The sequence below is a fragment of the Natronorubrum sulfidifaciens JCM 14089 genome (assembly GCF_000337735.1).
Classification (GTDB): Archaea; Halobacteriota; Halobacteria; order Halobacteriales; family Natrialbaceae; genus Natronorubrum; species Natronorubrum sulfidifaciens.
Map to the genome: position 1 here is coordinate 113,960 of NZ_AOHX01000043.1, position 55,935 is coordinate 169,894.

General features: G+C 62.8%; 58 protein-coding genes and 3 tRNA genes (1 of these 61 running past the window's edge). 38 read left to right on the forward strand and 23 right to left on the reverse strand.

Going from position 1 to position 55,935, the window contains the following annotated elements; genetic code table 11:
* Positions 1-15: 15 nt before the first annotated feature.
* The 4 genes from C495_RS13495 to C495_RS13510 form a co-directional block, all read right to left on the reverse strand.
* Positions 16-885 (reverse strand): carbohydrate ABC transporter permease, encoded by an 870-nt coding sequence (locus C495_RS13495; protein ID WP_008163838.1) that lies wholly within the window; start codon positions 883-885, stop codon positions 16-18.
* Positions 885-1,805, reverse strand: coding sequence for a carbohydrate ABC transporter permease (locus C495_RS13500; RefSeq protein WP_008163840.1), 921 nt, complete (start codon positions 1,803-1,805; stop codon positions 885-887). Before C495_RS13500 ends, C495_RS13495 begins: the two co-directional genes overlap by 1 nt.
* Before the next feature lie 16 nt (positions 1,806-1,821).
* On the reverse strand, positions 1,822-3,105 hold the full coding sequence (locus tag C495_RS13505; RefSeq protein ID WP_008163842.1) for an ABC transporter substrate-binding protein: 1,284 nt from the start codon (positions 3,103-3,105) through the stop codon (positions 1,822-1,824).
* Positions 3,106-3,322: 217 nt separating this feature from the next.
* On the reverse strand, positions 3,323-4,438 hold the full coding sequence (locus C495_RS13510) for a Gfo/Idh/MocA family protein (protein WP_008163844.1): 1,116 nt from the start codon (positions 4,436-4,438) through the stop codon (positions 3,323-3,325).
* A 278-nt stretch (positions 4,439-4,716) separates the two neighbouring features.
* Between C495_RS13510 and C495_RS13515 the strand changes: the two genes are divergently transcribed.
* Positions 4,717-5,409: a ThuA domain-containing protein gene (locus tag C495_RS13515; protein ID WP_008163845.1), complete on the forward strand. Its 693-nt coding sequence runs from the start codon at positions 4,717-4,719 to the stop codon at positions 5,407-5,409.
* 62 nt (positions 5,410-5,471) lie between these two features.
* Here the strand turns inward: C495_RS13515 and C495_RS13520 are convergent, their stop codons facing one another.
* Positions 5,472-6,323 (reverse strand): translation initiation factor eIF-2B, encoded by an 852-nt coding sequence (locus C495_RS13520; RefSeq protein WP_008163846.1) that lies wholly within the window; start codon positions 6,321-6,323, stop codon positions 5,472-5,474.
* A gap of 450 nt (positions 6,324-6,773) precedes the next feature.
* Here C495_RS13520 and C495_RS13525 point away from each other — a divergent pair, with 450 nt between their 5' ends.
* The 4 genes from C495_RS13525 (at position 6,774) to C495_RS13540 (ending at position 10,536) form a co-directional block, all read left to right on the forward strand.
* On the forward strand, positions 6,774-8,039 hold the full coding sequence (locus C495_RS13525) for a polysaccharide deacetylase family protein (protein WP_008163847.1): 1,266 nt from the start codon (positions 6,774-6,776) through the stop codon (positions 8,037-8,039).
* A 277-nt stretch (positions 8,040-8,316) separates the two neighbouring features.
* A complete protein-coding gene (locus C495_RS13530) occupies positions 8,317-8,637 on the forward strand; it encodes a hypothetical protein (protein ID WP_008163848.1) in 321 nt (106 codons plus the stop codon).
* Positions 8,638-8,700: 63 nt separating this feature from the next.
* A complete protein-coding gene (locus C495_RS13535) occupies positions 8,701-9,777 on the forward strand; it encodes an Mrp/NBP35 family ATP-binding protein (RefSeq protein WP_008163849.1) in 1,077 nt (358 codons plus the stop codon).
* Between the two features lie 135 nt (positions 9,778-9,912).
* Positions 9,913-10,536 carry a uracil-DNA glycosylase gene (locus C495_RS13540; protein WP_008163850.1) on the forward strand — a complete coding sequence of 208 codons (624 nt, stop codon included), beginning with the start codon at positions 9,913-9,915 and terminating at the stop codon, positions 10,534-10,536.
* A gap of 45 nt (positions 10,537-10,581) precedes the next feature.
* Here C495_RS13540 and C495_RS13545 read toward each other — a convergent pair whose 3' ends face one another.
* Positions 10,582-10,821, reverse strand: coding sequence for a hypothetical protein (locus tag C495_RS13545; protein WP_008163851.1), 240 nt, complete (start codon positions 10,819-10,821; stop codon positions 10,582-10,584).
* A 117-nt stretch (positions 10,822-10,938) separates the two neighbouring features.
* Here C495_RS13545 and C495_RS13550 point away from each other — a divergent pair, with 117 nt between their 5' ends.
* Positions 10,939-11,712, forward strand: a complete 774-nt coding sequence (locus C495_RS13550; protein ID WP_008163852.1) for a hypothetical protein — start codon at positions 10,939-10,941, stop codon at positions 11,710-11,712.
* 40 nt (positions 11,713-11,752) lie between these two features.
* Positions 11,753-11,836 (forward strand) — tRNA-Ser (locus tag C495_RS13555).
* 239 nt (positions 11,837-12,075) lie between these two features.
* Here C495_RS13555 and citE read toward each other — a convergent pair.
* The 5 genes from citE to glmS are packed head-to-tail and all read right to left on the reverse strand — an operon-like array spanning position 12,076 to position 17,388.
* Positions 12,076-13,119 (reverse strand): L-malyl-CoA/beta-methylmalyl-CoA lyase, encoded by a 1,044-nt coding sequence (gene citE / locus C495_RS13560; RefSeq protein ID WP_006064515.1) that lies wholly within the window; start codon positions 13,117-13,119, stop codon positions 12,076-12,078.
* A 48-nt stretch (positions 13,120-13,167) separates the two neighbouring features.
* A complete protein-coding gene (mch, locus tag C495_RS13565) occupies positions 13,168-14,229 on the reverse strand; it encodes a 2-methylfumaryl-CoA hydratase (protein WP_008163855.1) in 1,062 nt (353 codons plus the stop codon).
* On the reverse strand, positions 14,222-15,496 hold the full coding sequence (locus tag C495_RS13570; protein ID WP_008163857.1) for a methylaspartate ammonia-lyase: 1,275 nt from the start codon (positions 15,494-15,496) through the stop codon (positions 14,222-14,224). Before C495_RS13570 ends, mch begins: the two co-directional genes overlap by 8 nt.
* On the reverse strand, positions 15,493-16,932 hold the full coding sequence (locus C495_RS13575; protein WP_008163860.1) for a methylaspartate mutase subunit E: 1,440 nt from the start codon (positions 16,930-16,932) through the stop codon (positions 15,493-15,495). The genes C495_RS13570 and C495_RS13575 overlap by 4 nt, the downstream gene beginning before the upstream one ends.
* On the reverse strand, positions 16,933-17,388 hold the full coding sequence (gene glmS, locus C495_RS13580; protein ID WP_049890352.1) for a methylaspartate mutase subunit S: 456 nt from the start codon (positions 17,386-17,388) through the stop codon (positions 16,933-16,935).
* 137 nt (positions 17,389-17,525) lie between these two features.
* On the opposite strand from glmS, the gene mct reads away from it, so the two are divergent.
* Positions 17,526-18,698: a succinyl-CoA:mesaconate CoA-transferase gene (mct, locus tag C495_RS13585; protein WP_008163863.1), complete on the forward strand. Its 1,173-nt coding sequence runs from the start codon at positions 17,526-17,528 to the stop codon at positions 18,696-18,698.
* Positions 18,699-18,879: 181 nt separating this feature from the next.
* Here mct and C495_RS17340 read toward each other — a convergent pair whose 3' ends face one another.
* The 3 genes from C495_RS17340 to C495_RS18140 all read right to left on the reverse strand — a co-directional run bounded on the left by C495_RS17340 (position 18,880) and on the right by C495_RS18140 (position 20,062).
* A complete protein-coding gene (locus C495_RS17340) occupies positions 18,880-19,140 on the reverse strand; it encodes a hypothetical protein (RefSeq protein WP_083902487.1) in 261 nt (86 codons plus the stop codon).
* A 276-nt stretch (positions 19,141-19,416) separates the two neighbouring features.
* Positions 19,417-19,584, reverse strand: coding sequence for a hypothetical protein (locus C495_RS17965; RefSeq protein ID WP_162471208.1), 168 nt, complete (start codon positions 19,582-19,584; stop codon positions 19,417-19,419).
* A gap of 325 nt (positions 19,585-19,909) precedes the next feature.
* Complete coding sequence (locus C495_RS18140) at positions 19,910-20,062, reverse strand: hypothetical protein (RefSeq protein ID WP_008163866.1); 153 nt, start codon at positions 20,060-20,062, stop codon at positions 19,910-19,912.
* A 122-nt stretch (positions 20,063-20,184) separates the two neighbouring features.
* Here C495_RS18140 and C495_RS13595 point away from each other — a divergent pair, with 122 nt between their 5' ends.
* The 6 genes from C495_RS13595 to C495_RS13620 all read left to right on the forward strand — a co-directional run bounded on the left by C495_RS13595 (position 20,185) and on the right by C495_RS13620 (position 24,017).
* Positions 20,185-20,505 carry a DUF5785 family protein gene (locus tag C495_RS13595; RefSeq protein ID WP_008163868.1) on the forward strand — a complete coding sequence of 107 codons (321 nt, stop codon included), beginning with the start codon at positions 20,185-20,187 and terminating at the stop codon, positions 20,503-20,505.
* Positions 20,506-20,603: 98 nt separating this feature from the next.
* Positions 20,604-21,365, forward strand: a complete 762-nt coding sequence (locus tag C495_RS13600) for a GTP cyclohydrolase III (protein WP_008163870.1) — start codon at positions 20,604-20,606, stop codon at positions 21,363-21,365.
* 93 nt (positions 21,366-21,458) lie between these two features.
* On the forward strand, positions 21,459-22,073 hold the full coding sequence (locus C495_RS13605; protein ID WP_008163871.1) for a CBS domain-containing protein: 615 nt from the start codon (positions 21,459-21,461) through the stop codon (positions 22,071-22,073).
* Between the two features lie 142 nt (positions 22,074-22,215).
* Positions 22,216-23,442, forward strand: a complete 1,227-nt coding sequence (locus C495_RS13610; protein WP_008163873.1) for a phosphoglycerate kinase — start codon at positions 22,216-22,218, stop codon at positions 23,440-23,442.
* A complete protein-coding gene (locus C495_RS13615; RefSeq protein WP_008163875.1) occupies positions 23,408-23,932 on the forward strand; it encodes a GNAT family N-acetyltransferase in 525 nt (174 codons plus the stop codon). The genes C495_RS13610 and C495_RS13615 overlap by 35 nt, the downstream gene beginning before the upstream one ends.
* Positions 23,933-23,943: 11 nt before the next feature.
* Positions 23,944-24,017 (forward strand) — tRNA-Thr (locus C495_RS13620).
* Between the two features lie 347 nt (positions 24,018-24,364).
* On the opposite strand, the gene C495_RS13625 is transcribed toward C495_RS13620, so the two are convergent.
* Positions 24,365-25,483, reverse strand: a complete 1,119-nt coding sequence (locus C495_RS13625) for a hypothetical protein (protein ID WP_008163876.1) — start codon at positions 25,481-25,483, stop codon at positions 24,365-24,367.
* Between the two features lie 355 nt (positions 25,484-25,838).
* Complete coding sequence (locus tag C495_RS13630) at positions 25,839-26,465, reverse strand: universal stress protein (protein ID WP_008163878.1); 627 nt, start codon at positions 26,463-26,465, stop codon at positions 25,839-25,841.
* Between the two features lie 170 nt (positions 26,466-26,635).
* Between C495_RS13630 and C495_RS13635 the strand changes: the two genes are divergently transcribed.
* Together C495_RS13635 and C495_RS13640 are read left to right on the forward strand one after the other, a co-directional pair.
* Positions 26,636-28,234 carry a long-chain-fatty-acid--CoA ligase gene (locus tag C495_RS13635; RefSeq protein ID WP_008163881.1) on the forward strand — a complete coding sequence of 533 codons (1,599 nt, stop codon included), beginning with the start codon at positions 26,636-26,638 and terminating at the stop codon, positions 28,232-28,234.
* Positions 28,234-29,034, forward strand: a complete 801-nt coding sequence (locus C495_RS13640) for an enoyl-CoA hydratase-related protein (RefSeq protein WP_008163884.1) — start codon at positions 28,234-28,236, stop codon at positions 29,032-29,034. The genes C495_RS13635 and C495_RS13640 overlap by 1 nt, the downstream gene beginning before the upstream one ends.
* 54 nt (positions 29,035-29,088) lie before the next feature.
* Here C495_RS13640 and C495_RS13645 read toward each other — a convergent pair whose 3' ends face one another.
* A complete protein-coding gene (locus C495_RS13645; RefSeq protein WP_008163886.1) occupies positions 29,089-29,544 on the reverse strand; it encodes a dCTP deaminase/dUTPase family protein in 456 nt (151 codons plus the stop codon).
* 135 nt (positions 29,545-29,679) lie between these two features.
* On the opposite strand from C495_RS13645, the gene C495_RS13650 reads away from it, so the two are divergent.
* Positions 29,680-30,501: an MOSC domain-containing protein gene (locus C495_RS13650; protein ID WP_008163888.1), complete on the forward strand. Its 822-nt coding sequence runs from the start codon at positions 29,680-29,682 to the stop codon at positions 30,499-30,501.
* 53 nt (positions 30,502-30,554) lie between these two features.
* Here the strand turns inward: C495_RS13650 and C495_RS17690 are convergent, their stop codons facing one another.
* Together C495_RS17690 and C495_RS13655 are read right to left on the reverse strand one after the other, a co-directional pair.
* Positions 30,555-30,686, reverse strand: a complete 132-nt coding sequence (locus C495_RS17690; RefSeq protein WP_008163890.1) for a rubrerythrin-like domain-containing protein — start codon at positions 30,684-30,686, stop codon at positions 30,555-30,557.
* A gap of 150 nt (positions 30,687-30,836) precedes the next feature.
* Positions 30,837-32,039 carry an MFS transporter gene (locus C495_RS13655; protein ID WP_049890358.1) on the reverse strand — a complete coding sequence of 401 codons (1,203 nt, stop codon included), beginning with the start codon at positions 32,037-32,039 and terminating at the stop codon, positions 30,837-30,839.
* Positions 32,040-32,239: 200 nt separating this feature from the next.
* Between C495_RS13655 and C495_RS13660 the strand changes: the two genes are divergently transcribed.
* A complete protein-coding gene (locus tag C495_RS13660) occupies positions 32,240-32,422 on the forward strand; it encodes a DUF7501 family protein (RefSeq protein WP_008163894.1) in 183 nt (60 codons plus the stop codon).
* A gap of 123 nt (positions 32,423-32,545) precedes the next feature.
* Here C495_RS13660 and C495_RS13665 read toward each other — a convergent pair whose 3' ends face one another.
* Positions 32,546-33,013: a hypothetical protein gene (locus C495_RS13665; protein ID WP_008163896.1), complete on the reverse strand. Its 468-nt coding sequence runs from the start codon at positions 33,011-33,013 to the stop codon at positions 32,546-32,548.
* A gap of 112 nt (positions 33,014-33,125) precedes the next feature.
* Here C495_RS13665 and C495_RS13670 point away from each other — a divergent pair, with 112 nt between their 5' ends.
* From C495_RS13670 to purM, 6 genes are all read left to right on the forward strand, one after another.
* Entirely contained in the window at positions 33,126-33,515 is a 390-nt protein-coding gene (locus tag C495_RS13670) for an SHOCT domain-containing protein (protein WP_008163897.1), read from the forward strand.
* A 76-nt stretch (positions 33,516-33,591) separates the two neighbouring features.
* Positions 33,592-34,371, forward strand: a complete 780-nt coding sequence (locus tag C495_RS13675; RefSeq protein ID WP_008163900.1) for an HAD-IIA family hydrolase — start codon at positions 33,592-33,594, stop codon at positions 34,369-34,371.
* 84 nt (positions 34,372-34,455) lie between these two features.
* A complete protein-coding gene (locus tag C495_RS13680; RefSeq protein WP_008163902.1) occupies positions 34,456-34,704 on the forward strand; it encodes a glycine zipper 2TM domain-containing protein in 249 nt (82 codons plus the stop codon).
* Between the two features lie 116 nt (positions 34,705-34,820).
* A complete protein-coding gene (locus C495_RS13685) occupies positions 34,821-36,593 on the forward strand; it encodes a TraB/GumN family protein (protein WP_008163904.1) in 1,773 nt (590 codons plus the stop codon).
* On the forward strand, positions 36,590-37,222 hold the full coding sequence (locus C495_RS13690) for a zinc metalloprotease (protein WP_008163906.1): 633 nt from the start codon (positions 36,590-36,592) through the stop codon (positions 37,220-37,222). Before C495_RS13685 ends, C495_RS13690 begins: the two co-directional genes overlap by 4 nt.
* A gap of 70 nt (positions 37,223-37,292) precedes the next feature.
* A complete protein-coding gene (gene purM, locus C495_RS13695) occupies positions 37,293-38,288 on the forward strand; it encodes a phosphoribosylformylglycinamidine cyclo-ligase (RefSeq protein WP_008163907.1) in 996 nt (331 codons plus the stop codon).
* Between the two features lie 74 nt (positions 38,289-38,362).
* Here the strand turns inward: purM and C495_RS13700 are convergent, their stop codons facing one another.
* On the reverse strand, positions 38,363-38,785 hold the full coding sequence (locus C495_RS13700; RefSeq protein WP_008163908.1) for a universal stress protein: 423 nt from the start codon (positions 38,783-38,785) through the stop codon (positions 38,363-38,365).
* Between the two features lie 181 nt (positions 38,786-38,966).
* On the opposite strand from C495_RS13700, the gene C495_RS18145 reads away from it, so the two are divergent.
* Positions 38,967-39,134 carry a hypothetical protein gene (locus C495_RS18145; protein WP_008163909.1) on the forward strand — a complete coding sequence of 56 codons (168 nt, stop codon included), beginning with the start codon at positions 38,967-38,969 and terminating at the stop codon, positions 39,132-39,134.
* Positions 39,135-39,354: 220 nt separating this feature from the next.
* On the opposite strand, the gene dpsA is transcribed toward C495_RS18145, so the two are convergent.
* Positions 39,355-39,900, reverse strand: coding sequence for a DNA starvation/stationary phase protection protein DpsA (gene dpsA / locus C495_RS13705; protein WP_008163910.1), 546 nt, complete (start codon positions 39,898-39,900; stop codon positions 39,355-39,357).
* 202 nt (positions 39,901-40,102) lie between these two features.
* Between dpsA and C495_RS13710 the strand changes: the two genes are divergently transcribed.
* From C495_RS13710 to C495_RS13760, 11 genes are all read left to right on the forward strand, one after another.
* The gene (locus C495_RS13710) at positions 40,103-41,572 is read left to right on the forward strand and encodes an aldehyde dehydrogenase family protein (protein WP_008163911.1); all 1,470 of its coding nucleotides are present in this window, start codon (positions 40,103-40,105) and stop codon (positions 41,570-41,572) included.
* Between the two features lie 431 nt (positions 41,573-42,003).
* On the forward strand, positions 42,004-43,602 hold the full coding sequence (locus C495_RS13715; RefSeq protein ID WP_008163912.1) for an SLC13 family permease: 1,599 nt from the start codon (positions 42,004-42,006) through the stop codon (positions 43,600-43,602).
* A 150-nt stretch (positions 43,603-43,752) separates the two neighbouring features.
* Positions 43,753-44,871, forward strand: a complete 1,119-nt coding sequence (locus C495_RS13720; protein ID WP_049890353.1) for a YhjD/YihY/BrkB family envelope integrity protein — start codon at positions 43,753-43,755, stop codon at positions 44,869-44,871.
* Between the two features lie 67 nt (positions 44,872-44,938).
* Positions 44,939-45,361 (forward strand): hypothetical protein, encoded by a 423-nt coding sequence (locus C495_RS13725; protein WP_008163914.1) that lies wholly within the window; start codon positions 44,939-44,941, stop codon positions 45,359-45,361.
* A 297-nt stretch (positions 45,362-45,658) separates the two neighbouring features.
* On the forward strand, positions 45,659-46,354 hold the full coding sequence (locus tag C495_RS17695) for a hypothetical protein (protein WP_008163915.1): 696 nt from the start codon (positions 45,659-45,661) through the stop codon (positions 46,352-46,354).
* Positions 46,355-46,488: 134 nt separating this feature from the next.
* Positions 46,489-47,889: a metal ABC transporter solute-binding protein, Zn/Mn family gene (locus C495_RS13735; RefSeq protein ID WP_008163916.1), complete on the forward strand. Its 1,401-nt coding sequence runs from the start codon at positions 46,489-46,491 to the stop codon at positions 47,887-47,889.
* 97 nt (positions 47,890-47,986) lie between these two features.
* Complete coding sequence (locus C495_RS13740; protein ID WP_049890359.1) at positions 47,987-48,730, forward strand: metal ABC transporter ATP-binding protein; 744 nt, start codon at positions 47,987-47,989, stop codon at positions 48,728-48,730.
* Positions 48,727-49,872: a metal ABC transporter permease gene (locus C495_RS13745; protein ID WP_008163918.1), complete on the forward strand. Its 1,146-nt coding sequence runs from the start codon at positions 48,727-48,729 to the stop codon at positions 49,870-49,872. The genes C495_RS13740 and C495_RS13745 overlap by 4 nt, the downstream gene beginning before the upstream one ends.
* A gap of 132 nt (positions 49,873-50,004) precedes the next feature.
* Entirely contained in the window at positions 50,005-52,101 is a 2,097-nt protein-coding gene (locus tag C495_RS13750) for an acetate--CoA ligase family protein (RefSeq protein ID WP_008163919.1), read from the forward strand.
* Positions 52,098-53,237 (forward strand): phosphotransacetylase family protein, encoded by a 1,140-nt coding sequence (locus C495_RS13755; protein WP_008163920.1) that lies wholly within the window; start codon positions 52,098-52,100, stop codon positions 53,235-53,237. Before C495_RS13750 ends, C495_RS13755 begins: the two co-directional genes overlap by 4 nt.
* Positions 53,238-53,437: 200 nt before the next feature.
* Complete coding sequence (locus C495_RS13760) at positions 53,438-53,731, forward strand: PRC-barrel domain-containing protein (protein ID WP_008163921.1); 294 nt, start codon at positions 53,438-53,440, stop codon at positions 53,729-53,731.
* A 7-nt stretch (positions 53,732-53,738) separates the two neighbouring features.
* On the opposite strand, the gene C495_RS13765 is transcribed toward C495_RS13760, so the two are convergent.
* A complete protein-coding gene (locus tag C495_RS13765) occupies positions 53,739-55,187 on the reverse strand; it encodes a DHH family phosphoesterase (protein WP_008163923.1) in 1,449 nt (482 codons plus the stop codon).
* A gap of 171 nt (positions 55,188-55,358) precedes the next feature.
* Between C495_RS13765 and C495_RS13770 the strand changes: the two genes are divergently transcribed.
* Positions 55,359-55,432, forward strand: a tRNA-Lys gene (locus tag C495_RS13770).
* 357 nt (positions 55,433-55,789) lie between these two features.
* On the forward strand, positions 55,790-55,935 hold the beginning of the coding sequence (locus C495_RS13775) for an MBL fold metallo-hydrolase (protein ID WP_008163925.1). It continues 520 nt past the right edge of the window; 146 of the gene's 666 nt are visible here — the first part of the coding sequence; the start codon lies at positions 55,790-55,792; the stop codon falls past the right edge of the window.

Consider the following 55,935-nt stretch of genomic DNA (forward strand, 5'->3'; position numbering starts at 1 on the left):
TGCCTCTGTTGTGTGTCATAGCGTCTGCCCCTTGGCGAACTGTTCGCCGAACAGGATGTAGACCAGAATCGTCGGGAGCGCCGCGATGAACGCCCCGGCCATCTGAACGCTGTAATCCGTCGCCATCGACCCCGCGAGTGCGTTCAACTCGAGGGTGACGACGTAGTTCGACCGGTTGCTGAGCAAGACCAGCGCGAACAGGAAGTCGTTCCAGACCTGCGTGAACTGGTAGATCAGCGTCACGGCGAACATCGGCAGCGACAGCGGAAGGACGATCTTCCGGTAGATCCGAGCGAGACTCGCACCGTCGAGGCGGGCAGCCTCGATGAGTTCGCTGTCGAGGGTCTGGTAGTACGATCGGAACAGGATCGTACAGATCGGAATCCCGTACGCGATGTGAGTGATAGTCAGCTCGACCAACTCACCGCGAGGGTGGAGTTGCGAGAGGCCGATCATCGACCAGAACTGTCGCAGTGGGACGAGCACCGCCTGATACGGAATAAACACCGCTGCAAGGAACAACACGAGCACGAACACCTGCCCGCGCCAGTCGACTTTCGTCAACCCGTAGGCGGTGAGGCTGCCGAACAGCGCCGACAGCACTGCGGCCGGAATCACCATCGCGAAGCTGTTGACCATCGCAAACGCTAGTTCGCTGCCGGCCGTCACCCACGGGTCGATCGTGAACCCCTCGAGTGGCGGCTGTAGTGGTGACGTGTTCCGGTAGGCTTCTTGGGTCTTGAACGCGGTCGTCAGCCCGCTGTACAGCGGCGACAGATACGCGCCGACGAGCGCGAGCAGGGCACCGTAGAGGGCGATGCGACGTAGCTCGAGCCCGGATTCCGTCTCGGTGTGCTCGCTTTCGTCAGTCGTTGTCGTTGCCATTAGAGTGCACCTCGTTTGTACTGTGTGTAGGCGTAGGGGCCGATGATCGTCAGCGCGAGCGCAAAGAGGACGACAGCGATCGCAGCGCCGTAGGCCCACTCGCTCGAGGAGAACGCCTCACGGTACATCGTGACCGCGAGGATGTCCACCGATCGACCGGGGTTCGTGCCGAACATGACGTAGATAAAGTCAAACGCCTTCAGCGCGAACACCATCAGGACGACGGTCGCACCGACCGTCGACGAGCGAAGCTGTGGGATGATGATCCGCCGGTACAGCGTCAGCGTCGACGCACCGTCGATGCGGGCGGCCTCGTAGTGGTCGTTCGGAATCGAGCGCAAGCCGGCGAGATAGACGATCATACAGTAGCCGCTGAACTGCCAGACGAGCGCGAAGATGACCGCGGCGAGTTTGAATCGTGGATCGCCGAGCCAGTCGTGTGCGAGCCAGCCGAGTCCGAGGCCGGACAGCGTGGTGTTGATCAGGCCGTTCGAGGCGTACATCCACGACCAGAAGATCGCGGTGACAACGAACGACAACGCCATCGGCAGCAGATAGATCGTCCGGAACGTACTCTCAAAACGGATCTTGCGATCGACGAGCAACGCGAGCCCGAGCCCAACGACCAGCGAGACGCCGGTAAAGGCGACGAGCAGCGCAATCGTGTTCCGGAGGGATGCCATGAAGTCCGGATCTGACGGCATCTGTCGATACATCTCCAGCGTGAAGTTCGTGTAGTCGGGCTGTCCGAGACCGGACCACCCGGTAAACGAGATAATGACGTTCCAGCCAATCGCCCCGTAGACGAACAACAGAACAAGCGCCGTCGCTGGCAGCCAGAACGGCATCGACTCGAGGAAGTCGCTGTCGCTCGCCGACAGCGGATTGAGTCGTTTGATCGAATTTCGTAACGAATCCATAGCTCAGACAGTGCCGTTAGTCGAAGCTGTTGACGAGGTCGTCGTACGTCTCGTCGACATCCCAGTTGTCGATGAAGTTGGCGAACGCGCCCTCGATGTTCGTCTGGATCGATGGGATAACCGCCAGACCGTGTGCCATCGACGGCGGCTGTTCGGTCGACGCCTCGAAATCGGCCATCTGATCCTGCAAGAACGGCGTGAACGCTTCGTCGGAGACGTCCGTGCGCGGCGGAATCGAACCCTTGTGTGGGTTGAACCGCTCCTGTGCGTCGGCCGTGCCGGCGTACTGGAGGAACCGAACCGTCGCGTTCGGCGACGGGTTGTGTTTCGGGAAGACGAACGAGTCCATGTTCAGTGCGTACATGCCGTCGGTACCGGGGAACGGAACGTGGTCCCAGTCTTCGCCGTACTCGAAGCCGTCTTCGCCCTCGTACTGGCCGGCAGCCCAGTCGCCCTGATGGAAGAAGGCTGCGTCGCCGCGATTGATGTAGTCGCTCGCGTCGTCCCAGTCGTTGAGCGAACTCGCGTCCTCGTTGAAGTACTCGCGGTACTCGACGACGAGTTCGAGGGTGTCACGAACCTCCGACTCGACGGCCTCGACGTCGCCCTCGATGAACGATTCGTAGGCGTCGACGCCGTACTCGCCGAGCAGCACCTGTGCCCATAGCTGCATCGTCGACCACGCCGACTGGGTCTGCTGGGCCATCCCGACGGAGCCGGCGTCGTCGACAGCTTCCATCGCCTCGAGCAGGTCGCTCGGGCTCTCGAGCGATTCGGGGTCGACGCCAGCGTCGTCGACGACGTCGACGTTGTAAAACAGGTTGTTCAGCCGGTGGATGTTGATCGGGACGGCGACGAACTCGCCGGCGGGTCGGGAGACCTCGATCGGGCCGTCGAGATACGCTTCTTTCATCTCATCGCTCCAGACGTCTTCTTCGATGTCGTAGAGCAGGTCCTCGTCGGTGTAGTCGATCAGCGCCTGACCGGGCCAGATCTGGAACGTGCTCGGTGGGTTCTGATCGACGACACGGTTTCGGATGTCGGCCTCGAGTGCGCTCCCTGCGCCGCCGGGCGACGGCGAGGAGTCGACCTCGATGTCGGGGTACTCCGCTTCGAAGCCCTCGACGAGCGCTTCGAACGCCGCTTCCTCGCCACCAGCCGTCCACCAGTGACCGATCTCGAGCGTTTCGAACTCGTCGGGGTCGTCCTCGAGCAGTTCGTCGAGGTCTTCGGCCTCATCGCCGCCACCGAGACAGCCGGCGAACGCGGCGAGTCCGACAGCACCCGTTGCTTGCAACACGGTCCGTCGCGATCGACCGTTTCCTGTAGAATTTCTTCGATTCATAGTCAACCTTCTATCGTGATATTGAACGGTAACACGGTCTTAACAGCTTTGATGTGTATTCACACTACAGATACTGTTGGTAACAATTCATGTAGTGATCGTTAGGCACGCAAAACAGCCGGGGCATGCCTCGACGAGCCACCGCCAGCACCCATGCGTATCGGTTCGGGTCTTAGTTGGTTCGGGCCCGCTCTTCGGCGGCGATCTCGATCTCTTCGAGCGTCGTCGCCCGTCCGGTCTCGCTCGAGCGATAGATCGCGTCGATCACGCGCTGGACAGTGAGCGCTTCCTCGAGGGTGTTCGTCTCGGGCGGGGACCCCGTCGCAACGGCCTCGAGGAACTGGGCATCCTGTTCGGTGTAGCCGGTCAGCGACGAGTCGCCGGTGAGCGTCACGTCGGCGTAGTGGTCGCCGCCGGCGGTGCCCGTCTCCAGAATCTCGAGCTCCGTATCGCCGATATCGAACTGCGCGCCGCCCTCCGTGCCGCGAATTCGGAAGTCCATGCTCTCCTCGCGGTTGGTCGCCCACGCGGCCTCGAGCGAGATCGTCTGGCCCTCGGCGGTACGGATAAAGGCGCTGACGGAGTCGTCGACCTCGTAGCGTTCGTTCTCGGCGTCCCAGTTGTCGCCGAACCCGTCGGGGTCGGCGTACTCCTCCTCGTGTCCGAACGTCGTTCTGGCGACGCCCGACACTTCCGTGATCTCGGGGAACTCGAGCGCGTAGAGGGCGAGATCGAGCGCGTGGACGCCGATGTCGAGCAACGCGCCACCGCCGGCGAGTTCGGGATCGGTAAACCACGAGCCGGGACCGGGAACGCCACGGCGTCGAACGTAGTTCGCCTCGATGTGGGTGAGCTCGCCGAATCGGCCGCGTGCATGGTATTCATCGAACATCGCCATCGATGCGGCGTGGCGGTTGTGAAAGCCGACCATACAGATGCCGCCCGTGGTCGCTGCCGTCTGTGCGATCCGTTCGGCGCTCTCGAGCGAGTGGGCGAGGGGTTTCTCGACGAGCACGTCACAGCCGGCCTCGAGGGCGTCAACCGTAATCGGTTCGTGAAACCGGTTGGGCGTCGTCACGATGACGGCGTCGACGGCGTCGTCAGCGACGAGTCCGTTGTGTGTTTCGTAGGTCGTTGCACCGAACTCGTCGGCAAAGCGCTGGCGTTGGGCGTCGACGAGGTCGGCACCGGCGACGACATCAGCGCCGAGTTCCGTGAGACTTTGTGCGTGGAGATGCCCCATCCCGCCGAGGCCAACGATCCCGACACCGATGTCCAGCCCGGTCATCGGCAACTCACCGATAGTCGATCGTTCACGCCGGCCGTGTCGGAAGAAATGATTGATTTCGCTGTCGTTTGCGTTCGATCCCGGTCCATACGCTGTGGCAGTCGGCGACCAAAATAAGCGTTATGACTGATTAATCCCGACTATCTTTCCTGACTTTTCACGGTGGCTAGTTATATAGGATATATATTACGTATTGGTTCTAATAATTGTATATTTTAAAATGACTGTCTTGATCATATACCGGCCGGGCTAAGCGGGTGGCCACCGATGACAGACCGATGGCCACAGTCACGATCTGGAACGAGTTTCGACACGAACGTGAAGACGACGATGTCGCAGCGGTCTACCCCGACGGCATTCACGAAACCATCGCGACCGGACTCGCCGACCACGACGTCCACACCGCAACGCTCGAGGACCCCGAGCACGGCCTCACCGAAGCCGTCCTCGAGGCGACGGATGTCTTACTCTGGTGGGGCCACGAGGCTCACGACGAGGTCGATGATGCCGTCGTCGAGCGTGTCCGGAAACGGGTCCTCGAGGGAATGGGGTTTATCGTCCTTCACTCGGGGCACTACTCGAAGCCGTTTCAGCGCCTCATGGGAACGACCTGCAGTCTCCAGTACCGCGAGGACGGCGCGACCGAACGGCTCTGGATCGTCGACCCCGGCCATCCGATCGCCGACGGACTCGATGAATCGATCGAGCTGCCACGGACCGAGATGTACGGCGAGCCGTTCGACGTCCCCGAACCCGACCGGCTGGTGTTCGTTAGCTGGTTCGAAGGCGGCGAAGTGTTTCGCAGCGGCTGTTGTTACCGACGCGGGAGCGGTCGGATCTTCTACTTCCGGCCGGGCCACGAAACGTATCCGATCTACGAGCACGAGGCCGTCCGACAGGTGCTCCGAAACGCCGTTGACTGGGCGACGCCGACCGACGGGTCGCCGCGGACGTTCGGCGAACGCGACTGATCACTGACCTCTGTCCGACAGTCTCACTCGAGGCGGACGATACGGAACCGACCGCCGAGGTATCAGAACTCGTGGTGGCCTTCGTCCGTGATGACGCCCTCGAGCAATGAGACCGGCGTCGCGTCGTACGCCGGGTTTTCGACGGCGAAGCCGTCGGCGGGTTCGGGCATGACCTCGCTACCCGTTCGGAACTCGTTTTCGAAGACGAACCCTTCAGTGACGATTTTCGACGCCGAGCCGAGAACGGTCACCGGCACGTCGAGTTGGTGGGCCGTCGCCGCAATCGGGAACGTGCCAACGCGGTTGTACAGCTTGTCGTCGACGATACAGTCCATGCCGACGACGACGCGGTCACACTCCTCGAGGTAGACGCCGTGAGCGCTGTCGGTGATGAGCGTGGTGTCGAGCTCGTCGATGTCGGCCAGCGCTCGCGCCGTCTTGCGGCCGATGTACCGCGGGCGGGCTTCCGTGATGTAGACCTCGAAGGACTTGCCGGCCTCGACCGCTTGCTCGATGGCCTCGAGGACCGTCGAGGAGTAGTCGTGGGTCAACAACGTCGCGCCGTCCTCGAGTGTGTCGACGGCGTTTTCGGCCGCGAGCCGTTTTCCGGATTCGACCCGAGAGATGACCGCGTCGATCCGCTCTTGGGTGTACTGTTTTGCCTCCTCGACAGTGTCGAGGTCGGCGTCGCTGACGTCGGCAACGACCTCCCGAACTGCGTTCTGGAGCGATGCATGTGAGGGGTTGGCCCGCCGCAACACCGTCCCGTTGCGCTCGAGCGACCGCGTGTACTCCTCGACGGTTGCAAACTCCCGCTCGAGCAGTTCCTCGAGTGCCCGTGTCGCGTTTACGGCCACTACCGAGGAGCTGTGCGTCTGCATTTCCTGAATCTCCTCGACCGTCTCGTCGATCATACCTGCATGGATTCCCGTGACCGCAAAAGGTGTTCCGGGTGTCGGTACTAACCGTTCGGTGAGTAATGATCACGGCCCTTCCCCTGCACGTCGAACGATAGGCGGTTCCAAACCCGGTCTATCGGCGTCACTACGAACAGTAAGACCATCGATCAGTCCGAATAGCGATCCCTTTCATGCGCTGGAAACGACAGCGAGTCACCGTTTCCCACCTCGTGGTGTCAGCTCTCGGTTTCTGACCACCCATCTCGGTCGAATCACGGCCGTCAGCCCAGCAGTCCGACACACGACACCGGTCGCGGCTCGAGTGGGCGAAGCCGGACGACTGTCGGCTGCGTGTCGGTTCCGTCCGGTCGGATTACTCCGTCTCTCGACACTGGTGGAATTGGGCGGGCTGTGCTATCCAACGAATAACAAATCGGGTGGGTGGGTTCGAGCCGTGACGTACCAATGGACCGACGAAGCTATCTTGCAACAGGACTGGTGGTCGCCCTCGCTGGCTGTACGGAACTCGGCAGTTCGGACGAGGCAGACGCAGAAGACGACCCAAGCGAGACGGACGACGATCACGGATCGAACGGCGATGACACCGACGGCGAAACGCCCGAACTGGCTGGCACGTTCGACGACTTCGAAGACCTCAGCCAGTGGGAGGCGTTTCAGGGAATCGGCTCGATCGAAGCGGATACCGACCGCTCCTACGCCGGGTCGCAGTCGGCCCGCCTCGAGCCCGACGACGAGGGGCAGGTTCGCGTTCGCCGCAGCCTCGACGATCCCATCGACGTCTCGGACGTCGTTCCCGGCATCGCCATGACCGCTAGTGACCGCGGGGCCGTGCGGATTCAACTCCAAGACGAAGACGGCGACTACATCGAATACAGCCAACAGGTGCTGGGCGACATGCCGCTGGTTCGAAAGAACTTCGGCGTCACTCGCATTCGGGGCGAACCCGACCTGAGCGAAGTCATTGTGTTACAGGTCATCTGCTGGTTCGGTGATGACCGCGACGAAGCGCTGTGGGTCGACGACTTCCATTTCGTTCCCGACACCGATTCGGGGAAGGTCATGCTCCAGTTCCACGGCGGATACGAGACCCATTACACGGAGGCGCTGCCGATCCTCGAAGAGTACGATCTCACCGGAACGACGTTCGTCCCGACCGACCGAATCCGCGCCGATGTCGCCGTCGAGGGAGACCGACTCACCCGTGATCAGGTCGGCGAACTCGCCGACGCCGGCTGGACGATCGGCAGCCAGTCGGCCCGTGGTGCCCAGCTCGCTGATACCGACGCGTACGGCGACGATCTCGAGTCGAACATCACCGACCCGATCGACTGGCTCGAGGACGAGGGGTACGACGACGGCGCTCGGTTCTTCGCGTTCCCCGGCTCGGTGTACACCGAACGACCGTACGAACTCGTCCAAGAGCACTACGACCTCGCGTTCGCTGGAAACGCCCCGGCGCAGGGATACGCGGGGAACCCACATCTCTGTTCGCTGGCCACCAGCCCCGACCCCGGCGAGGCAACGGAACTGCTCGAGTGGACCGCCGAGTGGGGTGGTATCACGAGTATCGCGTTCTATCAGGTCGACGATGAGAGTGTGCTCACCGCACTCGAAGAGACGGCGTCCACCCTGCGCGACCTCGAGGCAGACGGCGAACTCGAGGTGATCACGCCCGCGGAGATGGCCGACAACTACGTCTACACCGAGTGACTTCTCCCACGACTAAAGTCGTGGGCTTCCCCCACTGAGGGTTAGGCCCACGTCGTCTGGGGAGTTCGCAGGTTCCATCTCACCGTTGGTTCCTTTGAGTACGACCTGCGTTTCGGGCTGAGCCACAACAGCCCCCACCGTCGATAGCGGACTCTGAATGTTCTTACCGACGGCTCGTTTGCCGATGTTCGTCGCGCCATTCTTGTAACCGTCGAGACGGCCGCTGCCCTGCCACTCCGGCGAACGATATACGGTCTCGAGGCACCTAGGGTCGGTAATGACTGTGTCCGTCCGATACACCTGCCCCCACTGTGACGCCGTCGTGACCCTCGAGCGACCGCCGGACCTCGCCGATCGATCGGTCACGAAACTCTCCCAGCCGGGCTGGGAGTATGCGACACCCGACGATCCGGATCGTGAGTCGGCCGACGGCATCGCCTTCGTCTGTGGCGACGACGACGTCACCGACCTCGAGGGGACACCCATCGAGGGCTGTGGCCGACCCTTTTATCTCAACTTCGTTCGCTTCGAGCAGGGCGTCGAACTCGAGCCGAACCCGGCGACCTACGGCGGCCCGCGCTTCGATTTTAACGGGTAACCGGTTTCGGCCGCTCTCTCCCGCGAACACAACCCTTTTCGAGGGCGGGTCCTACCTCCGGACATGGACGAAACCGCCGTTCGCGACCGCCTCCGGACGGTCGATGATCCGGAACTCGGTGACGATATCGTGTCGCTCGGACTGGTCAACGACATCACCGTCGACGGCAAACAGGTCGACATCGATCTCGCACTCGGTGCGCCGTACTCGCCGACGGAGAGTTCGATCGCCGGCGAGATCCGCGACCTGCTCGTCGAGGAGGGCCTCGAGCCTGACCTCTCGGCGAGCATTCCGGATCGGGATGAGCTCACGAGCGAGGAGCAGGTCCTTCCGAACGTCAAAAACGTCATCGCGGTCTCCTCCGGAAAAGGGGGGGTCGGCAAATCGACCGTCGCGGTCAACCTCGCCGCCGGACTCTCACAGCTTGGGGCCCGCGTCGGCCTGTTCGACGCCGACGTCTACGGCCCGAACGTGCCGCGGATGGTCGACGCCGACGAGCCACCGATGGCGACCGAAGACGAAACCCTCGTGCCACCCGAAAAATACGGCGTGAAGCTGATGAGCATGGCCTTCCTGACCGGCAAGGACGACCCCGTCATCTGGCGTGGGCCGATGGTCCACAAGGTCATCACCCAGCTCACCGAGGACGTCGAGTGGGGCCATCTCGACTATCTCATCGTCGATCTCCCGCCGGGCACGGGCGACACCCAGCTGACGATGCTCCAGACGATGCCCGTCACGGGTGCTGTGATCGTCACGACGCCCCAAGACGTCGCCTTAGACGACGCCCGAAAGGGCCTCGAGATGTTCGCCGAACACGACACCATCGTCCTTGGGATCGCCGAGAACATGTCGACGTTCGCCTGTCCCGACTGTGGCGGCGAACACGACATCTTCGATTCCGGCGGCGGCGAGACGTTCGCCGAGGAACACGAGATGCCGTTTCTCGGCTCGATCCCGCTCGACCCCGTCGTCCGCGAGGGCGGCGACGGCGGCGAGCCAACCGTCTTGCGGGACGACGACGACACCGCCGACGCGTTCCGGACGATCACCCAGAACGTCGCGAACAACACCGGGATCGTCCACCGACGCAACGTCTCACAGACGAGACGCAACGAAGCCGTCTCGAGCGACCGATAGGCACCGCGAATCGGCCCGATTCGGTCCGGCAGTCGACCGCTCCGGTCACACGCCGGCAGCCGCGTCATTTTTGCGAGCGCGCTGCTACACTCGAGTGTGGACGCATATCAACGCTCTCGATCGAACCCCTACGGCATGGACGAGTCGTGTCGGAACTGTCCGGCATTCTGTGAGACCCGCACGCAGGTCGTCCACGGCTACGGCGACGTCGGTGCGGACTTCTTGTTCGTCGGCGAGCGCCCGACCGCCAGTGCGGACGATGTCGGCGTGCCGTTTGCGGCCGCCCCCGGTAGCGAGACGGCGGCCGACCGCGACGAGTCGGGAACGACCCTTCGGCGACTGCTCGAGCGACTCGGCCTCTGTGATTCGACCTCGCCGATCGACCAGCCCGTCCTCGAGAACGCCTATCTGACCCATCTCACACGCTGTCGCGATCCCGATCGGACGCCGACCGACGAAGAGGTCGGCAACTGCGAGCCCTTCCTTAACGCCGAAATCCGCTCGATCAACCCCCACATTCTCATTCCCGTCGGCGAGCGCGCCCTCGCCGAACTCGGTAATGAGTATACGACGATACCTGCCGACGAACTCGCGTTGCCGGACGACCACGGACGTCGAATCCGTGGCCGCGGCTTCGAACTCGTGCCGATGATCGAGCCACACGAGCAGTCCACCGAGCAAACGCAGGCGTGGCTCGAGGCGTTCGTCGAACTGATGGCGTCGGATTATCGCCAGACGAAAGGACAGCGGAGTCGATAGTCTCGGATTGGGCCGTGACGAACGGGCGCGAAAAGCGGTGTCCGGTTACCAGTACGGTCCCTCACGCCACTGCTTCGATCGCGCACCGAGCGCGATCAACGCGCCGACGACACCGACTGTGACCGCCAACACGGCGGCCGTCGGTGCGAGATACGCGCCGGTTGACTCGAGGACGACACCGTCGACGAAGCCCCAGCCGCCAAGCACTGCGAGCCCGGCGACGACCAGCGCTCCGAGAAGCCCGACCGAGCCGGGTACTGTTCGTGCTACTGCGTGGTCTTCCATAGCCGACTGCAGACACCGCAGTACTATAATTCGTCCGGCGACGAACCGAATCGGTGCTGCGTTCTTCGTGCGCCGATAAGCGCCGCGTTCAAGAGTCACGCCGTCCGAACACCGCACATGATCGTCGTCGTTCCGGTCGACCCACCTCGAGCCGGACTCGTGTTGTCGTCGCTCGTCGAACAAACACCCCTGACCGATGCCGAAGCGGTTCGACTCTACGAAGCAGCTGTCAGCGACGTCTGTTGGGCCGTCGACGCCAGCGGCGGCGAGTTGCTCGTCAACTACCGCGACGAGACGACGCTCCCCGAGACGTTCGCCGACGGGGACGCCAAAGCCGAGATCCGAACGCTCGTCGCCGACGCGCTCGGTGATCTCGAGGCGCCCGACGACGACGGGCCACACAGCGACGACGGTGTTCGATTCGAGCGACAGGTCGGCTCGAGTCACAGCGCCCGCATCGGCAACACCGTCACTCACCTCCTCGAGCGCGAAGACGCGAGCAGCGTCGGCGTCCTCGAGCCGACGGCCGCGCTGGTCGGTCGAACCCAGATCGACGGCGCAGCGATGTCGATCCGCCGCCACGATGTCGTCCTCGGCCCCACTGTGGACGGACGGGTGTATTTCGCCGGCTTCAGCGAACCGATCGACTTCACCGACGTCTACGCTGGCCCGGAACTGCCCACGCTGGCGACCCGTGCCGACGAGGCCGGACTCGGAACCGGGTTCGCCCCGATGCTCCCAACCATCGCAACGCCGGCTGGACTGCGATCGACACTCGGACTCCTCGAGGCGCGCCGAACTGCCGGTACACCGGGTGCTGCGGCGACGGCAGCCGTCGTTGACGACCTCGGATTGGGGATTGGGGAGGATGGCGCGCTCGAGCGATCGTAACCGATAACCCTTTTTGACCGGACGGAAAAGAAGGCAGTGAGGTGGGGTGGCAGAGCGGCCCAACGCGGTTGCCTTGAGAGCAACTGGCTGACAAGCCTCATGGGTTCAAATCCCATCCCCACCGTTTTCAGCGAACAACTGCGACGAACGGAGTGAGGAGCACGTGAGCGGAAAACGACACGTTGGGATTTGAATTAGACCGAGGTTCTGCGCTTTGCGCAGGTTCTCGGGCGTGGTTCAAATCCCATCCCCACCGTTTCAATAACAATCCAGACTCGAGCAGTGCAACAGCTGTCGTCGCATCGCTATCGACTCGAGCCAGCACAAAAAAGACGACTCGAGAAGGAAGCCGTCGGACCGCGGTTACTGGTAGGAGAGCTCGAGGGTGCGAGCGCGCTCGAGCAAGTCCGCGTCGTAGTACTCTTCAGTCTGCTCGGGGCGAGTGTCGTCGATCGCTCGGACCTGCAGGATCGTGTTGCGGAAGACCTTGAACGTCGCTTCGTCGACCATCTGGCCGTCGAGGGTCACTGCGCCAGTCCCCTCAGCTTTGGCTTCGTTGAAGCGCTCGATCTTGCTCACGTCACGCTCGAGTTCCTCGGGCGTGGGCATGTGGACGGTGTTGGCCTGAATCGTCTGTTTCGGATACAGCGACCACGAGCCGTCGAGGCCGAGGTGGGCTTCGTGTTCGACCTGGTCGGCGTAGGCGTCGGCGTTGTAGTAGGTCAGGCCGGCGCGCTCTTTGAACAGGTCGTCGAACGGGCCGCCGATCGAGAGGAGGCCGCCCGCGCTGGCCTCGTTCGAGAGCGCCTCGAGCAGGCCGTCCCAGCGTGGGCGACCGTCGCCGAGGTCTCGAGCGCCGAGTTCGGCGGCGTAGTCGACGGGACCGAAGACAAGTGCGGTCAGTCGGGACTCTTCGCCGAACTTAGCGATTTCGCGCAGATCCGAGCGAGCGCGGCCGGTTTCGATGATGATCGAGAGCTTGATCGAGCCGTCGGCGTAGCCGTGTTCGGCCTCGGCTTCCGCGACGACTTCAGCGGCTCGTTTGACGTCCTCGACGCGGCCGACTTTGGGGACAACGACGCCGTCGAGTTCGTCGCCGATCTCGCCGACGAGCTGGTCGATCTGTTCGCGGCCACGGTCACGGAAAGAGGCGTCCTCGTAGCTCCACTCGACGCGGGGCCAGATCTCGCCGGGGAAGTCGTACTCGGGGACGAGTTCGATCGTGTTCTCGAGCCCTTCGTCTTTCATGTTCGGCGCGGTGCCGTCTTCCATGTCCGGGACGAGCCAGTCGGGGGCCTGGAACCCCTCGGCCTCGAGGCCCGAGCGGAGATATTTCGCGGAGTCGTCTTTCGGAACGGCGGCCGGTGCAGTCTGGAACGTTCGGCAAAGTCGGATGTCGTCAGTCATGTCTGTGAGTTCGTAGTTGTCTGCGTGCGATTATGATGTTCGATCGTGTTAGTTAGAACGCTTTTGGATTTCCGCCGTGCGTGTCCCCGAGTAGACAGGTTCGTCGTCCTGATTGAACGCGATGTGTTCGAAGGTGACAGTGCCTGCCTGCTCGCTCGAGGCGTTGTCTTCGGCCGAGAGCACACGCGTAAAGGCGTAGACGGTGTCGCCGACGGCGACGAACGTGTGGAACGATTCGTCGTCGAAGCCGACCTCGCGCCAGGTCTGCTCGTCCGAGCGAGCGTGACCGAGCGCCGTCGAGCGGGTGACGTCGCCGTAGGTGACGATGTCGCCGGATGGCGACTCGGACATCACGTCGACGTTGTGGTGTTGTTTGGCCGTGTTGAGCGTCGACAGTGGAAGTTGGGCGACGGTGACGTCGTCCTGCGTGCGGCCACGCTCGTGGCGGTAGGCGACGGCGGCGTTCTCGCCGTCGGCGTCCTCGAGTGCAGCCTGGAAGTCCTCGAAGTAGCCACCGTCGGGCGTGATGAACTCCTCGGGGAGGTCGGGGCCGTCGTCGGCTTCGGTGGCCGCCGCGCCACTGCCGTCGGTCGCAACGGGCTCGCGCCGTGGGATCATGTTCGTCCGTTCGTACGAACACACCACCTCGCCGGTTTCGGCGTCTTTCCCGCGGGTTCGCCAGCTAACGATGCCGTACTCGGGACGGGAACTCGAGGTCGCCGTGTTGACGACTTCGCTTTCGACGTGAAGTTCGGTCCCGGCATACACCGGCGCTTCGGGGAAGCGGACGTCCGTTCGGCCGAGGAAGTAGCCGCCTTTCTCACTCAGGTCCTCGACGGTGATGCCCAGCGTCGCCGCCGTCAGGTAGTCCGGATGGATCGGTGGCTCGTCGTAGCCACGAGCCTCGGCCGCATCGGTTCGCCAGTAGGCTGGGTCGTGGTTGAGCGTCTGGCCCATCCACTGTTCGTTGCCGAACTGGGTGAGCGTGAGTCCGGGGTCGTGTTCGATGACATCGCCTTCCGCGAAGTCCTCGAAGCAGTTGCCCTTCTCTTTGGTTTCGACCTGTTCGAGTGCCTGTGCGAACGTATCGGGATCGGTCCAATCAGTCATCTGCAGTAATCTCGTCAGTCTCGGTCTGTTGGTCTCGCTCGCGGCGTGCGATCGTGCGTCGCATCTCGTTTTCGACGATCATGTACCCCTCGTCGAAGCCCATGCCGGGCTTTGCGAGTGTCTGTGCGGCATCCGTCGCGAGGGCGACGTGAGCGCAGGCACGTGCGGAGGTTTCCGTCTCGTTGCAGGTCCCGCCGAGATAGGCACGGGTGTCGGTCCCCTCACAGTAGCGGACCGCCTGGCCGCTCCGGTGAATGCCACCGAGGTCAGGAGTTTTGATCTGCACGAGGTCGGCTGCGCCAGCGTCGACGAACGCTTGGACGTCCTCGAAGGTGTTACACCACTCGTCAGCGACGATGTCGACGTCGACATCAGCCGCCTCGAGTCCCTCGCGAAGTTCGACCATCGCCGCGATCTGGTCTTCGCGGTTGCCGACGTCCATCGGCCCCTCGATCTGGAGCGGATAGGGCGCAGCGGCCTCCTCCAAGGCGGCGAAGTAGTCGACCACTTCATCGCGGTCGTAGGGGCCGCCGAAGATCTCGCCGATCATGCCGTAGACGTCGATGTGGAACCGGGGATCGTAGTCGTCGGGCCCCAACTCTTGAGAGCGGTCGGTGAGCCACTCGACGTACTCGAGTAAGGTCTCGCCGTTTTCGCCGATCTTCTCGACGCTGTTGATCAGCGCGTGGGGGAGGACGGGAACGCCCTTGACGAACATCTTCTCGGTGTTGTTGTAGCGGTCGTCACCGGACTGGCCGAAGACAGGCACCGGCTCCGTTGCGGGCTCGGTGCCAAGCGCGTTGGCCATGACGTCCGTTTGCGTCGTGTTTTCGGCTTCGGCGGCTGCAGCGAGCAGCGCCTGCGAGACGCCATACCGGATCGCCGTATGCAGCCGATCGCCGTCGACCTCCATCTCCTCGAGCGTCTCCGCGTTGTCGAGGAAGTCGGTCGCATCGCGACCGACGAGTTCGTCGGCAACAGGGCCCTCGATCACGGGGGCGTACTCCTCGGCTTTGAACAGCGGGTCGCGCCCGCCGGCACCGGAGTACTGGACGGCGGCACAGTCACCGCGGACGACGGTGCTGTCCTCGAGTTCGATGTCGACGATGATCGACTCGCCGGCCTGTCGGATCTCGTCGAAGCCGTCAGTGACGGGCTCGCCCACGTAGGTGAAGCCGTCGTGTTCGGCACCTTGCTTGATCGCGCGCTGGTCGTCGAAGAAGAACCCGGAGTAGCCGGGCGTTGCGTATATACCTGTAATCTTCATAGTTTCACGTCACCCTGCGGGCGACCGATGAGTTTGCCGTCGCTGATCGCGTCGACGTCGTCTGCGACCATTCGGAACGACTGTTTGCGTCCCTCGGTGTCAGCACGTTGGGAGAGTCGCGCCTTGTGGATCTCTTTGATATCGTCGTCCATCGCGAGGTCGGCCCACTCGAAGATGCGGACGCGACCGTCGTCGTCTCGAGCCGGGAGCACGGCCCCTTTCGCGCTGTCGCTGGGGGCGAACGGAACGTCCAGAGCGCCGGAGTCGAAGGCCTTGAGCGTCCCCTGCACCACGTCGCCGTCGCCGTGCTCGAAGATGGTGTCCATCAGACACCGCGTCTCGCGCTCGATGAGGTCCTGTTCTTCCGCGATGCCATCGATGTCGATCTGCTGTTCGATGGCCATGTCGATGACCTGACGCGTGGTGCGTAGGCCGGCGGAGTTGGCTTCTTTCGTTGGAACGCCCTGGAACTCCTGTGGGGACTTGGTAATGACCTTGTCCGGCTGGGCGATGGCGGCGGTCATGCCACCGAAGCTGATGACGCCGTTGGCGCGGGCCTCATCCGGCGGGAAGCCGCCCATCCACTCGTGGAAGACCGTCGTAACGACGACCTCGTCGGGCAGATACTCGTTGCCCAGCTTTTTCAGGGCGTTCAGGGCGGCGACGTCTTGGACGACGTTGCCGACCTGCCCGTAGCCGAGCGTGATCGAGCGCACGCCCTGTGTCGCGGCGAGTTTCCCCTCGACCAGCATGACCGCAATCGCGATCGACGGCGGGACGAGCGTCCCCGTGAGGGGACCGAACGGCTCGCGGTTGATCCGCACGCCGCGTTCGGTGTAGGCCCCCGCCAGTCGGTCGACGAACTGCCAGCGCTCGATCGTTTCCTCGAGCCCGTGGCGTTTCGTGTAGGGGATGTTGTAGGAGATGGGGCCGCCTTCGAAGCTCTGGAAGCCGCCCGCGAAGGTGATCGCGGCCAGCAGCCGGGCGTCAGGCGTGCCGTGGCGAACTTCGATCGGCGCGTCGATCGCGTCGATCAGTTTCCGACAGCCGTCGACGCCGTGGTTGACGGCCGGGAAGCCGTTCAGGGTATCGTCGCCCGTCTCGCGGGCTTTCTCGAGTCCCTGTTGGGCTTTCTCGTACTCGTTGTCTCGCGTGTACGAGTCGATCGTGGTCGGGAGGAGATCCGCCTGCCCTTCCTTGTGGAGATATTCGAGGAGTTCGATCTGATCGTCGAGCCGGGGAACGCCGGCTCGTGGCTGCAAGAGCGGCTTGTCGGCCGACTCGAGGACGTCCGCGAATCGCTTGTGGTCGGGCAGCGACTCGTGGTATGCGATGGCATCCTCGAAGTCGACGTCGGCGCCGGTGTGCCAGTCGGACCGAATCTCTTCGTCGATACGCCGTAGCTCGTCGGAGGGAATACGTTCGTCTCGTATCATCTAGGAACTGATAGTAGCGCGTTCCGACTCGGTCGGTGTAATCTGCAGGTCCTGGCGAAGCGCTTCGATCGCGTCTTCGGAATCCGTCTCGGAGTCGAAAACTCGGTCGAAACCGAGCTCTCGGAACGTCTTTCGAGTCTGCTCGAAATCGTCCTGCCCGACGGCGAGGTTGCCACCGATGTAGGTGACTGCATCGACGCCTGCGTCCTCCAAGACGCGGTGGAATCCCTGACAGTCCTGCTCGGCGTGGCCGTAGAGCGAGGAGACCAAGACGGCGTCGGCGTCGTGGTCTACAGCTGCCTCGGCGAACTCCTGCTGGGAGGTTTGGACACCGAGGTTGACAACGTCAAAGCCTGCTGCACTGAAGGCCTGCTCTAGGATTGTGATTCCAACGACGTGAGCATCGGAACCGATCACGCCGAGGACGACCGTTTGGGACATCGTATGCAAAACCATGAGGAACACCCCTATAAAGTTAATGATCTTCCATGATAATACTCCTTAAATCTCCTAACATCGTCCCAATGAGACGATCTAACAAAGTACATGATCGATGGTAAGGGTTTAGGTTCTGGTATCGAAACTGCTCGTACATGGGAGCGCTTTCGAACCTCCGTGTGCTTGATCTGACCCAGGTGCTTGCTGGGCCGTACTGTACAATGTTACTCGCGGATATGGGCGCAGACGTCGTCAAAATCGAGCGCCCCGGAGGGGACCTCATCCGATCGAACCCGCCGTTCGTCGACGACCCTGACGAAGAGGCCTACGGCGGCTACTTCCAGAGTGTCAACCGCGGCAAGAAGAGCATCGAGCTCGACTTCGGCGACGAGGAGGACCGTGCGGACTTCCTCTCGCTCGTCGAAGAGGCCGACATCGTCGTCGAGAACTATCGTGCGGGGACGATGGAGAAGTACGACCTCGGCTATGAGACGCTGACCGAGTACAACCCGGACCTCATCTACTCCTCGATCCGTGGCTTTGGTGACCCACGCACGGGCGAAACGGATCGACAGGGTCAGCCATCCTTCGACCTTATCGCGCAGGCGCTCGGGGGCGTGATGGAGATTACAGGTCAAGAAGGCGGCCCACCGACGAAAACCGGCCCCGGCGTCGGCGACCTCTTTACCGCGACGCTGAACTGCATCGGCATTCTGGCGGCGGTCAACCACCGCGCTCAGACCGGCGAGGGCCAGTACGTCGACACCGGTATGTACGACTCGATGCTCAGCTTCACCGAACGTGCGATCTACCAGCAGTCCTACACCGGCGAGGCCCCCAGCCGACAGGGCAACTCACACCCGACGCTGTTCCCCTACGACGCCTTCGAAACGAAAGACGGGTACACCGTCATCGCCGCCTTCGGCACCAACCACTGGAAAGAGGTCTGTGCGGCGATGGGGCGGGCGGAATTGGCCGAAGAGTACCCCACCGCAGCCGACCGCCTCGAGCACCGCGAGTCGCTGCGCGAAGAGATGGCCGCCTGGACGGCCGAGTTGACCAACGACGAACTCATCGACACCCTCGAGGGTCGTGTTCCCGTTGCGCCGGTCCAGACGACCGAAGAAATCTTCGAGGACCCACACGTCCACGCCCGCGACATGCTCGTCCCCGTCGAACAGCCCGGTGCCGACCGCGAGGTCGAGATTGCTGGGAATCCGATCAAGATGTCCAAGACGACGCCCGAACCCCGCGGTCGCGCCCCGCTACTCGACGAACACCGTCAGGAAGTGCTTGGTGACGACGCCGAGACGACGGCTGACGACTGAGACGGATTGCTGTCCCGATGTCCCGCCGATCGCCAGCATGGGTCGGCAATCGGTGGTAATTGATTACAGAAAACCGTCTGACGGGTGCGTCGGCTGACGAGCATAGATTCGTTCGACTCCGTGTTTTCTCTGCCAAGCAGTTCCGACACTCGAGGGCGTCCGGTGACTGAACGACGGCCGATTACGGGGACTCGAGGGCGTCCGGTGGGACACGACAGCCACATGGCGAGACGACTCCCTCGGTTGGCCCAAAGACGGTCACCATCCCAGCCGCCGACCCACAGCTGGGACAGTCAAACCCGCCCGTGGTCTCGGACTCGCTATCTCTGGCATCAGGGGTGGGGTTCATGTCCATCGCGCCCGCCGCGTCGACGCTCGGTGCCGGTGTCGTACTGACTGGGCTCGAGACGACTGTTGTGTCCGTCTTGTGGGATGATTCCATCCCGGGTATGTGTGTGAGAGCATGGCTTCAGACCGTTCGGTTGGAAGCCACGTCTCGGGTGTTCCACCGCCGAGGCAGTTCAAGACCCCGTGCAGAGCGGGCTTCCGTTCTCACTGTTGTTTCGATACCCGTTATATCTATCGGCGATTTCCGTAGACAACGCCTTCGAGGCCCTGGTTCGACTCGAGTATCGTCGTGTACCCATCCAAACGATCTGGAGCCGCGACGGACGGTCACTGCACACACATCGCACGACAGCGGTCAGTATCAGTGGTTTCAGTTGGGACGATAGTCCGACCGAAAGAGTTCGGGTGGCACGTGACAGCCACAGGGGGAGGCAATGGCTTCCGTCGGCCCGATTACCGTCAGCATCGTCATCGCCGCTCCACAAGACGAACAGTGGGTCACCGATTCGTCGGTCCCGGAGCCGTCAGCTACGTCCATCTGTCCCTCCGTGTTCGCCGGTCGAGACGGTACACCCGCTGACATGAGCGGGGGCGTCGATCGAAACGATCCAAGCGTCGGACAAGCGGGGCAGCGCTCGAGAGTCGGTGTGTAGTCATGGCGTCGATCCCGTCCAGACTGAAAGCCACAGTTCGAGCGGAACGGGCGGGCGGTTCGCACTCGCTGGGAGCTCGCGACTTTCGTTCTTGATGTTTACTCGCGGAAACTTATAACTATCGCAGATTGCCAACACCAATCGAGAGTTCGAGTCAGTTGCGAGGACTCGGCCCCCACTGTCGCGACCGTGTGCTCAGCGAAAACCGAACTACTCGTTGTTCGTCTCCTCGGGCAGATGATCGACACCGCACGCTTGCAGCACCTGCCGGACGTGGAAGTCCTTCTCTTCGGGGTCCGTTTCCGCGAGCGCTTGCTCGAGATGTGCCGTACATTCGTCACTGAGTTGCCTGTTCGAAGCCATCTCGCTCACTGCTATCACAGCGAATGACTAAACTGTCACGGCAACTCGACGGCTCGTCCGGTTCGCACTCGAGTGACAGACGGAGAGTAACTCTTTTGCGGGACCCCTACACACGTTCCCGTATGGACTGGCCACACGATCCCGACGGAGAGCAAGGCAGCGAAGGGATGCGCAAGTTTGACATGCGGATCATCGCCGACAAAGTCGACGAGGAAGCGGACTTCCCGCTCGATCGCGACGAGTTCGTCGCCGAACACGGCGACGACCCGATCCGAATCAACTACAAGCGGGTCGTTCCCATGAGCGAAATCTTCGAGTACATCGAGGACGAGGAGTTCGAGACGATTCTCGATATGCATAAAGCGGTCGGCGCAGCGATGCGCGCCGGTGACTTCTGGGAGTACCACCCGAAAGGTGCCAACCCCGAGAAGAAACACGCCTAACTGTCGGCTCGAGAGACCCGACGGTCGACTTTTCGACGCGCATCACGAATCTGGATTACGTATCACTTATACGATGGCGTTCGAAAGAATCGGTCACCGTGACTAATACGCAGGTGACGCTCTTTCAGATCGACAACTACGGGCCATGGACGGTGACCCCGGAGCCACGGAGGGAGGCAGACCTCCAGACGCTGCAGTCCCGGCTCTACGCCGACATCTCCCAGTTCGTCGGCAACCGTGACGGCTACGTCTTTTTCACCCGCTTCGATAACATGGTCGCCGTGACGAACGGCTGCTCGTTCGAGGACCACGAACTCCTTCAGGAGTCCGTCGGTAACCGCTACCCAGTGACGCTCAGCATCGGCGTCGCGACCGGTACGAACCCGGTTCAGGCGCTCGCCGACGCGACGGCACGCGTCCAAGAGGCTGGCAGCGCACAGGACAAGACCCGTCGGGAGTGTCTCGAGGGCCGGGTCATCGAGGACGGCCACCGAACTGACGACGACGTCCAGATCGCGCATTTCGACGTCGTCAACGCGACCGGCCAGTACACTGACGAACTCAACGCCTTCGATACGTTCATCGAGATCGAACAGGGGTATGCAGAGCTCATGCGACACATGCGCTATGCCCACGACAGCCTCTCGTTTTTCGTCGGCGGCGACAACATCATCGTCGTCTGTCCGGACCTCGAGGCAGCCGACTACGAGGAGGCGATCCACCACGTCAACGACGCCGTCGATGTCGAGTTGCAGGTCGGAGTCGGCCGCGGTAAGAGTGCCCACGACGCCGGCTTCGCCGCGAAACACGCGCTCGAAACGTGCCGTGCCGACGGCACCCGTGTCGAACTCGAGTTCTAGACGCCTCGAGACGGCGAATCACGAACCTTCGATGCGAGTTTGCTTAAGTGTAGCGGGGGTAGCTTTTAGCCTGTCTGTGGTAATGATTAACATATGGAATCGGAACTGTCCGTCAGGGATATCTTGGCGACTGAATACGTCGGCGTGAGCGAGTCGGACACCGTTCGCGGTGCAGTCGAACTCATGCGCGAGGAACGAGCGAGTTGCGTGCTCGTCGTCCGCGGCAGCGACCCGGTCGGTATCATGACCGAGTGGGACGTCCTCGGCGTCGTCGCCGACGACCACAAGCCGGACGAGACGACCGTCGGCGACGTGATGACGTCGCCGGTGATCTCGTTCGGGCCCGACCGAGCGCTCACCGACGCCGCCAGCACGATGGCCAGAGAGAACATCCGAAACATCGTAATCGAAGACGACGACGGTGTGCTGGGACTGGTGACCCAGCGGGACGTCATCGCTGCAGCGGGCTCGTTTCAGGCCACGATGACGCCGACGCGCTCGAACGGCCCACTCGAGGGCGAGCGGCCGGCTGACGACCGCCAGTCCCGGTCGAGTGCCGCCGCCGGCGACGAGTTCGAGTCGCCAGTGATGACGAACGGCGGTGACGAGTACACGACACAGGGGGTCTGTGAGGCCTGTGGCTCGCTTGCGGACTCGCTGTGGGAGTCGAACGGACAGCTCGTCTGTGCGGATTGCCGGACCGTGTAATCGACCGCTCGTGGTCACACCCCTCTACGACACCGTGTGTCTGTTCCGACATGACTGTGCCACAGTTGGTCCGTGATAGCAGTTACCGATCGTGATTTCTCCGATAGAAAGACCTTTCGGGGGTCGCGGTGGACTGTCGATAATGACCGATACCCTCGACGACCTCAACGTCGAAGGGACCACCGTCGGCGTCCGCATCGACGTCAATAGCCCAATCGGAGACGACGGCATGCTCGCCGACGATGCCCGACTACGCGCCCACGTTGACACGCTCTCGGAACTGATCGAGCGTGGCGGCCGGGTGGCCGTCCTCGCCCATCAGGGCCGTCCCGGCGGTGACGACTTCGTCACCCTTGAATCGCACGCCGATCGACTCTCGAAACTGCTCGACCATCCCGTCGACTACGTCGACGCCACGTTCAGCAAGGCCGCCCGCGAGGCCGTTTCGAACCTCGAGAACGGCGACTGCGTCGTCCTCGAGAACACGCGCTTTTACAGCGAGGAGTACATGGAGTTCGAACCCGAGCGAGCCGCTCAAACCCATCTCGTAACGGGGCTGGCACCGGTGCTCGACGCCTACGTCAACGACGCCTTCGCCGCGGCCCACCGCTCGCAGCCGTCGCTCGTCGGCTTTCCAACCGTCCTCCCCGGCTACGCCGGTCGCGTGATGGAATCCGAACTCGACACGCTCGGCACAATCGAAGAGACGCCCGAGCCCCGAATCTACGTCCTTGGGGGTGCGAAAGTCTCCGACTCGATCGACGTCGCCTGGAGCGTTCTCGAGAAGGGGCTGGCCGACCACGTCCTCACGACGGGCGTCGTCGGCAACGTCTTCCTCATCGCCGACGGCGTCGACCTTGGCGATGCGAGCTCCGATTTCATCTACGATCAGGGCTACTGGGACGAGATCGACCGCGCCGCCGACTTACTCGACGCCTACGGCGAACGGGTCGCGCTGCCACGTGACGTCGCCGTCGAACGCGACGGCCAGCGACACGAACTCGGCATCAACGCCTTGCCGCCACAGGACGACGAGGCCGCGATGGATATCGGGAGTTCGACGCTCGCTTACTACAGGCGCTTGCTCGAGGATGCGGGCACAGTGATCCTCAACGGGCCCGCCGGCGTCTTCGAAGACGAGGCTTTCGAGAAAGGGACCCGAACGCTCTACAACGCAGCGACGGACGTCGAGACGAGCATCGTCGGCGGCGGCGATACGGCCTCGGCCCTGCGTCAACTCGGTGTCGAGGGCTTCTCCCACGTCAGCACTGGTGGCGGTGCCGCGTTACGAATGCTCACCGCGGAACCGCTTCCCGCGGTCACGGCCCTCGAGAATGGCCCCACACACCAACAGCCAGCCGACGATTGAGCATGCGACCCACGGCGACATCGACGCCGTCGCGGACTGTTGGGTTCGTCTCGCTCGAGACCAGCGAGCGTACGGCTCGGTCGTCTGCGCCGATGACAACCGGGCGACGATGCGGGAGACTCTCGCGGCCTATCAGGTCAACGACGGCCTGCTCGTCGCCCGCGTCGACGGCCACCTCGTCGGCTTCGCCTCGTTTACCGTCGAACACGGCACGCTCGATCTCGATGTCACACGCGGCCACCTGTCGAACATCTACGTCGAGCCGAACTATCGCGGCCGTGGCATCGGCACCGCGTTGCTCGAGGCGGTCGAGGACGCGCTGGCCGACCGTGGGGTAGAGGCACTCGCCCTCGAGGTGATGGCCGACAACGAGGCGGCACGCCGGTTTTACGCTCGACAGGGGTACGACACCCACCGGGTCACAATGGCACGGTCGCTCACGGAGACGGCGTCGTCGAAAAACGATACACACTCAAAGGAGGACCACTAATCGAAGACTGCGCCAGGGGAGCATGGGTGGTTCATGCACTCGACTTGTAATCGAGACTCCCGGGGTTCAAATCCCCGCCCTGGCTTGAGACGGATTGCTGTCCCGATGTTCCACCGATCGCCACACGGGTTGGCGATCGGCGGAACGTAACTCCAGGAACCCGTATGAGACGTTTTCGTTGACACTGAAAGGGAGTGACGACCTCAGGTACTGCCCACGACTTCGCGAGGTCGTCACTGGTGGTGTCTCAGTCAGCTGTGAAAGACGAGGGCCGATATCTCAGAGTGAGAACGCCATTCGTGGCAACGACTGGTGTTCTACCCCCGCCCTCTGTGAGAACGTGATAGACTGTGATAATTCTACAGCCAAAGCATGTTGGGTGAGTTGCCGTTGGGCGGGCGGTCGGCGGATATCCGACTCGCTCGAGGCGAGTCAGAGGAATTCAGTCTCGAGGTCATCGCCGTCGGGGTCGATACCGGGAACGATCGTGTCCCACAGCGGGTCTGACGTGACCGTCCCATCGCCCGTAATCACCCACGGGATGAGCTGGCAGAAATCACAGCGACCGCTGGCGACGGCGAGCGTCGCCGTATCCGACGCACCCGAGACGTCGCTCACGTCGAGCAGTCGATCAGCCTGACTGAGCCACCAGACGACGCGCTCGAGGTTCTCGTCCGGATCAGTGACATCGACCTCGAGTGTTGTCCCCTCGGGACTGAGTTCGAGGGTTCCTGGCTCCGGCCGTGTCGCGTCGATCGTGGGTGACTCGAGTCCGTCCGGTGTGACGGTGACTGTCCAGTTCGCCCGGTACTGCTCGCCATCGACGTCGACGCCGGCAACGACTTCGTAGGACTCCTCATGCGCGTCGTTGTCGTCGGTTTCGAACGTCTCCTGCCAGTAATGGGCGTCCTGTTCGACGTAGTAGACGCCCTGCCACGGATCTGCCAGCGTATCGCCGACGTTCTCGCCGTCGATCCACCACGTGGTCGTCTGGCCGGCATCGGGCTCGACGGCCCCGACTTCGAAGTGAACCGTCGTCTCCGACTGGACGGCCAGTTCGGGGTCGGGAAACTGCAGTTCAGAATTCAGTTCGTTGGTCGGGCGGAGGCGAACGGTCCGTTCGTCGGCGTCGCCGTTGATTTCGGCCCGGACCGTCACCTCGTCGTCGTCCGAGACGGGTTCGGTTCGGTAGCTCGAGGGAAACGGCCGTTCGCGCTCGCCGGGACCGATGGTGAGCGTGACGTTCCCCACCGGCTCGCCATCGACGAAACACTCGAGCGTCGGCCGGATCGCCTCATCGGTCAGGTTCTCAATCTCGACGGTCCACTCGAGGAGGGCTCCGCCGGTAATCTCGTCCGGGAGTTCGACGATGCGGACGGAGACTGGTGTCTCTTCGCCGTCGGCAGAGCCAGTGTCAGCGTCGGTGTCGGATGCACCCTCGTCTGCGGTGGTGGTGTCGGCTGTGTCGTCGCCGAGCGTTGCGGTCCCGACGGCCGCAGCCGGAACGAGGCTCCCTACTGTAACCGCTCGGAGAAGCGTTCGCCGATTCACGTCTCAACCCTCATACCGACTCTCAATCCGAAATCACAGCATAAGTGCGTGCCATCGTTGTCCAGTCAAATTGGACATTGGAAACGCATGAACACTCCAGTCGTTCCGATGGTAGAGCTTACAGGACTGTTGTGTCCGCATAACGCCGAGGCGACCGTTCCACGCTCGGCGACTCGAGCGACGTTCGAGCGACACGGACATCGAACAGCGACAGGACGCGAGAGCGACGGAAAAAGCGACACCTATAGTAGCCACTGAACGTCAGTGCACACCTGACCGCACGATGGCTGTGCGGTCAGTGTGTAAATCGGTTCAGTTGTTACTATAGAGCCGATCGGACGATCGTTCGTGCTGCCTACTCGGCACATCTCGCGATCCGCGCGTCCCCCGAGAGCGCGTCGACGTGGACGTGGACAGTCAACCCGTCGGTTTCGAACGGGACGATCCACGAGGCGCTCGTTCGGTGTGGGTCCTCGAGCACCGTTGGCTCGTCCGCCCTGACCGCGTCGGCCTCGGCTGCGAGGGTCTTGCGGGCGATCCGTTCGGCCTCGGCGGCGTCGGTGATCCGTATCTCGTCGGTCAGGCGGACGGTCACGACCGGGACGTCGGCCATGCGGACGACGCGTTCGGTGACACTGCCGACCAGCACCCGATCGAGGCCGGTTCGGCCCTGTGTCCCCATGACGATCATGTCGACGTCGTGGTCGTCGGCGTACGCGAGGATTTCCTCGTGCGGAACTCCCTGTTCGACCGCCGTGACGGCCTCCACGCCGTCTCGAGTCGCTTCGGCCTCGATCCGTTCGACAGCGCGGTGGGCGGCGGGCGTCGCGGCGTCGTTCTGGAGCGTCCCGAGCGGGCCTTCGGGCACGACCGAGAGGGCATGAATCGTCGCCCCGAACCGGTCAGCGATCGTCAGCCCGTGGGTGATGGACTGGCGCGTTCCGTCGCTCCCGTCCGTCGGAACGAGGACGTTCTGATACATTACTGCGGCGTTAGGAGCACGGACGTAATAGCGTGCCGGCTACATTCGAACGGCACTCGCAGACGACTCCCGTGTCCCAGAACCGGATCGGTACTCTCCTCGAGAACCGGGCAATCTCGATACCATTTGGTAATTCTTTTCACGATGTATGCAAACGTAGCTCACGTCGCATGACAAATCTTGTCACAAATCTCGCGGCCGCCGTCGATGAGTACGGTGGAAATACCGCGATCGGCTATCAGGGGACCGAAACGAGTTACGAGGAGTTCTGGGGGCAGACGGGTGCCTTTGCCACTGCGCTTGCAGAACACGGCGTCGGAGCCGGTGATCGGGTCGCGATCTATCTGCCGAACGTGCCGCCGTTTCTGATCGCGTTCCACGGGACGCTTCGCGCCGGTGGGGCCGTCGTTCCGATGAATCCGCAGTACAAAGCCCGCGAGATCGGCCACCTGCTCGGCGACAGCGAGGCCGCAGTCGTCGTCGCGTTGGCCGATCTGGTCCCGTTCGTCAACGCGGTCAAAGACGACACGAGCGTCGAACACGTCGTCAGCGTTGGTGGCGAGGCGGAGGGCGCAACCGCGCTCGAGGACTTCCTCGAGCCCGGCGATCCCGATATCGTCGAGCGAGCCGACGACGACGTGGCGGTACAGCCCTATACGTCAGGAACGACTGGCCAACCCAAGGGCGTCCAGCTCACCCACAAGAACCTCGCCTCGAACGCCCAATCCGCAGCCGAGCTCATCCCCGACGGGATTCGATCGGACGACAAACAGCTCGGCGTCCTCCCGCTGTTTCACATCTACGGCATGACCGTCGTGATGAACTCGACGCTGTTCAACGGCGGGGCGTTCTACCCGCTGCCGTCGTGGGACGCACAGGAAGCCGTCTCGGTGATCGAAGACGAGGAACTGACGCTGATGCACGGCGTCCCGGCGATGTACAACGACATCATCAACCAGCCGAACGCCGAGGCGTTCGACCTCTCGTCGCTACGGCTGTGTGGCGTCGGCGGTGCCGGCATCCCGGTCGAGGTACTGCGTCGATTCGAAGAACTGTACGAGCCGAAGCTCTACGAGGGCTACGGGCTGACCGAGACGAGCCCGGTCACGCACTTCAACAGCCCGGTCAAAGGCCGCCGCGTCGGCAGCATCGGCAAGACCGTCCCCGGCGTCGACTCGCGGGTCGTCACGGACGCGTTCGAGGACGTCCCACCGGTCGAGGACGGGCCAGTCGACGAGGACGAGGCGAATCTCGACGAGATCACCGGCGAAATCGTCGTCGCCGGGCCGAACGTCATGAGCGGCTACTACGGGCTGCCCGAGGCCAACGAGGCAGCGTTCACCGAGGACGGCGGCCGAACGTGGTTCCACACGGGCGATCTGGGTTATCGCGACGAAGACGGCTTCTTCTACGTCGTCGACCGGGAGAAACACATGATCGTCACCGGCGGCTACAACGTCTACCCGCGGGAGGTCGAGGAGTTGCTCTTCGAGCACGAGGCGGTCGCCGACGCCGCCGTCGCCGGGATACCCGACGAGCGCCGCGGCGAAACCGTCAAAGCGTTCGTCGTCCCCACGCCCGACGCCGACATCACCGAAGCCGAACTCAAGGAGTACTGCCTGACGAATCTCGCGGAGTACAAACACCCGCGTGAGATCGAGTTCGTCGAGGAACTCCCGCGGACGACGACCGGCAAAGTCCAGAAGTTCAAACTCCGCGAACGAGAGGAGCGTGCGGAGGGCACGGAGCCGGAAACGGAGGCCGAGTGATGGCGCTCGGTGAGGCAGTCCAACTCGAGATCAAGGCAGATGGGCCGGCGACCATCACGCTCGATCAGCCGGACCGCCGGAACGCCCTTTCGGAGGCGATCGCCACCGGCATCTCGGAAGCCTTAGACGAGATCGAGGGCAGCGACGCCCGCTGTGTCCTCCTCGAGGGATCGGGCGGCTCGTTTTCGGCCGGCGGCGATATCGAGCGGATGGTCGAGGGGATTCAGCGTGACGTGCCGATCGACGAGCGCGTGCGCGCCCTCGAGCGGTCGACGAACGAACTGATCGGTCGGCTGGTGTCGGTTCCCATTCCGACGATTGCGCTCGTCGACGGAGCTGCCGTCGGCGCTGGCGCGAACCTCGCACTCGCGTGTGACATGCAACTGGCGAGCGAACGGGCCGCGTTCGGCTTCGTCTTCCGACAGGTCGGGCTGAGCGTCGACGCCGGCACCTCCTACCTGCTCCCGCGCGTCGTCGGCGAGAACGTTGCCAAAGAACTCGTCCTCACGGGCGACATTATCGGGGCCGATCGGGCACACGAGCTCGGCCTTGTAAATCACGTTTATGATACCGATGAGTTCGACGAGGCCGTCGAGACGTTCGTCGAGAAAATCGTCTCCGGTCCGCCGGTCGCGTTGCGCCACGCCAACCGACTGCTCGGTGAGGGCCTCGAGAAATCCCTCGAGCAGGCACTCACCGATGAAGCGGTCGCACAGGGGATCGCCTTCGCGACGGACGATCACGAGGAGGGTGTGACTGCGTTCTTCGAAGATCGCGAGCCCGAGTACGAGGGTCGCTGACGACACCGGCGACAGCCGACTCGAGCGCGGGCAGACCGGGAGGTCGGGACCGTCTCACTCGGTCGGGTCACCACGAGTGCCGGTTGAAACCAGCGTCGACACCCGCGCGTTCTCCTTGAGTGAGAGGCCGCCACCGGCAACTGACAGCGGCAACAACGGCAGGTGATCACGGACCTGTACCGAGGGATGGGAGCCGCCGCGGGCGAGCAGTTCGTTTCGCGGCTGGAGCAAGAGCGGCTCGTCGAGGCCGGTCAGAAACTCGTTGTGCTGGATGACGTACTGGCCGCCCTCGAGGTGCCACCAGCCGAACTCGTCGTCCGGGTTTCGAGGGTCGGTCGCCACCGGCTCGAGGTCGGCGTCCTCGAGTTCGTCACCGCCGAAATCGAGTCGGCCGGGGGCGGCGACCTCGTACACTGCGCTGACGGTCAGATCGATGCCATAGTCGTGAACCTGCGTCGGTTCGTACACGAGGTTATCGACGGCGTCGGCGAGTGGATTTTCGGCAGACATTTCGGTTGCCCTGACGGTTTCGAGTGGCAAAAACGTGGTCCTCGAGCGGTCGGGTGATCGTCCGTTCGAACCGTCCCGACTCGAGAGCCGACAGAACGGATACACATATGCACCGCCGACGCGACGGCACGCACAATGGCACAGCTCGAGTCCATCCGTGTCTATCCGATCAAGTCTCTCGACGGGGTTACGGTCTCCGAGGCCGAGATCGTCGAAAACGGCGGCCTGTCGTGGGATCGACGGTACGCGATCGTCGAACAGTCGCCGAAGTCGGCGACAGGGGCCGAGCCGAGCGGTCGGTACGTCAACGGGAAACGAGAGCGACGGGTCCACGGCCTCGAGGCGACGTACGATCTCGAGCGCGAGACGGTCACCGTCGGCGAACGTGACGGCGACGAGCGCCACACGTTCCACCTCGACCTCGATCGGGACGGACTCACCGCTTGGCTCTCGGAGTTTTTCGGCTACCCGGTCGATCTCGTCCGCGACGACGAGGGTGGGTTTCCGGACGACACGGACGCCTCGGGACCGACGGTGATCAGCACGGGTACGCTCGAGGCGGTCGCCGGGTGGTATTCGGGGATCGACGCCGTGGAGATGTGTCGGCGGTTACGCCCGAATCTGGTTCTCGACGCGCCTGCGTTCTGGGAGGACCGCCTCTACGAGGCACCCGGTCGGGTCGTCCCCTTCGACCTCGGTGCGACCACACTGCAGGGAGTCAATCCGTGTCAGCGGTGTGTCGTTCCGACGCGAGACCCCGACACGGGCGAATCGACCGACGGGTTTCGAGAAACGTTCGTCGAGCGGCGAGCGGCGACCCTGCCCGAGTGGGCCAGCGAGGACTGGTTCGACCACTACTTCCGACTGATGGTCAACACACACGTCCCCGACGCTTCGCAGGGGGCGACACTCAAAGCCGGCGACGCCGTCACCGTCGGCGAGAATCGACACCAGTAACCCGTACGACACATCCGACGAGGTCGCCCTCAAGACGAGCACAGGCGGGTGGCCTACGACCGGATCAGTTCGGTGTTTCGCATCTCGCCCCCGCAGCGCTGGCACGTACTGAGGAGTGCATCCGCGACCGTCTCCCGGCGGCGACAGACGACACACTCGTACTCGAGTGGTTCAGCAACAGACATGATACCGTGTATGTGTTGAGGTATGTTAACTCTTTCCGTGGTAACTCGGCAGATCGACCGGGTGTGACGGTTCGAGCGTACGACTGACTACTGTCTGTCCGTGCCGGTGTGATCCTGTGTGCGATTTCGCCGGGACCGAAGTCTGTCTGCCTACTCGAGGAGCCAGAGCACTGCTCCGAGTCCCGTCGCAGCAATGATCGTGGCTGCAAGCAGCCAGAACGCGGTCCGGAAGCCGGCCGTTTCAGAGAGCGTACCGACGATTGCAGGCGCAATCGCTCCCGAACCCATCAGCAGTGTTCGGACCACCCCAAGCCCGCCGCCGGCGATGTCATCGGGGATCATCGACATCAGATACGCTCCTCGAACGGGTCGAAAGCCGTGTGCACCGATTCCGACGGCAACGAGTGCAGCGCCGAGCACGACCGGCCCGACTGTTCCTGTCAGCGAGATAAACGTGACCAGTGCAAGCGAGGCGAGCCCGAGCGTTGCGGTGATGATCGGGAGTCGACCGATTCGGTCGCTGAGATCTCCCGTGACGAGCTGGACCAGACTCGCCAGAAAGAGCGCGCTGTAGAGCACGCCTGCGACGGCGTCCGTCAGCCCGGCTTCCTGCGTGAGATACAGCGGGGCGAACGCGACGAACCCATTGTACGTGAACGAAAACAGGACCGTCAGGAGTGCAAACACCGAAAATCGCCAGTCTCGAAAGAGCGTGACGTACTGGCCAACGCCGGCTGTCGACGTCGTCGACACGGCGCCGCCGTCGGACTCACTCGGCAGGCGTTGTGGAACACGGACCCGGAACAGTACGGCGAGACCGACACCAGCGAGACCGGTGAGCAGAAAGATGAGTCGCCAACTCTCACCGAACGCAAACGAGATGCCCGCAACGACGACCACCGCCGCAGGCGCGACCACACCGCCGAACGCACCGAACGTATCGAGGACGCCGAGCGCCCGCCCCGTTCGAGACGGGTACGCTCGAGACAGTAGCCGAACGGCGACCGTCTTGTGTGCGCCGGTTCCAGCACCCATAACGAGCATCGCGCCGACGAGGGCGAGAAACGGTGAGTCGACGGTGAGCGCGAGCGAAGCGGTCGCTGCGAGGAGGACGCCAGTGGTGATGACGATGACCGAGCCGAGTCGATCAGCGAGAACGCCGGAGGGAAACTGCATCGCTGCGTAGACGAGCATGAAGCCGGTAAACGCCGTTCCGAGAGCCGCGTTCGAGACGCCGTAGCTCGTCTGGAACGAGCCAAACAGCGGCGGGAACGCGTATCGAAGAAACTTCCCGAGAAACCAGATCGCCGCGGTTACCACGAGCACGTCGTAGTGTGTGACTCGACCGGCCATCGTCCGAATCGACGTGTCGTTCACACTCGATGTAGACCGGTGGAGAACCGAGTACGCACCGATTTGACGACTCGAGTGATCGTCCACCCCGCTCGCACACTCAGAGAAACCCACATACTAATGTGATTAAATACCACACATGTGTACTAGTTCTTAACCGATCAACGTTATATGGGAGTTAGTGCCAGTATCCAGTACCGATGGCAGTGAACACCACCGCGACTTGGAATGATCCGATTAGCTGTCCGTTCTGTGGGGACGAACTCGCCTCACCCGGTGCTGGATTCATCGATCACATCGACGGAAACGCCGACTGTGAAGACGGGTTCGAGCACTGGCGAGCGAACATCGCCGGTGACCTCGCCGGCGAATGGTCCGGCTAGAACCCGCTTATCCCGACCCGCCGACGGCATTTTCCTCCTCTCGGTTGCTTTTCTCTCGATGGGGTCGTGACGCGCCGTCACGTCAGTCAGCGTGTCGCTCGAGAGAGACGATAACAGTCCGTCTCAGTCAAAATCCGGCAGGTCTTCCGGTGGTTCGTACTCGGCTTCCCAGTCGATGTAGTCCGCTTTGAGCACCTCCGAGACGATCTGTCCGAACTCGGTCAGTTCGGCGTTGATCGAAGAGACGGTTCCCCACGTATCGAGTTCGGGGTGGTACTCTCGAGTCTGCCAGTCTTCGGGAATGCCGGGAGCGTGATAGCCGACGCGGTCGGCGAAGTCGTCCCAAAAGAAGTCAAATTCGGCGAAGAGGTCGAGGTCGCGGGCGATGTCGTACGCTCGCGCCTCGAGATCGGCGTCCGCAACCCACACCTCGAACGCTTCCTCCCAAGCACCGTCCTCGAGGAACGCCTGGAGGTCCTCACGGCGGTAGTCGATCTCGGTGCCATCACCGCTGATCGTCGCGTCCTCGTACTCGTTTGGATCGACGAACTCCAGTTCCGGCGGCGCAGGGGGTTCGACCTCGAGTGTCATAGACGGGTGTACGGACGGTTTGCGGATAAGAATTCCCACCCGATCGCTCGACGGTGATCGTCGACTGCGATCGAACCCTACAGTTATTCCCGTCCAGTGTCAACACGTAGTCATGGGGAGTGAGACCGGCAAGAACCGCTACAGCCTCACGGAGATCTTCGCGATCAAGTTCGTCCTCGCCGACATTCTCATTATTGCCGTGTTGTTGTTGGCCGGGCCGTGGTTCGCACTCGCGATCACGGCGTTGCTCGTCGTCAGCGTCTTTCTCGTCTGGTATCTCACCCAGCGTGTCGACCGTGTCGACTCCGACACCGAGACGGCCGCCTCCAGCCGAACGGCGGCCGAACGCGATCCCGTCACGAAACTGCAGGAGCGGTACGCGGCCGGCGACCTCTCCGATGCCGAGTTCGAGGCCAAACTCGAGCGGCTAATTGACGCCAACGAGCGGGCCGACGCTGCCGGAGTCGAGACGGCAGCACTGGACCTCGAGCGCGCCGAATGAATCCGTGTGTCGGTCGTCTCCGTTCGGTTCGCCCCGATCCCAACACTCAATCGCCAGTCGGCCCTAGGGACTCGCAATGACCCAGTACGAGGCCGCGATCCTCGACGTCGACGGCACCATCGTCCGTGGCGAGGAGTTACTGCCAAACGTAACCGACGGGCTCTACGCCCTCGAGGACGCCGGCATCGACCGCCTCCTGTTTTCGAACAATCCGACGCGGGGAAGCGACCACTACGGATCGAAACTCGAGCCGTATGGCATCGAGATCGATCCCGACACCGTGTTGACCTCGGCGACCGTCTCGGCGGCGTATCTCGCGACGAACCATCCCGACGAGCGCGTCTATCTCGTCGGTAGCGATCGACTCGAGGCGATCCTCAGCGAAGCGGCCATCGAAGTGACTGATGACCCCGACGGAGCCGATGTCGTCCTCGGCTCGTTCGATACGGACTTCTCGTACGGCAGCCTCTGGGACGCATTGTGCGCCCTCGAGGACGACGTCCCGTTCTACGGGACCGATCCCGACGCGACGATTCCCGTCGACGACGGAGAAATCCCCGGCACCGGAGCGATCCTCGCCGCGATGGAAGCCGTCGCCGGCCGGGAACCCGACGCGATCCTCGGCAAACCCTCGTCGATCGCTGCCACAGCCGCGATGGATCGCCTCGGTGTTGCTCCCGAGCGAACACTCGTTGTCGGCGACCGACTCGACACCGACATCGCGCTGGGCAGTCGGGCCGGGATGACGACCGCACTCGTTCAGACTGGGGTTACAGATCAGGCCACACTCGAGTCAGCGACGATCCAGCCGGACTACGTCCTCGAGTCGCTTGCCGACGTCGAGACGTTGCTGTAGACAAAGCGGCGACGGAAGGTGGCAGTGCTGCAGACTGTGGATATAAGAGACATATTTATCCGTAATAGTCGCGATAGTCGTCATATGGACCTTCAGAACGCGAAATCCCGTCTCAAACACGTCCTGCTTCGAGCCCGATACGCCGCGATCGGTGCCGCAGCCGGTGCCGCGATCGGTGCCGTCTTCAGTCGAAACGCCGCGAGCACCGGCGGCGCGATCGGCGCACTGATCGGTGCGACGGTCGCAGACACGCGCGACACCGCAAGCGCGCTCCTCGAGGACGCCAGAGAAAACGAGTTCAGTCCACTGTCGACCGACGACGAGCAGAACTGACCCGGCGACTCACGTATCGAACCCGACCGGTAGATGTATACAGCAGTCCCGTGATTGGATTTACTAGTGCTGCGTAGTCCGATACTGGTAAAAGTCCCGACCGAGTTGAATCGCTAATGAGCGATGCAGGCGATGCCGGCGTGCCGGAACCCCCGGAGCCGTCAGCGGACGAGGAGGGGTCTATCCACGTTCTCGGGACGGCACACGTCTCGCAGGCGAGCGTCGACGACGTACACGAAACGATCGACCGGGAAAACCCGGACGTCGTCGCCGTCGAACTCGACGAGGGCCGGTACCGTCAGATGCAAGGCGGCACCCCGGACGACATCGAGGCGAAAGATCTGCTCTCGGGCAACACCGTCTTCCAGTTTCTGGCCTACTGGATGCTGTCTTACGTCCAGTCGCGACTCGGAGAGAAGTTCGATATCGAACCCGGGTCGGATATGCGTGCGGCAATCGAAGCCGCCGAACGCAACGACAGCGGCGTTGCCCTCGTCGATCGAGACATTCAGGTGACGATCCAGCGGTTCTGGCGTCGGCTTTCGTTCACCGAGAAGTTGAAGATGGTCGGTGGACTCGCCCTCGGCGTCACCGACCCGCGAACCATCGGGCTCGCTCTCGGGTCCATCGCCGGACTCGTGGTGGGCCTCGTCTTCGCTGCGTTTCTCGCCCCACTGTTGGGGCTCGGTGAGCTGTTCTTGCTCGGTGTTACCGAGACAACCACCCTGCAGTACGTCGGCGCCGCCGTCGGCGGTGCGCTCGGTGGCGCACTGATCGGGCTGCTCTTTTTGCCCTCCCTCGAGACGACCGGTGAGTCGGCTGGTGGGCTTCTCGATGGCCTTACCATACGGATACTGGCTGGTATCGGTCTCGGGATCAGCGCCTGTCTCGCGTTGGTTACAACCGGAACCTTCGTCGGTCCGTTCTCGGCTGGAAACTTCGAGAGCGCCGGTGTCTACGCGATTCGCGGGACGGTTGGCGTCCTCGCCGGGCTTGGAATCGGCGTCGTCATCGGTGGCCTCCTCGGCCTGCTCCTCGAGGCCGGTGGGAGCGATGTCGAAGATATCGACGAAGTCGACATCGAGGAGATGACCGACGGCGACGTCGTCGCCGCGATGATGGAGGAGTTTCGTCGGTTCAGCCCTCGCGGGGCAAACGCCCTGATCGACGAGCGTGACGCCTATATTGCCCACCACCTTCACGACCTCAGACAACAAGGATACGACGTCGTCGCCGTCGTCGGTGCCGGACACAAAGCCGGGATCGAACGCCATCTCGAGACCCCATCGGGAATCCCCACCCTCGAGTCGCTCTCCGGGACGGCCTCCAAACGCCGGTTCTCGCCGCTGAAAATCGCCGGTTATCTGGTCATGATCGGCTTCCTTGGCTTTTTCTTCCTGCTGATTATGGCCGGCGTACAGGACCTCTTCTTGCTCCAGTTGTTCGCGGCGTGGTTCCTGTTCAACGGCTTTTTCGCGTTCACGCTCGCCCGACTCGCCGGCGCACGCTGGACCAGCGCGGGCGTCGGTGGTGCAATCGCATGGCTGACCAGCATCAACCCGCTGTTGGCCCCCGGTTGGTTCGCCGGCTACGTCGAACTCAGACACAGACCCGTCAACATCCGGGATATCCAGACGCTGAACGAAATCGTCGGCGACACCGACCGCCCGGTAGGCGAGGCCATCTCCGAGATGTTCGAAGTGCCGTTGTTCCGGCTCATCATGATCGTCGCGCTGACCAACATCGGGAGCCTGATCGCGACCCTGTTGTTCCCGATCGTGGTGTTGCCGTGGCTGGCACCGGAGATCGGTGGCGTCGACGCCCTCTTCGGCGAACTGCTCACCGGGGCTGAAAACACCCTCGAGTTACTCAGAGGGCTGCTGGCATGAGCCTTCGAACGCGCCAACGGTCCGAACCGGAGTTGCAGTTCAGCGACAAGGAACTGTTCGACCTCGCGCTGGCGTGGATCACGCTTTCGGTCGCGTTCGCGCTGTTGTTAGCACCGATTCATCGAGCACAACTCAGCGTCGGCTACTTCGGCGCGATGGTCGGGTTAAGTTTCGTCACCGTCGGCGTCGCCTTCCTGCTGCACGAACTCGCACACAAGGTCGTCGCGATTGAGTACGGCCAGATCGCCGAGTTCCGGGCGGATTACCAGATGCTGTTTCTGGCGATCATGAGCGCCCTCGTTGGCTTTCTCTTTGCCGCCCCGGGAGCCGTCTACCACCGGGGTCGGATCACGACGAAACAAAACGGCCACATCGCACTCGCTGGCCCGCTGACGAATCACCTCCTCGCAGTGTTGTTCTTCCCACTTATGGTGTTTCCCGGCCTGCTCGGAACGGTTGGCCATCTCGGCGTGCTCATCAACCTCTTTCTCGCCGCGTTCAACATGATCCCGTTCGGTCCCCTCGACGGGAAGTCGGTCCTCGAGTGGAACAAGCCGGTCTTTGCCGTCGTCTTCGTGATGAGTCTGGTGTTGGTCGTCGGCTTCTATCTGGTGTTCGGACTGTTCTGACACCGGACGGAGCCCACCCGCGGACCGTTCAACCGGTGTTCTTTTGCTCACCCCGGGAGGTCGTTCAGACATGACCGATCCAACGGCCGATGACGCTGAAACGGAACAGCTCACCTACGCCGACACCGGCGTCGACATCGAAGCCAGCGAAGACGCGACGGCAGCGCTGCTCGAGGCCTTCGGCAGCGACCTGATGACCGAGTACGCGGGCCTGCTCGATATCGGCGACCGCTATCTCGCCCTCGCGACCGACGGCGTCGGCACGAAACTCATGGTCGCCGAAGCCATCGATGACTTCTCGACGATCGGCATCGACTGCATCGCGATGAACGTCAACGACCTCGTCGCCGCGGGCGTCGAACCCGTTGCCTTCGTTGATTATCTCGCGATCGACGAACCCGACGACGAACTCACCAACGAGATCGGCGAAGGGCTCGCCGTCGGCCTCGAGGAATCCGGCATGACCCTCCTCGGCGGTGAAACCGCCGTCATGCCCGAAGTCGTCAAAGGATTCGACCTCGCCGGCACCTGTGTCGGCCTCGCCGGCAAAGACGAGATCCTCGAGGGGGAGGCACAGGTCGGTGACGTCCTCGTCGGCTTCGCCTCGAACGGCGTCCACTCAAACGGCCTCACGCTCGCTCGCGAGGCAGTCACACGCAACCACGAGTACACCGACACGTTCCCCCACGACGACGAGCGAACGATCGGCGAGGAACTGCTCCGACCGACGCGACTCTACACGGAGCTGCTCGAGGCGATGCGCGAACACGGCGTTCGGGCGGCGGCCCACATCACGGGTGGCGGCTGGACGAACCTGCTCCGGATGGGCGACAACGAGTACGTAATCGACGATCCGTTCCCGGCCCAGCCGATTTTCGAGTTCATTCAGGACGAAGGAAACGTCACGGACGAGGAGATGCACCGGACGTTCAACATGGGGACCGGGTTCGTCGTCGCCGTCCCCGAAGACCGTGCCGAGGAACTCGTCGCCGACACCGATGGACGGATCATCGGCCACGTCGCGGCGGGTAAGTCGGTCGAGATCCGCGGGCTCTCGCTGACCTGAGCCGGGAGCACGCGACCCAGCCGTTGTGTATGACTTTTTTGGAGGTCGAAACCCGTCGGAGCGTGTAGACCGTATCAGACCGCCTGAACAGGGATCTCAGTGAGACGGATAACCCGCTCAGTGACGCTCCCGAGCGGCGTTCCCCGATCGTTGGTCGCGCCCCGCCGGCCCATCACGATCAGGTCTGTGTCGTGTCGGTCGGCGTGTGACGTAATTTCCACCCAAGGAAGCCCCCGACAGCACTCGGTATCGACCTCGAGGCCGAGCTCCTCCGCACGCGCTTCGACCTCTGCAAGCATCTCGGTCGCCTCGTCCTCGACTTTCTCGTGTTCGGCTTCGACACTGCCGAGTGCTGGCGGTTGTCCGTGACGCCGTTCGTCGACGACGTAGAGACAGACCACCCTTGCGTCGTACTGTGTGGCGAGGTCGAGTCCCTGCTCGATGCCTCGAGCGGCCTGTTCGCTGCCGTCGGTCGGAATGAGGATCGTATCGTACATGTCCGGTTACCAAGGTGATGATTCGAGACGACACGTAGTAAAGCTGGTACCAATTCTCAAAACATAGAAATCAACGCATCGTCACGTGCATCTCGGAACGGCGGGACACGACCGCCGGAACTGCGTATAAAGTTAGGCTCACCAAAACCTTTTTAGATTTAGGCCCGCCTAACAACTCCTAATGGACGTGCCCGCCCGCAGGGAAGATACGACGCCCCACGACGAACCCGACACACCGGCAATGATCGTTACCAGCCACGAAACCCGCCCCGGAAAGCTCGTTTTTACCGAACGCGACAACACTGACGGCTGGATCGCGACGGATTTCGCTGTCGACCTCGAGCGATGACCACGTCGCCGAGACGGAACTGAGTTTTCGTCGGTCGCCCGGAGACGGTTTCCGGCCGACGACGTCACTTGTCGGTGCTCGTGGTTACCGCGTCTCGAGTCGCACACCGCTTGGACCGCGACTGAGCGTGGTGTGGACGTGGACTGCTACGTATCGCGTGGAAGAACCGTGTTATCTGCGCGGTCGAAAAACGATCCGCCAACCGTTGTCGTCCGACTCGTTACTTCGTGGCCTCTTCGAGCACCAGCGTATCGTCCTCGAGGTAGTGCTCGAAGTGGTGGCCGTCTTCCTCGAGCGTGACGAGGATCTCACGCAGGAGTTCAGCGGTGGCGTAGTCGCCAAGGTTTTCGGCGAGTTCGATGCTGTCGCGCATTGACTCGATGATGTCGCCGTACATCTCGAGGTCGTTTTGGAACATCGTCCGGACGTCGTAGACGTCCTCGCCCTCGAACTCGACGGTCGCCCGCCGTTCCTGTGCGGTCGGCCCGGAGACGGGGACACCGCCGAGCGCCTGTGTGCGCTCGGCGATGACGTCTGCGCCTTCCTCGACGTGTTCGTACGACTCTTCTAGGAACTCGTGGAGCGGGAGGAACTCCGCGCCTTCGACGACCCAGTGGTGCTTTTTGAGCTGGTGATACAGTACGTACGCGTTCGCTAGCTCCGTGTTCAGCGCGTCGACGATCTGTTCGGCTTTGTCTTGCTCGAGACGGAGTTCGTTCGCTTCGACGGCATCGGCTTGTTGACGGACGGTCTTCTGGGTGCTCATCGTATCGTATCAGTACACGCGCATTCCACTTAAAGATTCCCCATGACAAAATAATTCTTCGTTGTATGGGAAATCAGATTTCCTCAGAGGGCACTATCTTTTCCGTATCTGCACTCGGTCGACGCTGGTGCTATCATACAACACAATTGTATTTTTTCAGGTATGAGTAAACATTTTTAGTGTGGAGGTTCAAAGCGTTCATATGGCAACGAGAGTCGCACAGCGGAGAGAGCGGATCTACGTCGACGGGGAGTGGCTCGAGACCGAGAGCACGATTTCGGTTTCGGATCTCGCCGACGGTGGCAACTTCGCACAGGTCGCCGCCGCGGACCCGGCGACGGCACACACCGCACTCGAGGCGGCCCACGAGATCAAACCGGAACTGCGCGAGACGACGGTCGTCGAGCGCGCGAAGTGGTGTGAAACGATCGCTGAGGGCCTTCGCGAGCGCGAAGAGGAACTCGCAGAGATCATCGTCCGAGAAGCTGGCAAGCCGATCTCGTCGGCCCGCGGCGAGGTCGAACAGGCCGCGACGCGGTTCGACCGTGCAGCCGAAGAGGCGCGCAACATCGTCAGCAAAGGCGAGTATCGCGAAGGTTCGACCGAGGGCCACGAGGGCTGGCAGGCGATCGTCAAACACGAGCCAATCGGTGCAGTGCTCTGTATCACGCCGTACAACTATCCGCTGGCCACGACGGCATTACAGGTTGCCCCTGCACTCGCCGCCGGCAACAGCGTCCTGCTCAAACCCGCGAGTAAGACGCCGATCTCGGCGGCAGTCCTCGCGGACGTCATCGCCGACGTCGACGGGATTCCGGACGGGGCGTTCAACTTCGTCCCCGGCGAGGCAAGCGAGATCGGGGACCTGCTGTCGGGCGACGACCGCATCAACGCAATCGCGATGACCGGCTCGTCGGGCGCTGGCAAACACGTCGCCCGCGAGAGCGGGATGGTCAACCTGCATATGGAACTCGGCGGCAACGCGCCGGCGATCGTCTTCGACGACGCCGACCTCACCGACGTCGCGGGTAACTGCGCGAAGGGGTCGTTCAAGTACGCCGGCCAGCGCTGCTCGGCCATCTCGCGCGTGCTCGCCCACGAGGACGTCCACGACGATCTCGTCGACCTGATTGACGGCCAGATGGACGCCTGGCAAGCCGGCGACCTCTTCGACGAGGACACCGCGCTCGGCCCACTCATCTCCGAAGATCAGGCCGACTGGGTCGAGGAACTCGTCGAGGACGCCGTCGAGAAGGGAGCCGAAATCGTCCGCGGCGGGACTCGTCGCGCGCCCGAGGGCGTTCCGGATGAACTCGGCAGCCAGTTCTTCGAGCCGACGCTGCTCGCGAACGTCCCCCACGACGCCCGTATCGTCGACGAAGAGCAGTTTGGCCCCATCGCCGCCATCACGACGTTCGAAGACGAGGACGAAGCCCTCGAGATCGCCAACGGCTCCGACCTCGCACTCGACGCGGCGGTCTTTACGAACGACTACAAGCGCGCGATGCGGATGGCCGAGCGCATCGACGCCGGTGCGGTCCGGATCAACGGCGCACCAAGCCACGGGCTCGGCGACGTTCCCTTCGGCGGCAACAAAGACTCCGGCATCGGCCGTGAAGGGCTCGACGCCTCGATCCACGCGATGATGCGCAAGAAGAGCATCGTCCTGTAACCGCCCCCCACTCGAACCCGCTCTCCCCGTTGGATTCGCGGCTTTGCACCTCCGCTCTCTCGAGGAGCGACCAGCTCCCTCCATCGTGCTTCTCGTTGCATGGTGCTGCCCATGCCGATAACCTATAGTAGCCACTGAAAGTCAATGTACACCTGATCGCACGATGGCTGTTCGATCAGTGTTAAATCGTTTCAGTTGTTACTATACCCGTCCGTGACGTCGTGACTGCGCTGACATCGAACGAGACGATACACAGCAAACAGACACTCAGCGCGTCTGTCACTGATTCTTACAATCCCGTGTCGCATAGCACGACCGATGAGTAGGGAATCCGAGGTTCTGTCGAGCGGTCTCACAAGCCGATTCCGTGGAAGTGGACAACGACGAAGCCACAAGCACCGCGAGGGCGACATTTGGGTTCGAGCGACGAAATGAGAACCACGGCTGGGGCAGACTCGAGTACGTCGACGGAGGACGAGGACGAACCGGATGTACTGACGCGTGAGAACGTGGGATTGCTGCTGGGACCACTTGCCTTCGTGATCGTCTACGTGGGCACGCCGTTTGCCATCCCGGGCGACGCGAACGCGGTGTTGGCCGGAACGCTCTGGATCGCGATCTGGTGGATGACGGAAGCCGTTCCAATCCCGGTAACGAGTCTGCTCCCGGTTGCGTTGTTTCCGCTCACTGACGTTGGAACCGTCGCGGATGCCACCACGCCGTATGCTGACCCGATCATCTTCTTGCTCCTCGGTGGGTTCCTGCTCGCGCTTGCTATCGAACACTGGAATCTCCATCGGCGTATCGCGCTGTCGATCGTGCATCTCGTCGGTGTGAGCCCCGAACGATTGCTGTTCGGTTTCATGCTTGCAACGGCCGTCCTCTCGATGTGGATTTCGAACACGGCGACGGCCATGATGATGGTCCCGATCGGGACGGCGGTCGTCGCACAGTACGTCACGATGCAGGAGACGGACGGGGACGGACACACGGAAACAGCGGACGACGACGCAACAGCCGAGCGCGACGACAACCCGAATCGGGAGGCGACGATGGCGACAGCCGAGTCGATCCCGGAGACCGAGGACCTTCCCCGATCACGGTTCGGGATCGCGTTGCTGCTCGGTATCGCCTACGGCGCCTCGATCGGCGGGGCAGCGACGATCATCGGCAGTCCACCCAACGCCGTCTTCGCTGGCGTGGCCGGTTCGAGTCTCGGCGTCGACATCGGGTTTTTCGACTGGATGCTGTTTGCGCTCCCCGCTTCGGCGATTCTTCTGGTGGCGACTTGGTCTCTGTTGGTGGTGTTGCTCCGGCCGGAACGCGTCCCCGCATCCGGGATCGAGGACGTCGTACAGGCCGAACTCGAGGCGATGGGAGCACTCGGACGCGGCGAGCGCCGCGTGCTGTCCGTCTTCGCGATCGTCGCCGGCGGCTGGATCCTTCGGCCGTTCATCCTGGAACCGATCGTGCCGGCACTGACCGACGAGACGATTGCCATCATCGGGGCGATCCTGTTATTCGTCGTTCCGGTCGATCTCCGAGAACGAACGTTTCTGCTCGAGTGGGACGCGGTCGCAGACCTTCCGTGGGGAGTCCTGTTACTGCTCGGTGCCGGGTTCTCGATCGCGAACGCGTTCCAGTTGAGCGGCCTCGACGAACTGATCGCCGAGACGCTGGCCGTCTTCGCCGACGTGCGGCTGATCGTGTTGTTCTTCCTTATCGCGGGCGTCGTTGTCTTTCTGACCGAAATCAACTCGAATACGGCGACTGCGACTGTGTTCATGCCGATCATGATCGGCCTCGGCGCGACGCTCGGCGTCGATCCGCTCGGACTGATGGCACTCACTGCGCTCTCGGCGTCGTTCGCGTTCATGCTCCCGGTCGCGACACCACCGAACGCGATCGTGTTCGGAGCCGGTTACTTGGCGATCCCGGATATGGTGCGAATCGGTATCTGGCTGAATCTGCTGGGGATCGGCATCACTGCACTCCTGACATTTCTCTGGTTCCCCGTTGTGTTCGGGTAGGCGTCTCGGCTCGAGCGAGGCGGGGCGACAACCGTCAGCGCGGTGCTCCGTCGGGTCGCTGCTCGAGTACACCGAGCCCATCCTCGGGACGAAAAGCGACACGGGCGCTGCAAGCCCGTCGGCTATCTGTCAGTACCCCGTTCGTCCGGTATGTCTTCCGGCGCTCGAGATGCGATGTCGTTCGGGAAGACGGTCGTCGACGGCGTTCAGGAGAAGAACGTGCCGTTTATGGCCGCGAGCATCGCGTATCAGGCGTTTATCTCGTTACTGCCGTTGCTCGTGCTGGTGTTCTTTTTCGTCACGATCGTTGGCGACGAGACGTTCGCGGCCGAAGTCACCGCGACGACTGAGGGTGTTCTTCCCGACAGCGGCCAACTTCTGGTCGAAGAATCCCTCGAGGATTCGCCGGCGACGGCGGGGTCGACGATCATCGGGGTCGTCGTACTCCTGTGGGGGTCGTTGAAGATCTTCCGCGGACTGGATACGGCGTTTTCCGAGATTTACGGCACGACCGGGGAGAACTCGTTTCTCGAGCAGTTCCGTGATGCACTGATCGTCTTCGGGGCGATCGGTGGGGCACTGATCGCGGCGGCTGCCACGGGTATCGTGTTCGCGTTCTTGCCGTCGGTTCCGGGACTCGGAGTGGTGCAGTCGCTTCTGCTCGTCGTCGTCCTGACGGCCGCGTTCTACCCGATGTACTACTACTTCCCCGATGTCGGCACTTCTCGGCGGGAGGTCATCCCCGGCGTTGTGTTCGCGGCCGTCGGCTGGATGGCACTCCAGTCGCTGTTCCGAGTGTACGTCTCGTTTGCCGCCGGTTCGGAGGGCGCAGGGCCAGTCGGGGCCATCCTCCTGTTGTTGACGTGGCTCTACTTCGGCGGGCTCATCCTGCTTTCGGGTGCCGTCGTCAACGCGGTCGGAACCGGCTACCTCGAGCCCGGAGCCGACGCCGAATCGGACGAGACCGAGCCGTTCGTCGACGACGACCACCGCGAACGTAAACGGCTGGCCGAGCGAGCGACGACCCTCGAGCGCGAGCGAAATCAGGCACAAGCCGATCTGCACGTCCAGCGCAAGCGATGTGCGCACCTCGAGGACCGCGTCGCCGCCCTCGAAGCGCGCAACCAGACTCTCGAGGCCGAAACCGAGCGCGTACAGCAGGAACTCGACGAACGAACTGGAGAGCCGTCTACGTGGCGACGACTGGGACGGGCGGCACTCAGTCGTGTCCAGGTGGTCAAGGTCGGAACCGTCGAGCGAGACCCATAGCCACGCGTTTGCCAGCAATCGCCTCGCATCCGACATCGTTAGGTAACTCCCGCTCGCACACGCAGTCGTGTCGCGCCCGGTACGAGACGCTCGACGGCGAATCGAAGACGAACATCTCGCAATCGTCGAGGGAATCGACCACTGTGCCCAACAGGTCGCCGACCCCTGGGATACCGCCCGGACGACCGATAGCGAGACGGTCACCACGCGGCTTCGATCGGCGCTCGAGGCAACGGGCCTGCTCGAGCAACTGCCACTGGTGCTCGCCGACGTCGTCGCGGCGATGGGGTATGAGCTGCGCGCCCAGCCAGTTCCAGCGCCGCCGTACGTCGTCGTCACCAGCCGTGGTCCACTGTTGCGGGCGACGATCGATCCCGGGCGGCTCGTCGTTCGATTCGACGCCTTCGAGGTCGTCCGTGATGCCGACCCTGAACAGCCGCCGGCGTATCGACGACGGGATGGGATTCGACTCGAGGTTGCACTCGAGTAGTGGCTGAGATGGACTGCGATCGTCACGGCCCGCCGACCGTAGACCCCACCGCTCGTGGTCGGCGAGACAGCAGCCCCTCTGGTCGTGTCGGGGTCTCGCGGCGAGCTGCCTGCGTCTCGATTCTGTTCGGAACCGACGAACGGGTATCGACAGCCATACCATCGACGGGGACTCGAGTTAGCCACTGTCTCGCTGTGTATGTTAGAATCTGTTAGTGAGTAACGCCACCTTGTGTTCTGTTAATAATATCGTTAGCTTCATTACCAACAAGTCATAAGCAATTGCTGGTAACTACTCATGACGGCAAACCCACACTCGACGTCCCGCCGAAAGCTGCTCGCAGCGTCCGGTTCGATCGCCCTCATCGGGGCCGCAGGCTGTCTCGGTGATGACGATGATGGAGAAAGCGGCGACGACGACAACGGCGAGGAGGAACCGATGGAGTCGACCGTCACCCTTCTCGTTGAGGGAGTCGGTGGCCACGATCACGACGACGACCACAACGACGACGATGGCGGCCACGACGACGACGGCCACAACGACGACGACGACGGCCACAACGACGGCCACGACGACGATGACGGCCACAACGACGACGACGGCCACGACGGCGATGACGGCCACGACGACGGCCACGACCACGGTTTGAGCGACCAGGATATCGAGCACGCCTGCGGCCACATGGAGTTCGACGGGGGCGACGACTTTACAGCAGGCTCGTCAGAAGACGATGCACCGACGATTTCGGAAACCCACCAACCGTTTGCGGTCACGATCGAGGGCGACGACGGCTACGTCGTTTTCGAGGTTGACGATCACGATCACGACGACGACACGTTCGCGTTCTTCAGCGACGTCGCTGGCTCGATTGAGGTCACCGACGGCCACGTCGAGTACGAAACGGCTGACGTCGACGGGTGTGACGAGATCGAGGAGTACGCTATTGTCGAACTCCACGACGGGCGTGCAGTGCTCCGACTCACCGGCGAGTAACGATCTGTCGATCTTCGGCTTTCAGTCTTGCACTCGGGGGCGAGTTGCTAACGACTGAAACGCCGGCACCATGGCTTATTAAATCGTCTCTGTGATATAATAATACTTTTAACCGCGTACCGTCACCTACTGGTATGAATCTGACACGGCGGTCAGTGCTTGCGGGTACTGGTGCCGTCTCGCTCGGTGCGGTCGCCGGCTGTCTGAGCGAGCCCGATGGGATGGGCAACGAGGACGGCTACGCTGCCTTCTTTGCGCTTTGGGACTGGGCAAATCAGGTCGCCGATGGCAACATCGAGTTCGAGAACCCAATCCCGGCTGGCGAGATGGGACACGGCTGGGAGCCCGACTTCGACCTCACCGCAGACGTCGCCTCGAGTGAAGTGTTCATCTATCTGGACACACCCGAGTACTCCTGGGCGCAGGACATCGTTGCCGGCCTCGAGCGCGACTACGGCGATAACGTCGCCGTAATCGACGCGATGAGCGGGATGGGGCCACACCTCATCCCGTTCGGTGGTGGGGACGACGATGACGAGACCGATGGGTTGCCGGAACCCGACTTCGACCACGAGTTCGATCCTGACGATATCGTCAGAGAACGGTTCGACTTCTACGATCTGCGCTCGGAGGAGCAACTCGGCTACTGGCACATCGAACACTGGCACGGTGGCGTTCCAGACGTGCCCCTCGATGGCAGCGTCCCGATCGGAGCCGTGTTCCGCGATTCGGATGATCGGGTCGTTCCGTTGGGAGAAAACGAGGCGTTCCAGTTCGACGCGCGACTGGCCGACGGTGCTCAGGAAGGTGTCATCGAGATCACGTCCTACGGCGACTACGTCGAACTGACGGGCCTCGAGATGGGAGAGACGGAGATCATCTTCGAGCTTCGTCACGAAGGCGAACTCGTCTACGACACCGACGCGGCCCCGATAAGTGTCGACGTGGTCGAAGGCGAGGGAGCAAGCGAGTTCCACGACCCACACGTCTGGGTCGATCCGGTCCTCGCACAACACGCCGTCTCGAACATCGCCGACGGCCTCGCCGAGCTCGATCCGGATAACGCCGACCTGTTCGAGGAGAACGCCGAGGCGTACAACGAACGGCTCGCCGAGATCGACCGGCAGTTCGAGCAACTCGTCGAGGATGCAGACCGCGAGGTCGTCGCGTTCGTCGGCCACGACTCCTATCAGTATATCGCCCGGCGGTACGGTCTCGAGTTCCACACGCCAACCGGTGCGGCACCCGACGCCAGTGAGGACTTCGGTGCCATCGCGAACCTGATCGATATCGTCAACGAACACGACATCGACACCATCCTCTACGATCCGTTCGAGTCCGGGAACCCGAGCGATATGGCCGATCTGCCAAGTGACGCTGAAATGCTCCTCGAGGGGAGTTCGGCGACCAACGCGGAACCGATCAGCCCTGTCGAGGGGACGATCGGTGAGTGGAACGAGAACGGCTGGGGCTGGATCGAACAGATGGAAGAGATCAACCTCCCATCGCTACGGAAGGCGCTCGATGCCGAGTGAATCAATGTCGGAAGCTGACACGCCGGTATCGACCGAGAGCCCGCCGAAAGATGGAAGCATTAAACGTTCGGACGCTCGAGGCTCAACGGAGAACACAGTGACACCGATCGTCGACGTACAGGACGTGACGTTCGCCTACGGTGAGAAAGTCGCCGTCGAGGACATTTCGCTGACGATCGAGCAAGGGGACTTCGTCGGATTGATCGGCCCGAACGGGTCGGGCAAGACGACGCTGTTACACCTCATGCTCGGTCTTCGTCGCCCCGACAGCGGCACGGTCGAACTGTTCGGCCAGCCGAGTCAGGCGTTCGATGACGGCGAACGCATTGGCTACGTCTCCCAGCGCTCGACCGATCGGGGGGAGACGATGCCCGTGACCGTCCGGGAGGTCGTCCTCATGGGTCGGTTCGCCCACGCCGGGCACTCGAAGCTCACCGACGAGGACCACGAGATCGTCGATAAAGCCCTCGAGACGGTCGAGATCGGTGATTTGGCAGATCGACAGATCAATCAGCTTTCGGGTGGGCAGCGCCAGCGGGCCTTTATTGCCCGTGCGCTCGCATCCGAGGCCGATCTGCTTGCCCTCGACGAACCGACCGTCGGCGTCGACGCGGAGTCGCGCGATCAGTTCTACGGGCTGCTCGACGACCTCAACCAACAGGGGATCACGATCATCCTCATCGAACACGACATCGATATTCTGACCAGACACGTCAACAAAATTGCCTGTATCAACAGGGAGCTGTACCACCACGGAAAGACCGTCTCGTTCCTCGAGAGCGATGCGCTCGCAAAGGCCTACGGCGCGGCCCACGGCGTCGTCGAACACGATCATCCATGAGCCACGACACGAACAACTCAGGCGAGACTACAGACGCCGCTGGCGAGAACGCGGGTGTCCGTGCACGTCTCAAAGCGTTTGGACCCTCGAGGATGCAGGTCGAACTCGGCGGGATCGCCGCGACTGCGCTACTTGCGGTGGCAATGATCGCGTTTATCTCCCTCGACTGGCTCCGTGGCGCGCCCGCTTGGCTCGGCGTCGCGGCCCCTGCGGAGTTCCTGTTCGGTCAGTTCCTCATCGTCGGCATGTGGATGGATTTCTATCTCGGGACGAACATCTTTCAGCATCCGTTTATGTGGCGGGCGATCGCGACGGGCGTTCTCATCGGCATCGTCGCACCGCTCGTCGGGACGTACCTGGTCCACCGACAGATGGCGCTCATCGGCGAGACGCTTGCCCACACCGCCTTTGCGGGCGTCGCCATCGGTCTGATCTTCGTGGCGTTCGCCGAGGGGTCGGCGTTGCTCGCACACGTCAGCAATCGTGGGGCGTTGATCCTCATCGCGATGGTCGTCAGCGCGCTGGGAGCGATCGGTCTCCAGTGGCTTACGGCGAAGACGAACACCTACGGCGACGTGCCGATCGCGATCGTCCTCAGTGGGAGTTTCGCCGTCGGGACATTGCTCATCAGCTGGGGCCGTGAACGTGTCTCGATGGCGATCGACATCGAGGACTTTCTCTTCGGGAGCCTGACCATCGTCACCGTCGAGGGGGCACGGATGGTCGCGGTCCTCACCGTGATCGTCGTCGCCGTGATCGCCATGACCTACAAGCAGCTGCTGTTTATTACGTTCGACGAGCAGGCGGCCCGTGTCGCGCGTCTCAACGTCGACGGCTACAACACCCTGTTGATCGTCATGACGGCGGTCGTCGTCGTCGGCGCGATGCAGATCCTCGGCGTGATCCTCGTTGCTGCGATGCTCGTCTTGCCGGTGGCCACGGCCTCCCAGATCGCCAAGAGCTTCCGTGAGACGCTGTATCTCTCCGTGCTGTTCGGACAGACCGCGGTGATCGGCGGGCTGGCGTTTGCGATCTGGGCGAGCCTCCCACCGGGTGGCTCGATCGTCGTCGTCGCCATCGGCTTTTATCTGCTCGCGATCGTCCTCTCGGACCGGTCCGGGGCGTCGCTCTCGATGCACTGACCTGCCGGTCACGATCGCCCCCGGTGTGCTCGAGCCCGACTCGAGTCGGTTGAAAAGACGATGCGAGCACGTGTGCCCACTGCCCGGGAGCAGGGCACGGCTTTAATTCCTTTCAGGTCGACTCATCGAATGATGGGACGGTTATCTGCGTTGTTCGATCCCGAGACCGTCGCCGTAGTCGGTGCGACCGACCGCGATGGCGCTGTCGGTCGCGCGATCCTCGAGAACCTGCGAGATGGGTTCGTCGGCGAGGTCGTACCGATCAATCCGAACCGCGACGAGATTCTCGGGCTCGAGTGTTATCCAGCCGTGTCGAGTGCGCCGCCGATCGATCTGGCGGTCGTCGTCGTCCCGCCCGATATCGTGATCGACTCGATCCGTGATATCGCCGCGGCCGGGACGAAAAACGTCGTCGTCATCACCGCCGGCTTCTCGGAGACGGGCAGCGAAGGAGCCAGACGCGAGCGCCAACTGCGCGACCTCGCCGACGAGTACGACCTCAACGTCGTCGGCCCCAACAGCCTCGGCATCATGTCGACGCCGACCGAGATGAACGCCTCTTTCGGCCCCGAAACCGCCCTCGAGGGCTCGATCTCCTTTATGAGCCAGTCGGGCGCGTTCATCACGGCCGTCCTCGACTGGGCCAGCGAACAGGGGATCGGCTTTCAGGACGTCGTCTCGCTCGGTAACAAAGCCGTCCTCGACGAGACCGACTTCATCCGCGAGTGGGGCGACGATCCCGACACCGACGTCATCATCGGCTACCTCGAGGGGATCGACGACGGCGAGGCGTTCATTCGGGCAGCCCGGGAGGTGACCGAGGAGACACCGATCGTCCTCGTCAAATCCGGACGCACCGACGCCGGGGCACAGGCCGCTTCCTCACACACCGGCGCGATCGCCGGCAGCGAGCGTGCCTACGAGGCCGGCCTCGAGCAAGCCGGCGTGATCCGGGCCCACTCCGTCCAAGAACTGTTCGATTACGCGCGGGCGCTCTCGGGACTGTCGGAACCCGACTCCGACGGCGTCGCCGTCGTCACGAACGCGGGCGGCCCCGGCGTGTTGACGACCGATGCGGTCGGCGACGTCCGCCTCGAGATGGCAGATTTCGCCGACGAGACGCTCGACGCGTTGGGCGAGGCGATGCCAGCGGAAGCCAATATCTACAACCCGATCGACGCCATCGGTGACGCCGACGCCGAGCGCTTCGGTGAGGCCCTCGACATCGCACTCGGCGATCCGAACGTCGGCAGCGCGGTCGTCGTCAGCGCGCCGACGGCCGTCCTCGAGTACGACACGCTCGCCGAGACGGTCATCGAGAAACGCGACGCTCACGAGACCCCCGTCGTCACCTGCCTGATGGGAGGCCAGCGGGCGCGCGCGGCCGGAGACGTCCTTCGTGAGTTCGGCATTCCGAACTACTTCGACCCCGCACGAGCCGTCTCGGGTCTCGATGCGCTGGCCCGGTACCGCGACGTTCGCACGCGGACGGTTGACGACCCAACCCGGTTCGACGTCGACCGCGAGCGCGCCCGCGACATCCTCGAGCGTGCGACCGACCGTGACGACAATCGCCTCGGCGTCGAGTCGATGGACCTCCTCGAGGCCTACGGCATTCCGACTCCCGACGGCGAGATCGTCGACGATCCCGAACGGGCACTCGAGGTCGCATCCGGGATCGACGGCGACGTCGTGATGAAGATCGTCAGTCCCGATATCTCCCACAAGTCGGATATCGGCGGGGTGAAAGTCGGCGTCGCCGACGCGGACGTCTACGACGCCTACGAGGACCTCGTCGCTCGCGCGCGCAACTACCAGCCCGACGCGACGATTCTTGGCGTCCAGATTCAGGAGTTGGTCGACCTCGAGGTCGCCACCGAGACGATCGTTGGGATGAACCGCGACCCGCAGTTCGGCCCACTCTTGCTGTTCGGCCTCGGCGGCATCTTCGTCGAAATCCTCGAGGATACGTCGGTTCGCGTCGCCCCAGTTGGCGAAGACGAAGCCCGCGAGATGATCGACGAAATCAAGGCGGCACCGCTGTTGCGCGGCGCTCGCGGACGCGAGCCCGCAGCCGTCGGCGCGATCGTCGAAACGGTCCAGCGACTCTCACAGCTGGTGACGGACTTCCCGGCGATCCTCGAACTCGACGTTAACCCGCTCGTAGCTGGCCCCGATGGCGTACAGGCGATCGACCTCAGACTCACCGTCGACACGGAGAACCTATGACCGACACCGACACCGACACCGACACCGAGCACAGTTCGACGGCCGACGCCGAAGACGCGCCGGCCGACACCATTCTCGTCAGTTCGCTCGAGACGAGCACCGGCAAGACGGCTATCACGCTTGCACTCGCCCGCATCGCACAGGAACACGGCGAGCGCGTCGGCTACATGAAGCCGAAAGGCACCAGCCTGCAGAGCAACGTCGGGAAGACCTTGGACGAAGACCCGCTGCTCGCCCGCGAACTGCTCGACCTCGAGGCGGAGATGCACGATCTGGAGCCGATCGTCTACTCGCCGACGTTCATCGAGCAGGCAATCCGCGGCCGCGAGGACCCGACCGAGCTTCGAGAACGCGTGACAGAGGCCTTCGAAACCCTCGCCGACGGCACCGATCGGATGTTCCTCGAGGGCGGCGGCGAGTACGACGTTGGCGGCATCGTCTCGCTGACCGACGCCGACATCGCGGCGCTGTTCGACGCGCGCGTCGTGCTCGTTGCCCCATACACGATCGCGGGCGACGCCGACAAGGTACTCGCCGCAGCCGAGACGTTCGGCGACCGACTCGCCGGCGTGATCTTCAACGACGTCGCGGACGCGGCCTACGACAGCCTCGAGACCGACGTCGTCCCCTTCCTCGAGGGACAGGGGGTTCCGGTCTTCGGCGTCGTGCCGAGCGAGCAGGTCCTTTCGGGTGTGACGATCGACGAACTCGCCGATGAACTCGGGGCCTCGATGCTCGTCGATGCCGGCGCGGACGCCTACATCGAGCGCTTTACCGTCGGCGCGATGGGCGGCGACAGCGCCCTGCGTCACTTCCGCCGGACGAAAGACGCCGCCGTAATCACAGGCGGCGACCGCGCCGAGATCCACCGCGCCGCACTCGAGGCTCCCGGAATCAGGTGTCTCATCCTGACTGGCGGCCACCGGCCATCGGGGGCGATCATCGGACAGGCAACCGAGAGCGAAACGCCGATCCTCATGGTCCAGACAGACACCCTCACGACCGTCGAACGGGCTGAAGACGTCGTGCGAAGTGGCCGGACGCGGAACGTCGAAACCGTCGATCGAATGGAACAACTGCTCGCCGACCACGCCGCTGTCGAGTCCATCCTGTCCGCCGACGATCAGAGCCACTGACCGTCACGAGCCACCCATCGGACGACGGCGGTGGGATGCGTGTGTAACTCGTTTCGGGTATGGCGAGCACGTCGTCCAGTCGTTCACTGGCCTCGAGATCGTCAAGATACCGAGACCCGTCGATCTTCGAACCGGATTCATCCTTGAGAAGTGGACGATCGCCTGTAAGAATTAAGAGTCCGCCCTGCATGATTCTTGGCATGGACGACACTCCCCAGGAGATCACCTCCCTTGTCGGACGCGAAGTGTACTCGAACAACGGCGTCTTCGTCGGCGAAGTCGAAGATCTGCGACTGAACATCGACGGCGAAGCCGTGACCGGACTCGCACTCGGCAACCTGAACACCGAACTGTTCGCGGACGCCGCCCGTGGTGGACAAGGCGTCATCGTTCCCTACCGCTGGGTCCGTTCAGTCGGTGACGTGATTCTGATCAACGACGTCGTCGAGCGCGTTCGCCAACCCGACGACGAAGAAGACGAACTGATCGCATAACAGCGCGTTAGCTTCCGTTCGATCCTTCACTGCCATCGACGCCCATCGCGTCGAACAGCGTCCGTTTAACCGCTTCTTCGGTCAACTCGAGCAGCGTATCCCGGGTATCCTCCGAGATTTCGATCCCGGTGAAAATGCCCAGCGGAATCTCCGCGCTGGCCTGTGTCGAGTGGCCCGCAGTCTCGCCCATCTCGCCGTAGGCGTCCTCGAGCACCTTGCCGATGTTGATGCGGATGTCCTTCGAGCGCCCGGCGAGGAAGATGGTCTCATCGGCGATGCCGAAGACGGCAGTCGTCGTCACGCCCTCGAGATTGAGCAGATGGCTCGCGGCCTGTGTCAGCGCCTCACGATCACGGACCAGGCCCGCGTTGGAGACGAGGTGACTCCCCTGCACGTCGCGGTTGGCGATCGCTTCGGCGAGCACGTCGAGCGTCTCGGGAGACATCGACGGTGACTCGACCTGTTCTAGGGTGTCGTGGTTCGCGAAGGGATACAGATAGGCCGCGGCGGTGAGATCGGCAGGGGTCGTGTCGCGTTTGAAATCCAGCGTCTCCGCGCGGATGCCATAGAGCAGCGCGGTCGCGACCTCCTCGGAGACGTTCATGTCGAACTCCTGAATATATTTCGTCATGATCGTCGACGTCGAGGACATGTTCGGACGGATGTCGACGAACTCGGGTTCGAATTCCGAGTCGGATTCGTGGTGGTCGATGACGATGTCGACGGGGAGGTCCATCTCCTCGGAGGTTGCGTGATCGACGAGCGCAACCGTATCGTACACCGAGCGATCCTCGACTTCGTCCCACTGGACCAGATCGATCCCCAGCAGATTGACGAACGCGCGATTCTCCTGATGGCCGACATCGCCCAGATAGATGATATCCGACTCGACGCCGAGGTGGTCAGCAACCGCCTGTAGCGCCGCCGCGCTCGCGATTGAATCCGGATCGGGGCTGTCCTGTGTGACGATCGCCAATCGTTCGTCGGTGGCCTCGACCAACTGGGCCAGTTTCCCCGCGTTGTACTCGAGTTCCCCCGACTCGAGGGCGCGAAGCGCCGACTCGGCGATCACCGACGACGGGTTGATGACGATGTCCGCGCCGAGTTCCTCGAGTTCGTCGCCGGAGACGGGATCGCTCGCGCGGGCGACGACGAACTGGGTGTTGTCAGCGGCGCGGATGTGTTCAACGGCGCGTTTGTTCGATTCGACGTCCGAGGCGAGGATGAGGACGACGTCGCGGTCAGCGACGAGCTCGGCGGCCTCGGGCTCGCGGATGTCTGCGGTACGGGCGTCCAAGTCCTGATCGCGAAGTGACTCGACGCGGCTCTCGTCGCGGTCGATAATGCGAACGTCTTTCCCCTGTTCGACGAGTTCCTCGGCGACGGCGTAGCCGACGCTGCCACAGCCCAAGATCGCGTAGTCAGAGATCGACGAGATCGTAACCCCCGTACTCATTGAGCGTGTGGTCGGCCCGACCACACTTAACGCTCCCGAAGATTGTTGCATGGCGACGAACGTTTCAGCCGGGTGCAATAACGGCTGAGACAGTCCAGCGCCTGTTTCTCTCTGCCACAACGCCGTCCAAGGGAAACGTATTTTACGTCCCATCCGAAAGTCGAAGGTACAGGGCCGGTAGCTCAGTCCGGCAGAGCGTCTGACTCTTAATCAGACGGTCGCGTGTTCAAATCGCGCCCGGCCCGCTTCTCGCCGAGAGCAAATCCGCGAGCGGCGAGCATCGGAACCGGCGGGATTTGAACTAGACCAGAAAGGCGCAGCGCAGCGAGCATTTCTGGGCGTAGTTCATAATCGCGCCCGGCCCGCTTTTGCCACGAGCATTTTCGTGAGAAGCAAAGCGGCTGGAACGATTTGAAGTAGACGAGTCACAGCCCGTAAGTGAGCGCAGCGAGCGAACTGGAACGTCTCGGCGTCGTTCATAATCGCACCCGATCCGCCTTTGCGAAACTCGAGCCTGCGAGCAACAGCTATCCAGCGCAGCCCCCTCGAGGGCGATGAGTCGCCGAGTTATAAGACCGCCCGCACCGTACGCTCGAGCGACTATGTCCGTAATTCACGAGGGAATCACGTTCGAGCGACTCGGCCACGCAAGCAAGCGACTCGAGACCGACGACGGGCGCGTCATCTACGTCGATCCGTGGAGTGACGTTCTCGAGGGCGAACCGGGAGACGGTGACGTCGTGTTCGT

Bases quoted from the DNA above. Each gene is read 5' to 3' on its own strand.
- C495_RS13750 (WP_008163919.1), top strand. From the start codon at position 50,005: ATGGGACGGTTATCTGCGTTGTTCGATCCCGAGACCGTCGCCGTAGTC.
- C495_RS17695 (WP_008163915.1), top strand. From the start codon at position 45,659: ATGACGGCAAACCCACACTCGACGTCCCGCCGAAAGCTGCTCGCAGCG.
- C495_RS13610 (WP_008163873.1), top strand. From the start codon at position 22,216: ATGACCGATACCCTCGACGACCTCAACGTCGAAGGGACCACCGTCGGC.
- glmS (WP_049890352.1), bottom strand. From the start codon at position 17,388: ATGGTTTTGCATACGATGTCCCAAACGGTCGTCCTCGGCGTGATCGGT.
- C495_RS13545 (WP_008163851.1), bottom strand. From the start codon at position 10,821: ATGGAAGACCACGCAGTAGCACGAACAGTACCCGGCTCGGTCGGGCTT.
- C495_RS13510 (WP_008163844.1), bottom strand. From the start codon at position 4,438: ATGACCGGGCTGGACATCGGTGTCGGGATCGTTGGCCTCGGCGGGATG.
- C495_RS17965 (WP_162471208.1), bottom strand. From the start codon at position 19,584: ATGGACGTAGCTGACGGCTCCGGGACCGACGAATCGGTGACCCACTGT.
- C495_RS13755 (WP_008163920.1), top strand. From the start codon at position 52,098: ATGACCGACACCGACACCGACACCGACACCGAGCACAGTTCGACGGCC.
- dpsA (WP_008163910.1), bottom strand. From the start codon at position 39,900: ATGAGCACCCAGAAGACCGTCCGTCAACAAGCCGATGCCGTCGAAGCG.
- C495_RS13680 (WP_008163902.1), top strand. From the start codon at position 34,456: ATGGACCTTCAGAACGCGAAATCCCGTCTCAAACACGTCCTGCTTCGA.
- C495_RS13760 (WP_008163921.1), top strand. From the start codon at position 53,438: ATGGACGACACTCCCCAGGAGATCACCTCCCTTGTCGGACGCGAAGTG.
- C495_RS13715 (WP_008163912.1), top strand. From the start codon at position 42,004: ATGAGAACCACGGCTGGGGCAGACTCGAGTACGTCGACGGAGGACGAG.
- C495_RS13630 (WP_008163878.1), bottom strand. From the start codon at position 26,465: ATGTATCAGAACGTCCTCGTTCCGACGGACGGGAGCGACGGAACGCGC.
- C495_RS13570 (WP_008163857.1), bottom strand. From the start codon at position 15,496: ATGAAGATTACAGGTATATACGCAACGCCCGGCTACTCCGGGTTCTTC.
- C495_RS13525 (WP_008163847.1), top strand. From the start codon at position 6,774: ATGGACCGACGAAGCTATCTTGCAACAGGACTGGTGGTCGCCCTCGCT.
- C495_RS13745 (WP_008163918.1), top strand. From the start codon at position 48,727: ATGAGCCACGACACGAACAACTCAGGCGAGACTACAGACGCCGCTGGC.
- C495_RS13670 (WP_008163897.1), top strand. From the start codon at position 33,126: ATGGGGAGTGAGACCGGCAAGAACCGCTACAGCCTCACGGAGATCTTC.
- C495_RS13550 (WP_008163852.1), top strand. From the start codon at position 10,939: ATGATCGTCGTCGTTCCGGTCGACCCACCTCGAGCCGGACTCGTGTTG.
- C495_RS13495 (WP_008163838.1), bottom strand. From the start codon at position 885: ATGGCAACGACAACGACTGACGAAAGCGAGCACACCGAGACGGAATCC.
- C495_RS13615 (WP_008163875.1), top strand. From the start codon at position 23,408: ATGGCCCCACACACCAACAGCCAGCCGACGATTGAGCATGCGACCCAC.
- C495_RS13645 (WP_008163886.1), bottom strand. From the start codon at position 29,544: ATGTCTGCCGAAAATCCACTCGCCGACGCCGTCGATAACCTCGTGTAC.
- C495_RS18145 (WP_008163909.1), top strand. From the start codon at position 38,967: ATGGACGTGCCCGCCCGCAGGGAAGATACGACGCCCCACGACGAACCC.
- C495_RS13660 (WP_008163894.1), top strand. From the start codon at position 32,240: ATGGCAGTGAACACCACCGCGACTTGGAATGATCCGATTAGCTGTCCG.
- mct (WP_008163863.1), top strand. From the start codon at position 17,526: ATGGGAGCGCTTTCGAACCTCCGTGTGCTTGATCTGACCCAGGTGCTT.
- mch (WP_008163855.1), bottom strand. From the start codon at position 14,229: ATGACTGATTGGACCGATCCCGATACGTTCGCACAGGCACTCGAACAG.
- C495_RS18140 (WP_008163866.1), bottom strand. From the start codon at position 20,062: ATGGCTTCGAACAGGCAACTCAGTGACGAATGTACGGCACATCTCGAG.
- C495_RS13720 (WP_049890353.1), top strand. From the start codon at position 43,753: ATGTCTTCCGGCGCTCGAGATGCGATGTCGTTCGGGAAGACGGTCGTC.
- C495_RS13690 (WP_008163906.1), top strand. From the start codon at position 36,590: ATGAGCCTTCGAACGCGCCAACGGTCCGAACCGGAGTTGCAGTTCAGC.
- C495_RS13765 (WP_008163923.1), bottom strand. From the start codon at position 55,187: ATGAGTACGGGGGTTACGATCTCGTCGATCTCTGACTACGCGATCTTG.
- C495_RS13665 (WP_008163896.1), bottom strand. From the start codon at position 33,013: ATGACACTCGAGGTCGAACCCCCTGCGCCGCCGGAACTGGAGTTCGTC.
- C495_RS13530 (WP_008163848.1), top strand. From the start codon at position 8,317: ATGACTGTGTCCGTCCGATACACCTGCCCCCACTGTGACGCCGTCGTG.
- C495_RS17690 (WP_008163890.1), bottom strand. From the start codon at position 30,686: ATGTCTGTTGCTGAACCACTCGAGTACGAGTGTGTCGTCTGTCGCCGC.
- C495_RS13710 (WP_008163911.1), top strand. From the start codon at position 40,103: ATGGCAACGAGAGTCGCACAGCGGAGAGAGCGGATCTACGTCGACGGG.
- C495_RS17340 (WP_083902487.1), bottom strand. From the start codon at position 19,140: ATGGAATCATCCCACAAGACGGACACAACAGTCGTCTCGAGCCCAGTC.
- C495_RS13500 (WP_008163840.1), bottom strand. From the start codon at position 1,805: ATGGATTCGTTACGAAATTCGATCAAACGACTCAATCCGCTGTCGGCG.
- C495_RS13515 (WP_008163845.1), top strand. From the start codon at position 4,717: ATGGCCACAGTCACGATCTGGAACGAGTTTCGACACGAACGTGAAGAC.
- C495_RS13595 (WP_008163868.1), top strand. From the start codon at position 20,185: ATGGACTGGCCACACGATCCCGACGGAGAGCAAGGCAGCGAAGGGATG.
- C495_RS13640 (WP_008163884.1), top strand. From the start codon at position 28,234: ATGGCGCTCGGTGAGGCAGTCCAACTCGAGATCAAGGCAGATGGGCCG.
- C495_RS13520 (WP_008163846.1), bottom strand. From the start codon at position 6,323: ATGATCGACGAGACGGTCGAGGAGATTCAGGAAATGCAGACGCACAGC.
- C495_RS13685 (WP_008163904.1), top strand. From the start codon at position 34,821: ATGAGCGATGCAGGCGATGCCGGCGTGCCGGAACCCCCGGAGCCGTCA.
- C495_RS13535 (WP_008163849.1), top strand. From the start codon at position 8,701: ATGGACGAAACCGCCGTTCGCGACCGCCTCCGGACGGTCGATGATCCG.
- C495_RS13675 (WP_008163900.1), top strand. From the start codon at position 33,592: ATGACCCAGTACGAGGCCGCGATCCTCGACGTCGACGGCACCATCGTC.
- C495_RS13700 (WP_008163908.1), bottom strand. From the start codon at position 38,785: ATGTACGATACGATCCTCATTCCGACCGACGGCAGCGAACAGGCCGCT.
- C495_RS13650 (WP_008163888.1), top strand. From the start codon at position 29,680: ATGGCACAGCTCGAGTCCATCCGTGTCTATCCGATCAAGTCTCTCGAC.
- citE (WP_006064515.1), bottom strand. From the start codon at position 13,119: ATGACTGACGACATCCGACTTTGCCGAACGTTCCAGACTGCACCGGCC.
- C495_RS13575 (WP_008163860.1), bottom strand. From the start codon at position 16,932: ATGATACGAGACGAACGTATTCCCTCCGACGAGCTACGGCGTATCGAC.
- C495_RS13655 (WP_049890358.1), bottom strand. From the start codon at position 32,039: ATGGCCGGTCGAGTCACACACTACGACGTGCTCGTGGTAACCGCGGCG.
- C495_RS13735 (WP_008163916.1), top strand. From the start codon at position 46,489: ATGAATCTGACACGGCGGTCAGTGCTTGCGGGTACTGGTGCCGTCTCG.
- C495_RS13605 (WP_008163871.1), top strand. From the start codon at position 21,459: ATGGAATCGGAACTGTCCGTCAGGGATATCTTGGCGACTGAATACGTC.
- C495_RS13635 (WP_008163881.1), top strand. From the start codon at position 26,636: ATGACAAATCTTGTCACAAATCTCGCGGCCGCCGTCGATGAGTACGGT.
- purM (WP_008163907.1), top strand. From the start codon at position 37,293: ATGACCGATCCAACGGCCGATGACGCTGAAACGGAACAGCTCACCTAC.
- C495_RS13540 (WP_008163850.1), top strand. From the start codon at position 9,913: ATGGACGAGTCGTGTCGGAACTGTCCGGCATTCTGTGAGACCCGCACG.